This window comes from Massilia sp. LXY-5 (genome assembly GCF_059801075.1).
The window spans coordinates 1-57,671 of record NZ_JBNNEH010000002.1 but is presented as its reverse complement, the minus strand read 5'-3'; the positions used below and the strand labels follow the sequence as shown (position 1 = coordinate 57,671).

Below are 57,671 nucleotides of genomic sequence, written 5' to 3'. Positions count from 1 at the left end.
ATGCGTTCGGTCGAGACGGCGCGCACACCGGTGCCGAGCTGCAGGCCGGAAGGCAGGTTGGTTTGCTGCGAGGATTGGGCACCGGGCTGGCGCACGGTCTGGTACAGCAGGTCCTCGAACACCGCACGCGAACGCTTGAAGCCGTTGGTGCTGACGTTGGCGAGGTTGTTGGTGATGACGTCGAGGTTGGTCTGCTGCGCCTCGAGGCCGGTCTTGGCGATATACAGCGAACGAATCATGGTTTTCTCCTATTGGCGACCGAGAGCCGCCGCGTATAGGAGAATTATGCTGGAGAAACAGTTAAGTCAAAGCAAGGATCTGACTGGCTTTCGCGGCGTTATTCTCGGCGTTCTTCATCAGGCTCATTTGCGTCTCGAAGGAGCGCGCGAGACCGATCATTGACACCATGGCATCGACTGCATTCACGTTGCTGCCTTCCAGGGCGCCGCCCGCGACGCGCACGCCCGCGTCCGGCTGGGCCGGGGCGCCATCCTTCAGGCGGAACAGGCCGTCGTCGCCGCGCACCAGGTCCTTTTCAGGCGGGTTCACCAGCTTGATGCGGCCCAGGATCACCGGCGCGGCCGGACGTTCGGCATTCGACACCGTGGAAATCGTGCCGTCGCCGCCGACCGTGACCGTCACGTCCGGCGGGATCGTGATCGGACCGCCCTCGCCCGCGATGGTCTGGCCGGAGGTGGTGGTCAGCACGCCGTTCGGGCTCATCTGCAGGGCGCCGTTGCGCGTGTAGGCTTCGCTGCCGTCGGCGTTCTGCACGGCGATCCAGCCCGGGCCCTTGATGGCGACGTCGAGGTCGCGGCCCGTCACTTGCAGCGGGCCTGCGTTGAAATCGGCGCCGACGGTGTTATTGACGACGAAGGCGCGCGTCGGCAGGCCTTCGCTTTGCACCGGCACGGCGCGGAAGGTGTCGAGCTGGGCACGGAAACCTGTGGTGTTCAGGTTGGCCATGTTGTTCGAGGTCGTGGCCTGCTGCTCGAGGATGTGCTTGGCGCCGGAGGCGGCGGTGTAGATTAAGCGATCCATTGATTGTTTCCTTCGTCTCGTGTCCGGGCGATGCGTTTCGACTTGCTGCTGTATCCACGCGTGGGCTCCAGAGCCCACCCTACGGTGCACCACCGTTCGTAGCAAGTAAGGTAGGGTGGGCACTCCGTGCCCACGCGTTCACCGGTTGACGCCGGCGAACTCATTTCAACGATTAACGCATGCTCACCAGGGTCTGCAACACCGAATCCTGCGTCTTGATCGTCTGCGCATTCGCCTGGTACACGCGTTGCGCGGTGATCATGTTGACCAGTTCCGCCGTCAGGTCGACGTTCGAAGTCTCGACCGCCGACGATTGCATCACGCCGAAGCTGCCCGAATTCGGGGTGCCAATCAGCGGCGTGCCGGAATTGGCCGATTCGGCCCAGGCGTTGTTGCCGAGCGGTTCCAGGCCATTGCTGTTGGCGAAGTTCGCCAGCACGACCTGCCCCAGCGGCTTCGATTGGCCGTTACTGTACTGGCCGAGGATGATGCCCTCTTTACCGATCGAAAAGCGCTGCAGGTGGCCGGCCGTGTAGCCGTCCTGGACCAGCTTCTTGTCGCTGGTCGCGGTGCCGTATTGCGTGGTGCCGGTGAAGGCAATTTCCATCGTCTGGGTCGGCTCGGAACCGGTCGACGGGTAGATCGGCAGGTCGATGCCGAACTTGCCGCCGTTGGCCGTGGTCGCGGCGTTCAGGGCGCCGTTTTCGTCGAAGCGCAGGGTGCCGACCGGGATCGCGGGCACCTTGACCGAGGCCATGATCGCCTTGTCGACCTGGTCCGGGCTGTAGCCCGCCACTTTCGCCGCGTCGGTGCCGGCGGCCACGATCGCCGCCTGGGTGGCGGCGTCGGCGCCGGCCGTACCGGCGGCGCCCGATACCGCGGCCGATGCCGCATTGGCATAGTTGGCCAGCGCGGTCGCGATCGTCGCCGCCACCGGCGGGACGGCCTTGGTCGCCGCATCCCACGCAGCACGTGCCGCCGTGCTCGCCGCGTCGGCCTGCGATGCCTGGGCCACTTTCAGGTTGGTCACTTCGGTGCCGTCGTTGGCCGCGTACACGTCCCAGGTGCCGGAACCGTTCTTCACATAGAAGGTCGACAGCACGTGCGGGTTGCCCAGGGTGTCGTAGACGTCGACCGGCGACTGCTTGTTGTAGCTGTTCGGGTCGGTGGCGTCGAAGGGCATCACGGCTGGCGAGGCAACGCGCGAATCGAGGTTCATCTCGATCCCGACCTTGGTGGTCGAGACCGGCTTGATGTCGCTGGTGCTGATCTGCACGGGCGTTGGCGCGCCGGCCAGGATATCGCCGTTCGGACCGGTACTGTAGCCGGTCAGTTTGGCGCCTTGCGCATTCGTCATGTAGCCGTCCTTGTCGAGCGAGAACTGGCCGTTGCGGGTGTACTGCACCAGGCCGGAGGACACGGTACGGAAGAAGCCCTGGCCGTTGATGGCGACGTCGAGCGAGTTGTTCGAGGATTCGATATTGCCCTGCGTGAACTGCTGGGCGATCGTCGACACCTTGGTACCGATACCGGCCGTCACGCCGCCGGCGCCATTCAGCGAGCTGGCGTAGACGTCGGCGAATTGCGCCTGGGCGCCCTTGAAGCCGACCGTGCTGGCGTTGGCGATGTTGTTACCGATGACGTCCAGCGATTTGGCTGCGCCGTTCAAGCCGCTCAGGCCTTGTTGGAAAGACATGTGATGCTCCTAAACTCAGATTAGAGGACTTGATGGATATCGGCCAGGGTGATCGCACCCTTACTGGCGAGGTTCAGCTTGACGCCGTCCTTCGAATTCGTGCTGACGCTGGCGACCGTGTCGAGCGTCAGGGCTTTCACGTCGGTCAACGGCTGGCCGCCGCGGGTGGCGACGACGCGGAAGCTGTACTTGCCGTCGGCCAGCATGGCGGCGTCGACGCTGTCGCTGCTGCCGTCCCAGGCCAGCGGCATGGCGCCCGCCTCGGCGGCGCCGAGCTCGATCGTGGCCACGTCCTTGCCGGTGCGCGGGTCGGTGACGACCACCTGCACGTTGTCGGCGTCGGTGGCGAGGTCGACGCCGAAGACCGACTTGCCGCCGGTGAGCTTCAGGGTGTTCCCCTCGACCAGCACGCCGTGGCCGATCAGGTTGGTTGCCTGCATCGATTCGCTCGACTGGTAGCTCGACTTCAGGGTTTCCAGCGTTTCGTTGAGCTTGTTCACGCCGGTCACGGTCTGCAGCTGGGCCAGCTGGCTGGTCACCTGGGCGTTGTCGAGCGGGTTCAGCGGATCCTGGTTCTTCAGCTGCGTCACGAGCAGGGTCATGAACTTGTCGGTGTCGGCCTGGACGCTGTCGGCCGCGTCCGCCTTCTTGGCGTTCATGGTCGACATCAGGTCGGTGATCGAGGTGCTGCCGCCGGTGGCGGAATTAACGGTGGACATGGTGATTATTGACCCAGGGTGAGAGTTTTGAGCAGCATGCTCTTGGCCGCATTCATCGTTTCGACGTTGTTCTGGTAGGAACGCGAAGCCGACAGCATGTTCACCATCTCGTCCACCGGGTTCACGTTCGGCATCGAGACATAGCCCTTTTCGTCGGCCATCGGGTGCTTGGGGTCGTAGACCTGTTTCAAAGGCGACGGATCGTTCACGACTTCCTTGACCTTGACGCCGGTGCCGCCGGTGGCCATCGGCACCGCTTCGAAGACGACTTGCTTGGCGCGGTAGGCTTCGCCGGTACTCGAGGTGGCGCTGTCGACGTTGGCGAGGTTGCTGGCGACCGTGTTCAGGCGCTGGGCCTGGGCACTCATGGCCGAGCCGGAGACATTGAAAATATTGAAGAGCGACATGATTACTGCCCGTTCTGGATCGCCGCCATCAGGCCGCGGATCTGGTGGTTGATCATCGTGATGCCCGCTTCGTAGCGCAGCGCGTTGTCGGCGAACTGGTTGCGCTCGACGTCCATGTCGACCGTATTGCCGTCGACTGCCCCCTGCACCACGCCGCGGTACAAGACAGGCGTGCCGTCCGGCAGCGCTTTACCGTCGGCGGCGGGCTGGATGTGGCCTTTGTTGGTGGCGGCCAGCGGATTCGCCGCGGCCGGGTTCGCCTTGGCGAGCGCGCCCTGCATGGCGCTGGCGAAGTCGATGTCGCGCGCCTTGAAGTTCGGCGTGTCGGCATTGGCGATGTTGGACGCGATCAGTTCCTGGCGCTGGGCTCGCAGGGAGAGCGCGGTTTCGTTGAAGCGTAGGTAGTTGTCGAGTTTGCCGATCATGCCGCCTCCGGGCTGATTTCTTGTTGGGACAGCGTGAATCATACGTTTGAGCAACAAAAGCCAATCGAAGGATAAGCACCCCCAACCCCCTCCTATTCAAAGTTTCGCTGTGGCATCAGGAGGCCTAAGATGGCAGCCATCGAGAAAGGGCTGGTTCGCCATGTTCAAGAATTTCAAGCTGTTTTCACTCTTACTGCTGGCTGCGCCGCTGGCCATGGCCCAGGGCGGTGCACGCCAGGATGGCGCCGCGCTGCGCAAGCTGGCCGAAAATTTCCTGCAAACGCAAAGCGCCGGCCAGCCGGGCAAGGTGACGGTGAAAATCGGTGCGGTCGACCCGCGCCTGTCGCTGGCCGCCTGCCCTGCGCCGGAAGCATTCCAGCAGCCGGGCGCCCGGCCCTGGGGCAAGACCACGGTCGGGGTGCGCTGTACCGCCCCCGTCTGGACGATGTTCCTGCAGGCGCAGGTGAGCGTGGTCGCCGATTACGTCACCGCGGCCGTGCCGCTGGCCCAGGGCCAGGCGATCGACGCCGGCCAGCTGACGACAATGCAGGGCGATATCGCGGCCATGCCGAATGGGATCATCACGGATATGGCGCAGGCGATCGGCCGCACGCCGACGGTCTCGCTGCCGGCCGGCACGCCGCTGCGCCTGGACAGCTTGAAATCGAAACCGGTGGTGCAGCAAAACCAGGCGGTGCGCATCGTCTCGCGCGGCGAAAATTTTTCGGTTTCGGGCGAAGGCAAGGCGATCGGCAACGCCGGCGAGGGCCAGGTCGTACAGGTGCGCACCCCGCGCGGGGCGATCATCAGCGGCACGGCGCGCAATGGCGGCATCGTCGAGGTGACACTGTAAAAAAAGCGCGCGTGGCGTCGGGGGCGCCACTGCCGGGCTTGTTTTTAAAAAAACATCTTTTATTTGCGATCTGCGCTAAAGTTTGGCGGCGAACCGCCGTTACACACTGCAGATCCCGGAGTTCCTGCTCCGAACAGAGAAGGATGATGCTGTGAAAATTAACGATACCCTCAAAGGCGCCCAGAGCCAACAGCTGCCGAATACCACGGCAGCCAATGCCAGGCAGGCCGAAAAGGCCGCGGCAGCTGCTGCCCCGGCACAGACCGACAGTGTGCGTTTGTCCTCGCAGGCGCAGGCCGCCGGCGGCACCTCGAGCACGAGCCAGGTCTTCGATGCCAAGAAAGTTGAACGTATCAAACTTGCAATTGCCGATGGGCAGTTCCAAGTGAATTCCGAACGAATCGCGGACGGCTTGCTCGACACCGTGCGCGACCTGCTCCACTCACGCAACCGATAACGACCCATGACCCGTCCGCACGCCACCCTCCCCGCAGAACACGAGCGCATGACCGCGCTGGTGGAATTGATGAAGCAGGAGCAGCAGTTCCTGGTGGCGGCGGATGCGGACGGACTGGCCGGGATCACCCCACGCAAGGTGGCGCTGGTGCAGGAGCTGGCGCAATTGTCGCGCGAGCGCCATGGCGCGCTCGGCAACGCCGGCTTCCTCACCTCGGAAGCAGGCATGGAACCCTGGCTGGCCGCCCACGGCGACGAGGCCGCTCGCTCTGCCTGGACCGGGTTGCTGGCCCTCACCGCCGAGGCCAAGGAACTGAACCGCGTCAACGGCATGCTGATCAACCGCCAGATGGCGCATAACCAGACCGTGCTCAATGCGTTGCGCACCCCGACCGCGGCGCCCGAATCGACGCTGTACGGCGCCAAAGGCCAGACTTTCGGCAGCGCACCGTCGCGGCGCTTCGTGGTCGGCTAAAGTAACCCCTTCTCTCTTCGACAACGGCCGCTGATGCGGCCGTTATCGTTTCAGGGTCCAGTCGCCCAAGCCTACCTTTGCCGCAACGCAAACTCCCCCGTAGATAACAAGCGGAAAGTATTCCTGATTGTCATTACCTGACGGAGGAATCCATGCACCGCACCACCATCGCCACCCTGCTGCTCGCCAGCGCCCTGCCCGCCCACGCCGGCATCGCCATCACCATCACGCCCGAACGCGCCGCGCTCGGCAAGCGCGACGAAGTGATCGTGACAGTGACACTGACCAACACCGGCGCCGCGCCCGAGCGCATCGCCAAGGGGCGCACGCCCTTCGGCCCACCCGAGACCGCCCTGTTCGAGATCACGCGCGACGGCCAGCCGGTGCGCTATCTCGGCCGCAAAGTGAAACGCGCGCCGCCCAGGGAGGCCGACACCGTTCTGCTCGCGCCAGGCGAAAGCCGCAGCGCGCGCGTCGAATTGTCGAACGCCTACGACATGGCGGCGACCGGTTCGTACGCCGTGCGCTACCGCGGCGCGGCGGCGGCATCCGTCCTCGCATCCGGCGCCGTCACTTCGAACACGGCCGTCTTCTTCATCGAGGGCCGCCTGCCGCGCGGGACCAGCACCCCGCTGCTGGCCGAACCGGCGGGTAGCGGCTTAAGCTATGCCCACTGCTCGAACGCCCAGCAGGACACGATCGCGGGCGCCCTCGCCGCCGGCAGCGCGATGGCGGCCAACGGCCATGCCTACCTGACGGGCGGCAAGGAGCAGGCCCAGCGCTACACGAACTGGTTCGGCGCCCTCGACGCGGCGCGCCAGGCGACGGTCAGGGAGCATTTCACGGCCATCAAGGATGCATTCGAGACCAGGCCCGTGAAAGTCGATTGCGCCTGCGACGAGGATTACTTCGCCTATGTCTATCCGGCCCAGCCGTACACGATCTGGGTCTGCAATGCCTTCTGGAGCGCGCCGCTGCTGGGAACCGACTCGAAAGGCGGCACCCTGGTACACGAGATGAGCCATTTCGACGTGGTCGCCGGCACCGATGACCATGTGTATGGCCAGCAGGCGGCGGCCGAAATGGCGCGCACGGCGCCGCAACGTGCGGTCAACAATGCCGATTCCCACGAATACTTCGGCGAAAACTCACCGCCGCTGAATTAACGTTACTCGTCTATACGTGCTAGCACGCCTGATTGGAGAAATCCAGCGCAGCGTAAAGGAATTACATCATTGTGACTTTTTAGCCAAGCGACGCCACAAACCATCCGATTTGCATTGATCTCGGTTCACGAATTGATCAGTATGGGGGTGAGTTTTCGTTAGATTGAAGGTAAGTTTTTGGAGCGCCTAACAAAGTTCCCAGGGCAAGGCGCATCGTCGAAGACAGTACCTTGGTACGGCAAGACGATGCAACGCCGCCATGGGAGTTTTGTTAGGCGCTCCAGCGAAAACTTGTCAAAAGAATGGCCCACAAGGCCACGACAAACTACATACGGAGAATCACACATGAGCTGGAACAGCATCTGGAAATCGGCATTCGGTATCGCAGCACTGGGCGTCGCCGTCGGCGCGCATGCAGGGTCGAACGGTGTGAAAGTGACCGTGGCACCCGAGAAGGCCATGCACGGGGCGAGCGACAACGTCTACGTCAACGTGACCCTGACCAACACCTCGTCCACCCCGCAATACGTGCTCAAGGCGCGCACGCCCTTCGACGGACTTTCCGCCCCGCTGTTCGACATCACGCGCGACGGCGCGAAGGTTGCCTACACCGGCGCCCTGATCAAGCGCGGCAAGCCGACCCAGGCCGACTACTACCTGCTCAAACCCGGCGCCTCGCACACGGTAAAGGTCGAGCTGTCCTCGCTGTACGACATGAGCGTCAGCGGCGACTATGCGATCCGCTACCGCACCGCGTCGCCGGACCTGTTCCTGCCCGCGAATAACGGCCGCGCTGCCGCCAACGACATCGGCGAGCTGCAATCGGATGCGGCCTCCTTCTACATCGAAGGCCGCCTGCCGCGCGGTTCGAACTCCGAGATCATGCAAGCGCTCAAGCAACCCGGCGGCGGCGGCACCGTGACCCCGGCCGGCCTGAGCTACGCTTCGTGCACCGCTTCGCAGCAGACCACGATCGCCTCGGCGATCTCCGCCGCGAAAACGATGTCCGGCAGCGGCGTCACCTACATGGCGAATGCGACGATGGGCCCGCGCTACACCAAGTGGTTCGGCACCGTCACCTCGACCCGCCAGGCGACCATCAAGTCGCACTTCACGGCGATCAAGGACGCCTTCGACACCAAGTCGGTCGTCGTCGATTGCGGCTGCAACCAGAACTACTACGCCTACGTGTATCCGACCCAGCCCTACCGCATCTATGTCTGCAAGGCCTTCTGGACGGCGCCGATGACCGGTACCGACTCGAAGGGCGGCACCCTGGTGCATGAGATGAGCCACTTCAACGTCGTGGCCGGCACGGACGACCACGTCTATGGACAGAGCGGCGCCGCCAGCCTGGCGATCAGCGATCCGGACCTGGCCGTCGACAATGCCGACTCGCACGAATACTTCGGCGAGAACACCCCGGCGCTGAACTAAGAAGAAAGGATCAAAAAAATCGGGCCCGCAGGAACAATCCTGCGGTCCGATTTTTCCTATTTAAGATTCGAAATGAACGAGACCGGGCGGGCGGCAAATTCGGTCGGCTTGTCGAGTTGCCTGATGTCGCCCAGCACCGGGCCGGTGTAGCCGATGTTGTAGTTGTGCCGGCCCTTGGCGAAGGCATAGGTGTGGGTGATGTCGATCGTATTCATCAGCATCTTCCCCGGCTCCAGCGGCTGGTAGTCGGCGCCCGTGAGCGCGGCGCGCTTGACCATTTTCCCCGTGTAGGGAACCGGCCGGCCGCTGGCGTCGCGCACGTCGAAACGCGGCCCCGTCAATTCCTTCCCGGCCGCCAGTTCGCGCGGAATCCAGACCGTCTTCGTGCCCTGGTTGATGAAGGTCAGCTCGACCAGCACCTTGCCGGGCGGGGTGGCGACATCGATGCTGTGTTTTACGCTCACGGTCGGTTCTCCGGCAGCGCCCGCAAACACGGGCAGGAGGCTGGCGGCGCCCAGGGCGGCCAGCAGAATCAGTCTGCGCTGCATGGTCAGCTCCATATGGTTGTGTCATCCATTGTACGGGATACCGTAGGGTGGGCATTCATGCCCACGCGGTGATACCTGGCGGCGAGATCGTCGTGCACGATAACGGAGCCGGTACGTATCACCGCGTGGGCATAAATGCCCACCCCTACATTGAAGAGCCTGCCAGGATGGTCACCGCCACCCTTCGGTTCCTCACCCTGCCCGCTTCGTCCGTGTCCGGCGCCACGGGCTGATTGGCAGCGTGCCCGACCGCAGTCAGGCGCTCGGCCGCAACCCCACTATCGATAAACAGGCGCACCACGCTGCTTGCGCGCACGCTCGACAGTTCCCAGTTCGACGGAAACGCGGAGTTCGCAATCGGCAGCTTGTCGGTATGCCCCTCGACCTGGATCGCATGCGGATCGTTTTTCAGCAGGGAGGCCACGGTCCCCAGCGTCGCACGCGCCTCGTTGCCGAGTGCCGCCTGCCCTTCCTCGAACAGGACCTTCGCATTGATCTCGACCGTCACGCCGCGCCCGGTCTGGGTCACGCGCACCTGCCCGTTTTTTACCAGCGGCGCCAGCGAGGCGTTCAGCTCGCGCGCCAGCGTGTTCAGGCGCTCGCGTTCGCGCCGCGCCGCATCAAGCCGCTTGCGCGCGATCAGGTTGGTCAGGGGAAGCTGTTCGATGGTGGAGCCGGCCTGCGGCACTTCGGGACGGCCGCCGAAGGCATCGCCCAGCGCATCCGACAGCGCCTTGTACTTGCCGGTGTTGACCACGGAAATGGCGTACATGACGACGAAAAAGGCGAACAGCAGCGTAATGAAATCGGCGTAGGAAATCAGCCAGCGGTCGTGGCTCGCTTCGGTTTCCTCGTCGTCGTAACGCTTGCGCGCCATGTCAGCGCTTCGCCAGCAGGCTGGCCACGCGTTCCTCGACCACGCGCGTGTGGTTGCCGCTCGCCAGGTCGTGGAAGACTTCGGTCAGGATTTCGTATTGCGCGACCCGGTCCGAGACGATGGCTTTCAGTTTGTTACCGACCGGCAGGAAAAAGAGATTCGCCAGCCCGACGCCGTAGACGGTCGAGACAAAGGCGACCGCGATGCCGGAACCGAGGCGCGAGGGATCGGACAGGTTTTCCATTACGTGGATCAGGCCGAGGACGGCGCCCAGGATGCCGATCGTCGGCGCGTAGCCGGCGGCGGATTCCCAGATGCGGGCGGCCTGGCGTTCGGCGAATTCGATGGCGGTGACTTCCGTTTCCAGCAGCCCGCGGATCTTCTCGGGCGTGATACCGTCGACCACCAGGCGCAGGCCTTTCTGCACGAACAAATCCTTGGTGGCCATGTACTGCTCGAGCGAGAGCAGGCCCTCGCGGCGCACCGTATGGCTCCACAGCGCGATCTCGCGCGCGAGCGGCTGGCGCCGGCTTTTGGGCGGGAAGAAGACCCAACGCAGCATGTGCATGCCGCGGCGGAAGGCGCGCGCTTCGGATTGCAGCAGCACGGCGCCGAAGGTGCCGACCACCACGATCGCGAACGCGGCCGGCTGGATCAGGGAGGCGAAACGCCCGCCGTCGAGCGTATGCCCGATGACCAGACCGGCCAGCGCCAGCGCCAGGCCGATCAGGCTGGCGAAGTCCACAGCTTTTCCTTGAGCGAAGCGCGCAGGCGGGCGACGGCTTGCGTATGCAGTTGCGAGACGCGCGACTCGGACACGCCGAGCACGGCGCCAATTTCCTTCAGGTTCAGCTCTTCTTCGTAATACAGGCCCATCAGGATCTTCTCGCGCGGCGGCAGGCTGTCGATGGCCTCGATCACGGCCGAGCGGAAGTCGGTGTCGAGCAGGGCGCGCAGCGGATCGTCCTCGTCCACCGCATAGCGGTCGAGGAAGCTGTCGTTGCCGTCTTCATCGTGAAAATCCTCGTAGTAGACCAGCTGGTGGCCGCCGCCTTCGAACAGCATTTCCTGGTAGTCCGAGAGCGAGACGTCGAGCGATTTCGCCACTTCGGTCTCGGTCGGCGGACGGCCGAGCTTTTGCTGCAGCGAGGTCATGGCCGTCTCGACCTTCTTCATGGTCGAACGCGTGCTGCGCGGCATCCAGTCGTTGCTGCGCAATTCGTCGACCATGGCGCCGCGGATGCGCAGCACGGCATAGGTCTCGAACTGGGCGCCGTGGTTGTCTTCGTAGCGGTTGATGGCATCCAGCAGGCCCATCATGCCTGCCTGGATCAGGTCGTCCACCTCGACCGAGGGCGGCAATTTTGCCTTCATCTGGTGCGCCAGGCGCTTGACGAGCGGGGCGTGCTCGGTGAGCAAATGGTTCTTGTCCGCTTTCCCTTTGACGGTATACATGCTTGTGCTTTTTTCTTAGGAACCAAAATGCGCGCCACCGCCCTGGCGCATGCGCGGCAAGGCAAAGCGCCCTGCCAGCTCGCGGAAGGCCACCGAGGCCCCGGCCAGCGGGAAGGCATCGACCACCGAACGTCCGAGACGTGCGGCGCGGTGCAGGTATTCGTCGGCCGGCACCGAGCCCATCGAACTCAAACTTACTGCAAGGTAACGAGTTGCTGCTGCCGACATATTATCGTAAACCACTTTCGCCTCGGCCTCGCTTGCGCCGGTGACCAGGATGCCGAAGGGACGGCGACCGAATTCCTGGGCCAGGCGTTTGATCAGGCCATACGCATTCGTGATCGAGGTGGCGCTGGTCGACACCTGCACCACGATTTCGGACTCGGCCAGGCGCGGCACGGCAAAGCCGCCATCGCGGTTCAGTTCGCCATCGACGATAACGATGCCGCCCTGCTTCTTCACCAATACGTCGAACGCTTTCGCCAGGCGGCGGGCCTCGTCGCTGCCGCTTGCCGGGGTCTGGCCGTCGCGCGCCAGCAGCGCCACGTTGAAACCTTGCGAAGCGGTCTGCACCACCTGGTTCAGCGCGCATTCCTGGCGTGCCACCTGCAGCAGGCTGACGTGGCGTTCCATCTCGAGGCGGCGCGCCACGCCATACTCGCGCTGGCAGGCGTCGACGATCAGGACTTCATTGCCGGCCTGGGCCAGCGAGGCACCGAGGTTGACCAGCATCGCGCCCTTGTCGTCGCTCGGGGTCGCGGAAAGAAAGGTCACGACGCGTGGCCGGGCGCCGGCCAGCATCCGGCGCAGGCCTTCGGCCTGGTCGAAATCGAAACTAGCCAAGGCGCACCTCGCGCAGGCTCTCGTCCTGGTGCACCTTGCCGGTGTGGGCCATCATCAGCGGCAGGTCGGCATCTTCAAACTGGTTGGCCGCGTCGCGGCGGCTGCGGAAGGCGCGGTCGACCAGCATCGCGCGGTCGGCCAGGTGCAGGTCTTCCGGCACGCGCTGGCCGTTCGAGATGTAGTGCAGGTTCAATTTTTGACGGATCACGACGTCGAGCACGTTGCCGATCGAGGCGGCTTCGTCGAGCTTGGTCATGATGCAGCCGTGCAGGCCGCTGCCCTGGTAGGCGCGCACGACTTCGGCCAGGGTTTCGTTGGTCGAGGTGGCGTTCAGGCACAGCAGGCGTTTCACGTCGGCGCCGGCGCCGGTCAGCATGGCGACCTGTTCGGTGACCATCTGGTCGCGCTGCGACATGCCGATGGTATCGATCAGCACGGTGTGCTTGTTCTTGAGCTCTTTCAAGGCGATACGCAGGTCGGCTTCGTCCTTCACCGAGTGCACCATCACGCCCAGGATCTTGCCGTAGATGCGCAGCTGCTCGTGGCCGCCGATACGGTAGGCGTCGGTGGTAATCAGGGCCAGCTTTTCCGGGCCGTGGCGCATCACGCAACGCGCGGCCAGCTTGGCGGTGGTGGTGGTCTTGCCGACGCCGGTCGGGCCGACCAGGGCGAACACGCCGCCCTTGTCGAGCAGCGTGTCTTCGTCGGCCATCGTCGTCAGGTTACGGGCCAGCACGGTCTTGATCCAGCGCATCGCTTCGACCGCATCCTTATTCGCAGGCATCTTGTCGATCAGGTAGCGCGACAGCGAGGCCGAGAAGCCGGCGGCCAGCATCTCGCGCAGTACGACCGCCTTCTGCGGCTCGCGCTGCTGCGTGCCGCCCCAGGACAGTTCGGCCAGCTGCGTTTCCATCATGCCGCGCATGGCGCGCAGTTCGCTCATCATGCCGCTCATCTCCTGCGCGGCGGATTCCTTGGCCTGGGCGATCGCGGCCGACATCATCGAGGTCATGGCCGCCATGTCGAAGGCAGGCTCGGGCTGCGGGGCGCGGCGGTTGGCGTAGCTGTGTTCGGCTTTGTAGTCGGCTTCGTGGTCTTCGGAGTGCGGCGGGCGGCGGCCGGCGAAGGCGGCGGCGAATTCCGGCTCGGGCTGGGGCGCGCGGCGGCTGGCGTAGATCTGTTCCGGCGTGGCGGCGGCGGGTGCGGCGCCGCGGCGGTTGACGAAGGCAGGCGCCTCCGGCTCGAAGGCGTTCAGGTCCAGGCGCGGCTGCGGCTGGGCCATGTCGGTGCCGTGCGCCGGGGCGGCGAGCGAGGCGACATCGTCGTTGTCCAGCGCGAGGATTTCGACGACGCCGTCGACGGCACGGTTCGAGAGGATGACGGCGTCCGGTCCCAGCGCATCGCGCACCTTGCGCAAGGCTTCCCGGGATGTTGCCGCTGTAAATTTCTTCACATTCATCTTATTCTCCGCACTGCTCTATTCGATTGGTACCGGCACGCACACAGCCGGTCTATGGGATAGATTATTGACGATGCCGTGGAGCAAGCATCGGGGGAAAAGGATGGGGAAAGTGGGTTAATTCGATTTAGAGGGAGAAATTGCCGGTTTGGGCACGCGGATGCGTGCGTAAGGCGTGGGCTCGCAGAGCCCACGCGGATTCAAGGTGCGATCAGCCCGCGCCCACCAAACTGGTCACGCGAATCGTCTTGGTCTCCGGAATCTCCGAATGCGACAAGACTTTCAGCTGCGGCAGCGCGCGCCGCAGGAAACGCGACAACAGCACGCGCAGCGGACCCGGCACCAGCAGCACCGGCGTATGCCCCATCGCCTCCTGCTGCTGCGCCGCATTGTGCGCCTGCTGGGCGATGGTGTCGGCCAGGCCCGGCTCGATGCCGGTGCCGTCGCCGCCCGCGCCCAGGGCCTGCATCAGCAGGCGCTCGAGGCGGTTGTCGAGGGTCATCACCGACAGCTCGTTGGTACCAGGGAACAGCTGCTGGACGATCGCCCGTCCGAGGGCAATGCGCACCAGCGCGGTCAGGTCGCCCGGATCCTGCACGCCGGCATGCTCCGACACGGTCTCGATAATGGTACGCATGTCGCGGATGTGCACGCCTTCGATCAGCAGGTTCTGCAGCACCTTCTGCAGCGTCGCCAGCGACACCACTTTCGGCACCAGATCTTCGACCAGCTTCGGCGTTTCCTTGCCCAGGTGATCGAGCAGTGCCTGGACTTCCATGCGGCCCAGCAGTTCCGAGGCGTGCGTCGTGATCAGGTGGTTCAAATGGGTCGCCACCACGGTACCGGCGTCGACCACCGTATAGCCCAGGTTCTGCGCCTCGTCGCGCATGCTCGCATCGATCCACACCGCCGGCAGCCCGAAGGCCGGATCGGTGGTCGCCTGGCCCGGCAGCGTGCCGCTGGCCATGCCCGGGTTGATCGCCAGGAACTGGCCGTTGATCGCTTCGCCGCTGCCCACTTCCACGCCCTTCAGGGTGATGCGGTAGGCGGACGGTTTCAGTTCCAGGTTGTCGCGGATGTGCACGGGCGGGGCCAGGAAGCCGACCTCCTGGGCGAATTTCTTGCGGATGCCCTTGATACGCTTGAGCAATTCTCCGCCCTGCGTCTTGTCGACCAGCGGAATCAGGCGGTAGCCGACTTCCAGGCCGAGGGTGTCGACCGGCATGATGTCCTGCCAGGTTGCCTCTTCCGTCTCGGCCGAGGCCGCGCGTTCCGCGCTCGAAGCCGCTTCACTGGCATCGGCTTGCGCCTGGCGCTCCGGCGCCATCCGGGCACGCTTGGCCAGCAGATAGCCGCTGCCGCCGAGCACGCCGCCCAGCAGCAGGAAGACCAGGTTCGGCATGCCGGGGATCAGGCCCATGCCGGCAATGATGCCGCCGGTGATGTACAGCACTTCGGGTTTCGCGAACAGCTGGCCCATCATCTGGCCGCCGATGTCCTGCTCGTTGGCCACGCGTGAGACGACCATACCGGCCGCAATCGAGATGATGAGCGATGGAATCTGCGCCACCAGGCCGTCACCGATGGCCAGCAGCGTATAGGTCTTCGCCGCTTCGCCGGCAGCCATGTCGTGCTGCACGATACCGACGATCAGGCCGCCGATGACGTTGATCAGGGTGACCATGATGCCGGCCACGGCGTCACCCTTGACGTATTTCGAGGCACCGTCCATGGCGCCGTAGAATTCCGCTTCCTGCGCCACTTCCGAACGGCGCTTGCGCGCCTCTGGTTCGGCAATCATGCCGGCATTCAGGTCGGCGTCGATCGCCATCTGTTTGCCGGGCATCGCATCCAGGGCGAAGCGCGCGCCGACTTCGGCGATACGGCCCGCACCCTTGGTCACCACGGTGAAGTTGATGATGGTAAGAATCACGAACACGACGATACCGACCGTGTAGTTACCGCCGATCAGGAAGTGGCCGAAGGCTTCGATGACTTTACCGGCCGCCGCGCCGCCGGTGTGGCCTTCGGTCAGGACAACGCGAGTAGACGCCACATTGAGCGACAGGCGCAGCATCGTGGACACCAGCAGGATCGCCGGGAAAGCCATGAAGTCGAGCGGCTTGACCGTGTACAGCGCGGTCAGCAGCACGATGACGGACAGCGCGATATTAAAGCTGAAGAACAGGTCGAGGATGAAGGCCGGCAGCGGCAGGATCATCATCGCCAGCAGCAGGATGATCAGGATCGGCGCGGCCAGGGCATTGCCCTTGGCGCCGATCGCTCCCATCCAGGCAGGCAGTCTCAGACTATTCATTCAACAGCTCCGTTATTCAGGTTTGACTTGCGATGCAGGATTCAGCGGGTCCATCTCCGGCGGCACCGGCAATGTCGTCGGACGATCCGGGTAATGGCCGCCGACCTTGCTGTAATTGCGCAGCTGGAAGACATAGGCCAGTACTTCCGCCACCGCCGAGTACAGCTTTTCCGGGATCTCGTCGTCGATTTCCGTGTGTTTATAAAGGGCACGCGCCAGGGCCGGGGCTTCCAGCAGCGCGACCTTGTTCTCGCGCGCCAGTTCGCGGATCCTGGCCGCCACTTCGTCGGCGCCCTTGGCGACTACGCGCGGCGCGCCCGCCTGGCCGTCGCTGTATTTCAGCGCCACCGCATAGTGGGTCGGGTTGGTCACCACGACGTCAGCAGTGGGCACATTCTGCATCATGCGGTTGCGCGCCATTTGCCGCTGCATCTGGCGAATCTTCCCTTTAATCTGAGGATTGCCGTCCGATTCCTTCGATTCCTGGATCATTTCCTGGCGCGTCATCTTCAGCTTGTTGCTGTAGTGCCAAAGCTGATACGGCGCGTCGATCAGGGCGACCACGCCCAGCGAACCGACGATGAACAGAAAAGCGTGCGCGATCAGGTCGGCCACGTGCCCGGTGCCGGCGCCCAGCGGCTCGACGGCCAGGCCGAGGACGGCTTCCTTCTGGCTCATGACGACGACCCAGGCGACACTGCCGACCAGCACCGTCTTGGCAATGGCCTTCAAGAGTTCGACCAGGGAATTGGTGGAGAACATGTTGCCGAGACCACTGATCGGGTTCAGCTTCATGAAGTTCGGCATGAAAGCCTTGGCGCTGAAATTGAAGCCGCCGATCAGCAGCGGCGCGCCGACGGCGACCAGCATGATGGCAAAGGCCAGCGGCAGGCAGGCCAGCAGCACGCCGCCGATGTCGTTCGCGATGCGTTCGATCAGGACGGTCGGGTTGTAGACCTGTTCACGGGTCAGGCTCAGGCCGGATGCCAGCGTCGTCGACAGGTGGCCGGCCAGGTTGCCGCCGGTAATCCAGAGCCCGGCGCCGGCGGTCATCAGGACGGCGAAGGTCGCGAGTTCGCGCGAACGGGGAACGTCGCCCTCTTCGCGCGCCTTCTCGAGTCTTCTGGGACTTGCGTCTTCTGTCTTTTCCGCGTCGCTGTCTTCCGCCATCTTGCGCCCCCGATATTGCCGTCAAACTACTCAGGACGGAATTATCGCCGTTATTGCCCTACGGCTATAACTAGAACAGGGAGGGAAAGGGCCGCCAATTCGCCCGCCGGGAGGCGGGCCGGCGCGGGAGCTCAGTCGTACAGCTCGGCCGTGGCGAAGGGGGCGGCGTCCTGGTCCTTGGCCGACAGCACCGGGGGATTGGTCAGCGGCCAGTCGATCGCCAGTTGCGGATCGTTCCAGGCAATGCAGCGTTCGTTGCCAGGGGACCAGTAGTCGGTGGCCTTGTAGAGCAGCTCGGCGGCGTCGGACAGCACCAGGAAACCGTGGGCAAAGCCTTCCGGGATCCACATCTGGCGGCAATTCTCGGCACTCAATACTTCGCCGACCCATTGACCGAAGCCGGGCGAACCGCGGCGCAGGTCGACCGCGACATCGAACACGCTGCCGGCCACCACCCGCACCAGCTTGCCCTGAGGACGATGCAGCTGGTAGTGCAGGCCGCGCAGCACGCCGGCTCCCGACTTCGAGTGGTTGTCCTGCACGAAGGCGACGCTGCGCCCGACCGCCGCCTCGAAGCGGGCCTGGTGAAAGCTCTCGTAGAGAAAACCGCGCGCATCGCCATGCACCTGCGGCTCGAACAGCAGGACGTCGGGGATGGCGAGGGGCCTGGCGCGCATCATGGAGCGCTGGGGCGCGCGCAGGAAGCGCCGGCGGCGAGCTTGTCGACCCAGTCCTGGTGCGCGAGATACCAGGCGACGGTCCGGCGCAGGCCGCTGCCGAAATCATGGCGCGGCTCCCAGCCCAGCTCGCGCCGCAGCTTCGACGGGTCGACCGCATAGCGGCGATCGTGGCCAGGGCGATCGGCAACGAAGCGGATCTGCGCCGCATAGGCCTGGCCATCGGCACGGGGCCGCAACTCGTCGAGCAGCGCGCAGACGGCGTGCACGACCTCCAGATTCGTTTTCTCGTTCAGGCCGCCCACGTTCCAGACGCCGCCCGGGGTGCCGGCTTCGAGCACGCGCCGGATCGCCGCGCAGTGGTCGCTCACATACAGCCAGTCGCGCACCTGGCGGCCGTCGCCGTAGACCGGCAGCGGCCGGCCGGCGAGGGCCTGGTGGATCACCAGCGGAATCAGTTTTTCGGGAAACTGGAATGGGCCGTAGTTGTTCGAACAGTTGGTCGTCAGGGTCGGCAAGCCATAGGTCACGTGCCAGGCGCGTACCAGGTGGTCCGAGGCCGCCTTGGTGGCCGAATACGGGCTGTTCGGCGCGTAGGCCGTGGTTTCGGTAAACGGCGGATCGTTTTGGCCAAGCGTGCCGTAGACCTCGTCGGTCGACACGTGCAGGAAACGCCAGGCCGCCCGCTCCTCGTCCGGCAGCGCGCTCCAGTAGCCACGCGCGGCTTCGAGCAGGTTGAAGGTGGCGGCGACGTTCGTCTGCACGAAGGCGGCCGGGCCGTCGATCGAGCGGTCGACATGGCTTTCGGCGGCAAAATTGAGCACGGCGCGCACCCGGTGTTCGGCCAGCAGGCGCGTCACCAGCGCGCGGTCGCCGATGTCGCCCTGCACGAAGCGGTGGCGCGGGTCGTGTTCGAGGCCGGCCAGGTTGGCGCGGTTGCCGGCGTAGGTCAGCTTGTCGAGGTTGACCAGCGGCTCGTCGCACCCGGCGAGCCAGTCGATGACGAAGTTCGACCCGATGAACCCAGCGCCGCCGGTAACGAGGATGGTCATGCGTGAAATCGGTGAGAAGTTGCCGGCCCGGGCACGGGACGGTAGTGCATTGTAGTCGAACGACCTGCCCTGCCCTTCGCGCTCTAAGCCTGCAGGGAGGCGGTCTCCGATTCGACGTCGGACAAGTCGACACTGCGCACCGCGGGACGGGTAGCGCGGCGGCGGCGTGCGCGGGCGGCATGCGCCATGTACCAGTAGACGCCCAGGTAGAGGCCGAAGCTGGCCAGCGTACCCTGCACCAGGGCTGCCGGGTCTTGCGGGAAGGACACCGCGATCCAGGCCGGCACCGCCGCCAGGACCCAGGAGAACGGCGACACGCAGGCATTGCGTAGCGGCGCGCTGAACTTGCGGAAATAGCGGCCGGCGACGGCGATCTTGACCAGGCTGTGCAGGTGGCAGCTGTCGGGCTGGCCGGGATGGCGCCGGCACCACAGGCGGCGCACGATCGTGAAGACGGTCTCGAAGGTTGGATAGGCGCAGGCCAGCAGCGGCGCCCAGCTCGACACTTGCGGGTTGCGGTAGACCAGGGTTACCGACAGCCAGGCCAGCAGGAAGCCGAGCAGGTAGGCGCCGCCATCCCCGAGGAACAGCTTACCGTACGGGAAGTTAACGAGGAAGAAACCAACCGTCACGGCGCTGACGATGAAACAGGTACGGGCCAGTTCGGCGTCGCCGCAATCGACGGCGATCATGCCGACCGCGACCAGGCCGATCACGACCGTGCCGCTGGCCAGGCCATTGAAGCCATCGATGATGTTCACGGCATTGGCTACGCCGCCGACGGCGAAGGCGGTGAACAGGACCGACAGCGGCAGCCAGCTCAGTGCTGCGTCGAGCAGGTTGACGCCTGTGTGCGCGATGCTCACGCCGGTGAGCGCCCAGCAGGCAACGCCGCTGGCCATGGTGGCGACCAGGCGCGCCCCGATCGAGACGCGGCGCGTCAGGTCTTCCGCGATGCCGAACAGGAAGGCAGGCGCCGCCGCGCACAGCAGGGGCGCAAGCAGGGCCTGCTGTGCGTCGGACGCGACCACGCAGGCAAAGATCAACCCCAGCATGATCGCCAGGCCGCCGATCCGGGGCGTGGGCACGCTATGGAATTTCTGGACTCCGCGCGTGGCGTCGAGCGTGAACCTGCCGTGCCAGCGCGTCGTCGCGACCAGCAGCAGGGAACACACCAGCGAGACCGCCAGGCCGAGTTCAAAAGCGATGATGTTAGTTTCTGTCAGATCCATAAATGGGGTTTCATTAGCCGCCGAATTCTAACGCATTTCTCTGAAGAAAGCAGCAAGGGCTCGGCAATCGTGTGTAAACCGCCGGTTTCCATGTTTTTAGCATGGAGCTTACGTAAGTCGCTGATTTTGTGTGGCGTTTTTGCGCTTCTTTATGAGAATTGAGGAATGACAATAATTAAAAAGGGGGGTTTTCATAATATTTCCCGACACTTTGTTACAAGTTCTGACGTATTTATGCCACGTTGCAGCAGGTGTTATTTACATCCCGTTACACCTTTTATTCGGAGCTGGAATGCGCTTCTTTCCGTACGTTCAATATCGTTGCTTGATATTACTTATCCTGGTATTCGACGCCTGCCCGGTGCAGGCCCAGGCCATTACCAAAGACGATCTTTCTGCCGCCCGCTACGCCTTCGAATTGCGCATTGCACAAACGGCCGCCGACGCCGCCCTTGCGCAGCGTGAAGCCGAGACGCGCGAGGCCGAGCACGCCGCCCTGCTGGCCCGGCTGCCGCCAGGCAGCAGTCGTCCGCTTGAAGGCAGGCTCGACACCCGTGGATTCGGCGCCGCCGGCCTGGTGCGCGCCTTCGACCTGGCGCGGGGACTCGCAGTCGAGGTCTGCGCGGCCCTGCCGCAGGAGACGCGCACGGTCGTCCACGATCCGGCCACCAGCGCCGGCGTCACTGCCGCCCGCGGCGTCAACGATGCGCTCCTGCGCCTGGCCGACGAGCTGGCGCGCCGCAACAAGGAGATGCAGCTGTATATCGACGCCCATACGCCGCCCGGCGCCCTGGGCGGCACGCTGGCAGTCGCGCTGACGGTCGTTCCGGCCGTGTTGCGCGCCGCTGCCGATACCGGCGCCCTGTTCAAGACCGATGTCACCGCCTCCGGCCTGGCCTATGGCGAGGGTGGGCGCGCGCTCTTTGTCAGCGCCCTGGCCGAGGCCTGCCCGCAACGGATCGCCGGCCTCGGCGGCGGCTACCTGGGCGAGCTCGATGCAGTGCAGCATGAGCGGCTGCTCGGCAAGCTGCGCGCGCTCGCAAGCCATCGCGCCGATTATGCGAACCGGATCGCCAGCTTGCAAAAACTGGCCGATGGGGCCAAAGGCGAAGAGAAGCGCGATTTATCGGGCGTGGCCACCGCGGCCGCTGCCGTGTTGAAAGCGGTCGACGCTTTTATCGAATCGCTGTGCGCCGGAGAAACCGGGGAAAAGAGCCCGCTGTTCAATGCCGCCCGTTACCTCGGCTATGCCCAGCGCACCGAAGGCGCGCCGGTGCTCGACTTCGATTTGCGGCTGGAGGGAATGAGTATCGTGAAGGACAATCTGTTCACCGGACAGAAACTACGGCTATCGGCGATCGGGCTGCTCTGGTATCGGGTGCATGCGGCCGACGGCAGTTTGCTCTTCGCGCGCACAGTGCGAAAAATGGCCGCCCCGGTGGAGGTGGATTTAAGGGGAGAAATGGTGAATGGAGCGTTTTGGGGCGGGAAGTGAGGCAGGTGGAATGCGCGCGGCGTAAGGCGTGGAGTGGGGATTCCACGCGTACAGACTCACCGGGTCGAATAATCCGGAAACATCACGCCTTAACGAGCTTCTGCTCGATCGCCCCGAACACCGACTTCCCCTTCTCTTCGAGTATCTCGATCCGCACCGTATCCCCGAAGCGCATGAAGGGCGTACTCGCCGCCCCATCCGCAATCGTCTCCACGCTGCGCGCCTGCGCGATGCACGAATACCCCGGTGCCACCGCACCACGCCCGCTGCGTTCCTTGTTCGACACCGGCCCCGCGCCGACGATGCTGCCGGCGCGCAGGCGGCGCGTCTTGCACAGGTGGGCAATGAGTTGCGGGAAATTGAAGGCCATGTCGGCCCCGGCATCCGGCTGGCCGACCAGGTTGCCGTTCAGGCTGGAACGCAAACGCAGGTGCAGCTTGCCGCCGCGCCAGGCGTCGCCGAGTTCATCGGGCGTGACCGCCACCGGCGAAAAACCGGTGGCCGGCTTCGACTGCAGCGGGCCGCCGCCCTTGCCGAGTTCGTCGCCCATCAAGTTGCGCAACGAAACATCGTTGGCGAGCATCAGCAGGCGGATGCGTCCATGCGCCTCGTCGGGCGTGGCAGCGGCGGGCACGTCGTCGACGATCGCGGCCAGGCCCGCCCCGAAATCGATGCCCCACTCTTCGAAAGCCAGCACGATGTCGTCGCAGGGGCCGAGCAGGTCCCCGCTTGCCCCCTGCGCCATCAAGGGCTCGTCCAGCAGCCAGGCCGGCGCTTCGACGCCGCGGGCACGGTAGTCCAGCTCGAGATGGTGGGGCCAGGCGGCGCCGACCGCCCAGCCGCAGGCGCGCGGCAGCGGCGCCATGCAGGCTGAAGGGTCGAACTCGAAGGCGCGCCGCGCCTGTCCTGCGTTCAGCTGGAGGTACAAGGCGTCGAGCTGGGGGGAGATAAACGCCCAGTCGTCGAGTGCGGCCTGCATCGTCGGGGCGATGGCGTCGGCCATGTGCGCGGTTTTGAGGTCGCGCGCGACGACGGCCAGTTGACCGTCGCGGCTGCCATCCTTGATCGTTGCAAGTTTCATTGACGCTCAATCACGAATAAAAGCGCCATTCTAGTGCGATCAGAACAGCCCGAGCACCCCGATGCCGACCGAGCGCTGGAAATAGTTGTAGTCGATCAGGCTCTGGCCATAGCCGGCAAAGGCCTGGGCATAGCCCTTCAGGTTGCCGGACAGCGGGAAGGCCCAGCCTGCCTGCACGGCGCCGCGGCTGGTGTGGAAGTTGTAGCGCAGCGTGGACGAATAGATGCTGCCGTCGCGGCGGTAGGCCAGCGCCAGGTCGCCGCGGCCCATGTAGTCGACGATGTCCGGATTGTCGTCGTCGTCCTCGCTCAGGCGCTTCCAGACGCGGGCGGTGGCCGAGAAGCCCTCCTTCTCGACGCCGAGCTGGGCGTACAGCCGGTTCCAGCTGCGCGAGAGCGTGCCCGACTGGCCGTTCGACTGGTGGTTCAGGCCCAGGCCGGCATGGGTCAGCTTGAGGCCACCCAGGTCGACATTCAGCGGCGCGATCGCCATCAATTCCGGCTGGTAATTGGTCTCGCGGAAGGGACTGGAAGCCTTGCTGTTGGCCGCCTGCCAGAAGCTGTTCTGGGTATAGCCGAACCAGAGGTCGACCGGCTTGCCGAAGGCCCCTTCCAGCATCTTCATCTTGAAGCTGAGCTGGTAGGCGAGCTCGCTTTTGGAGAGTTTGGTGTTGCCGTCGGTCAGGTCGCGGTACGGCAGGTAGGGCGCCTCGTTCGGACGCCAGGTGCGCGTCGCGATCAGGTAACTGGGATGGTGGGGGCGGAACTTGAACACGCCGCGCTGGTAGGGTTGGTCCAGCTCCCAGTGGTCGAGCTGGCTGAATCTGGCGCTGCTTTCGGCCGAGGGCTGCGCGGTCACGACTGCGACGGTGGCCGTGGCAGCGGGCGCGCCGTCGGCCGGGTTGACGACGACGGCCGCTTCGGTACGCGGCGCCGGGGTCGCGGCCAGTTTGTCGAAACAGGCCAGTCGCGCGACGTTGTCGCCGATGTTGGCGCAGTCGGACAGCAGTTTGGGCGACTCCTGGGCAAAGGCGCCGGCGGCGTACAGCAAGGGGATGGAAAGCAGGAGGGGGCGATAGGAATACGGCATCTTGAGCGGGAATCGGTTGCGAAAATACGTCGTTATGTCCGACTGCATTTGCACGCCGACCACGAGTCAATACGCATTTTGCAACAAACCACGTTTTCCAGTCGCACGGATGCATCCGTTGTGCATACGCCGTAGCGCGTGGAGCCGGGACTCCACGCGTTCGAACCCCTGGACAGCCTGCTGCGCTAGCCTTGCGCGGGCGCCAGCAAATCGAGCTGGGCCTGCTCGAGGAAACACCACTCCCCCTCTTTCAAGCCCAGCGATTCCAGGGTCAATCCGCCAATCGCCGACCGATGCAGCGCATTGCAATGATTACCGGCAGCCGCCAGCATGCGCTTGACCTGGTGGTACTTGCCCTGCTCCAGCACGATTTCAATGCCGTTCTCTCCGCGCTGGACGCAGGACACGGCGCGCAGCGGCGCCGGTTCGTCGTGCAACTGTACGCCGGCCAGCAATTGCTCAACCAGTTCCGGCGTCACCGGCTCGGCGGTGGTCGCCTGGTAGACCTTCGGCACGTGGCGTTTCGGCGAAGACTGGGCGTGGATGAAAGGGCCGTCGTCGGACATCAGCAGCAGGCCGGTCGTGTCGTGGTCGAGGCGGCCGACCGGCTGCACGTCGCGCCAGGCGAACTGTTCCGGCAACAGGGTCAGCACACCCGGGTGGTGGCTGGGTTTGCGCGAACACTCGAAATTGGCCGGCTTGTACAGGGCGACATACACGTGCTCGCGGTATGTCCACTCGTCGTCGAACACGGTCAACACCAGGCCGTCGGTGTCCACCGTCAATTTGTAGTTGTCAACGATCTCGCCGTTCACGGCAACGTCGCCTTCTTCGATCAGGGCGCGGCAATACTTGCGGGTGCCGAAGCCCTGCGATTGCAGGATACGGTCCAGGGATAATTTACTCATGGGCGAGACTTTAACAGATGGGGCGCGCCTTTCACAGGCGCTACAGGCGGCCAGGGCAGAGCGTTCTGTTGCCGCGAAGATCGAAATTATGCATCGTTTGCGCTAGATCAATCCTATCGGCATATCCATTGATAGACTTCAACTCCATTAGGAATCGACCTACAGCGCCTCCGGAATTGATGAGGAATCGCTAGGACTAATTACCGAATCACTCAACAAAAAAGAGGACAACATGCCAGCAGTGAAAACTACGCCACACGATGGCGCCCAGCCGACCGTCGCTCCGTCGTCGATCAAGGCCGCGCGTCTCTCGCTGGCGCGCTCACAGTGCGCCCAGTTTCCCACCCGCCTGGCGCTGGCGCGCTGGACGGGCGGCGGCAATATTCCGCACCTGCACGGACATGCCCACCTGCCGCTACGCGCGGCCTGGTTTGCGCGCGCGCAGCGCGACTTCCAGGCCTGGCTCGAGAACGGCGGTTTCGTGCAGCATGAAGAGACCGACGGCACGGCTTGATGAGTCGTAGGGTGGGCGGCTCTACCCATAAGCAGGCAATTGCGACGCGCTGACGCCGCCCACGCGTTCAACGCACAGGCGCATGGCGCGATGCTTGTTGAACGCGTGGGCAGCATCACGGCAGCCTTGGTGCACATTTTTTGGACCCAGCCGCCCACCTTGCGTCCCCAAAATGAAAACGACGGCTTGCGCCGTCGTTTTCGCTCCCGGGAAGGGCTGTTACAGTGAGGAATTGAATTCTCTCGAAACCGCACGCATGCGGGTGGTAGCGTCACCAGATTTTAACGATTGCGAACAGGTTGGCACGTGTTGTTAATCGCCCCTCCTGGAAAGAACTACAAGCTTCACTATAGAACACTTTACGGAACATTCAAGGACATATTGCAGGAGATCAGTTAAGTTCAATTAAGCTTCGGGAGGGTCACGCGCGACATCGCCTTCATTGCGCCCGCGCCTACCGATGCGCCGAACTTCTTCAATACCCGCTCCGGCAAGCCTTCATGCGCCGTGTAGTCGACGATGTCTTCCGCCTTGACGATGTCGCGCGCCACCGTGTCGACCGTGCCGAAGCCGTCGGCCAGGCCCATCTCGACGGCCTTGGCGCCGGTCCAGTACAGGCCCGAGAACATTTCCGGGGTTTCCTTCAGGCGCGTGCCGCGGCCGGTACGCACCACCGTGATGAATTGCTGGTGGATTTCGTTGAGCATTTCCTGGGCGTGGGCGCGGTGTTTTTCCGACTGCGGGCTGAACGGATCCAGGAAACCCTTGTTCGTTCCTGCGGTCAACAAGCGCCGCTCGACGCCCAGTTTTTCCATGGTGCCGGTAAAGCCAAAGCTGTCCATCAGCACGCCGACCGACCCGACGATGCTGGCTTTATTGACATAGATGCGGTCGGCCGCGGCGGCGATGTAATAGCCGCCCGAGGCGCAGATCTCGTCGACCACGACATATAAAGGCTTGTCCGGATAGCCGCGCTTGAGGCGCCGGATTTCGTCGACGATGATGCCTGCCTGCACCGGGCTGCCGCCGGGGCTGTCGATGCGCAGCACGACGGCCGCCGAGCCGGCGTCGGCGAAGGCCTTGTTCAGCGAAGGAATGACATTGTCGGCCGCGCCGCTGCCTTCTGCTTCGATCTCGCCGTTAATTTCAATCAAAGCGGTGTGACGGCCGAGGTTTTCGTCATCGCCGCCGAAGGAGAGGCCGAGATAGGTCCACAGCCCGACCACCACCGCAGCAAGAAAGGCCAGCCGGAAGAAAATGCTCCAGCGCCGCGCCGCGCGCCGCTCCTTGATGGTGGCAAACACGAGTTTTTCGAGCGTCTCGCGCTCCCAATTGCCGGCCGTCGGGTTGGCGACAAACCGGCCTTCGCCGTCGTCCTTGATGTGCTCGCTCATTACGGTTTCTCTGGCCCCCGTGAATTAAAAATCATGTCGATGAAGTATTTGTCGGAATGCCAACCCGCTCGTCCGGCTGCCAGTAGACCTTGCCGCCGTCCTCGCGCACGGCAATCGGGCGCAGCCTGCCGCCGCGGCAGGGCCCGCCCGCGCAAACGCCGGTTTCCGGCCGGTAAACGGCGCCATGGGTTGCGCACATCAGGAATTCGCCGCTCGACTCGAAGAACTGGCCTTGCACCCAGTCCAGTTCCATCGGTACATGGGCGCAGCGGTTCAGGTAGGCATAGGGCTTGCCGTGGAAGCGCACCACGAAACCGACGGCCGCCTCGCCGAACACGGTGACCGGGAAGCGTATGCCCTCCCCGCCGTCGACCAGCGCGCTCGAGTCGCAGATCAGTACTTCCGCAGCCGATGTCATGCGTACTCGGCCAGCCAGGCGTGCAGCTCGACGGCGGTCTTGGCCGAATACAGCGGACGGCAGGCCTGCAGCTGGTCGACCGGGTGCGCGCCATACTCGACGGCAATCGCAGCCGCACCGGCATTCTTCGCCATCAGGAGGTCGTGCGTGGTGTCGCCGATCATCACGGTGCGGCGCATGTCCTGGCCCAGTTCGCGCGTCAGTTCCTGCAGCATGGCCGGATGCGGCTTGGAAAAGGTTTCGTCGGCGCAGCGCGTGGCATCGAACAGCGACAGCAGTCCGCAGGAATTGAGCGCCCGGTTCAGCCCGACGCGGCTCTTGCCCGTGGCCACCGCGAGGAAGTAGCCTTGCTGCGAAAGTTCGCTCAACATTTCGCGAACGCCCTTGAACAGCACCAGTTCGTGGTCTTTCGTCAGGAAGTGGTAGCGGTAACGCTCGACCATGCGCGGATACATGGCGGGCGCCATGTCGGGCACTGCGGCCTGCATCGCTTCCGGCAGGGCAAGGCCGATGACGTGGGCGGCGGCCTCGTCGCTCGGCACCGGCAGGCCGACGTCGCGGGCGGCCGCCTGGATGCACCTGACGATGGCGACCGTGCTGTCCATCAGCGTGCCGTCCCAGTCGAAGACGATCAGATCAAATTGCTTTCTTGGCATGTCTCCCGGCTCGCGCCGGCTCCTTGGTATGCGAACGGAGTCCTTCCGTCCATGGGCGATGGGCACCGGTCTTGTGAACCGGTTCCCGGCGCCATCAATTCATTGCTTGCCCTAAGCTTAACAAGAAACGGTCGCACTCCGCTGGCAAGGGTGCCTGCAGCGTCATCGGCTTGCCCGTTTCCGGGTGGGTAAACGTGATTTTATAGGCGTGCAGGAACATGCGCCGCAGGGCGCCGCGGCTTGCATCGGCTTTTTGCAACTGCTTGTTCAGGGCGAAATCGCCGTATTTCTCGTCACCGAGAATCGGAAATCCGGAAGATGCCAGGTGCACGCGAATCTGGTGGGTGCGTCCAGTTTTCAGTTCCGCTTCCAGCAATGCAAAATTCTGCCATTTCCGCAGCAAATTGAAAATCGTGTGTGATTCCATGCCGCCCGCCTGCACGACGACCCGGCGCTCGCCATCGGGCGTCGAGAATTTATGCAGCGGCAGTTTGACGTGCTGGCGCTTGTTGGTCCAGTCGCCGGCCACGGCGGCCAGGTACCGTTTATCGGTGTGGCCGTCGCGCATTTGCTCGTGCAGATTGGTCAGCGCCGAACGCTTTTTCGCCAGCAACAGCAGCCCCGAGGTTTCGCGGTCGAGGCGGTGCACCAGTTCCAGGAACTTGGCGTCCGGACGCGCCGCGCGCAATTGTTCGATGACGCCATACGAGACACCCGAGCCGCCGTGCACGGCCACGCCGGCGGGCTTGTCGATCACCAGCAGGTGGCTGTCTTCGTGGACGATCCTGAATTCGGCGCCGGGGACGGGCGCCGTATGCGTTTTTTCGGCGATGCGGATCGGCGGAATGCGCACCAGGTCGCCTGCTTCCAGACGGTAGAGCTGGTCGATGCGGCCCTTGTTGACGCGCACTTCCCCGGAGCGCAGGATGCGGTAAATGTGGCTTTTCGGAACGCCCTTGCAGACGCGCAGCAGGAAATTATCGATGCGCTGTCCGGCTTCTTCTTCGGTGATCGTGACGAAACTTGCTGCTAACGCCTGTGATGAAGGGGGAACAACATCATTTTGCATCTTCATGTGGACTGTCTTCCCAGAAATTCTCTCTAAGTCCTTCATTTTGAATATATAATCGACAGGCGGCGGTGAAACCTCTGCAGGTGTAAGAATTAAAACGATATTTTACACAGGGGCGCGCTCCATCGGCCCCGCAGGCATGCAAATTCGATGGAAAAAACGTGTACGCACATTCCTGCGCAGTTCAAGGTTGCACCGCAGTTGTAATCGGATCGCGCGCAGGAGTGCCGGATTGGATTGTTTGGAACTGTAAGGATAAGTACCGGAAAGCTCCCGATTGGAAGCTCGCCGGTTGATGGTGTCGATAACGCTTGTCGTTTCGCCCGACCGTTGCAGGCCTCATCCCCAAGGCGCGAGCGTCAAGGCTGATCCAATCGCCTGCCGTCGCACACTTGGTATGTTCGCTGTAAACGGTCTGGCTGGTTTTGCGCGCATTGCCTCCACCCTGTCGTACCGCTCGCCAATGAGCGGTCCGGGTACGGCGTGCCCTCGGCATGACGATCGACTCCATGCGCCCTGTTGCGGCAGCGGGCTTTTTGCCCGCCCTGCCGCACGTCCGGGCATACCCCCCCCTCCAGCTCTCCCCTCCCGCGTATGTCCCTGTAGTGTCGCCGCCCTGGCAAGGCGGCTTTGGAACGGCCCCTGGGTCGCGGAGTAAAAAATGAAACGTATGTTGTTTAACGCTACGCAGCAAGAAGAATTGCGCGTAGCGATCGTCGACGGTCAAAAACTCATTGACATCGATATCGAAACGGCCGGACGCGAACAGCGCAAGTCGAATATCTACAAGGGTGTCATCACCCGCATCGAACCCTCCCTCGAAGCTTGCTTCGTCAGCTACGGCGAAGACCGCCACGGCTTCCTCCCCTTCAAAGAAGTTGCCCGCTCCTATTTCCGTGATGGCGTCGACGTGCGCAATGCGTCGATCAAGGAAGCCCTGCGCGAAGGCCAGGAAATCATGGTGCAGGTCGAGAAGGAAGAACGCGGCAACAAGGGCGCTGCCCTGACCTCGTTCATCTCGCTGGCCGGCCGTTACCTGGTCCTGATGCCGAACAACCCGCGCGGCGGCGGCGTGTCGCGCCGTGTCGAAGGCGAAGAGCGCCAGGAACTGCGCGAGACGATGGACAAGCTGGACCTGCCGCAAGGCATGTCGGTCATTGCCCGCACCGCCGGCATCGGCCGCAATGTCGAAGAACTGCAGTGGGACCTGAATTACCTGATGCAACTCTGGCGCGCGATCGAAGGCGCCGGCAAGTCGGCGTCGGGCGCCTTCCTGATCTATCAGGAATCGTCGCTCGTGATCCGCGCGATCCGCGATTATTTCCAGCCTGACATCGGCGAAGTCCTGATCGATACCGATGAGATCTACGAACAGGCCCAGCAGTTCATGAGCCACGTGATGCCCGACATGGCGCATCGCGTCAAGCGCTACAGCGACGATGTGCCGCTGTTCTCGCGTTTCCAGATCGAACACCAGATCGAAACCGCCTACGCGCGCACCGTGCCGCTGCCATCGGGCGGCGCGATCGTCATCGACCACACCGAAGCCCTGGTCTCCATCGACGTCAACTCGGCGCGCGCCACGCGCGGCTCGGACATCGAGACCACCGCTTTCAACACCAACTGCGAAGCGGCCGACGAAGTGGCGCGCCAGCTGCGCCTGCGCGACCTGGGCGGCCTGATCGTCATCGACTTCATCGACATGGAAGTCGCCAAGAACCAGCGCGAAGTCGAAACCCGCCTGAAGGACGCCCTGCACCACGACCGTGCACGCGTGCAAATGGGCAAAATTTCGCGCTTCGGCTTGATGGAGCTTTCGCGCCAGCGCCTGCGTCCGTCGCTGTCCGAAGGTTCGCACGTGACCTGCCCGCGCTGCTCGGGCACCGGCCATATCCGCGACACCGAATCCTCGGCCCTGCAAGTCCTGCGCATCATCCAGGAAGAGGCGATGAAGGAAAACTCGGCCACGATCCACGTGCAGGTGCCGGTCGACGTCGCCGCGTTCCTGTTAAATGAAAAACGTGGCGAAGTCCTGAAGATCGAGAACCGCCACCGCATCACCGTGATCCTGGTGCCAAATAAACACCTGGATACCCCGCACTACAAGCTCGAGCGCATCAAGCACGACGACCCGCGCCTGGAAGAAGCCGCCGCCAGCTACACGCTGGCCGAGACGGCCGAAACCGACATGGCCTACAGCAAGCGCCAGAAGGAAGAAGCCAAGCCGCGCCAGGAAGCCGTCGTCAAGACCATCACCCCGGCCCAGCCGGCGCCGGTGGTCGACCGCAGCGAAGCGGCGAAACCGGTCAAGCCGGTGGAAGTGCCGGTTGCCCCGGCGCCGGTCGTTCCGGCCCCGGTCGGCTTCTTCGGCAAGCTCAAGAGCTTCTTCTTCGGCGCACCGGAACCGGTTGCCGCGCCAGTCGCGGCCGAGCCGGTCAAGCCGGCCGCCCCGGCGCCAGCCGAACGCGGCGAGCGCAATGGCCGTGGCCCGCGTGCCCGGAATGGACGAAACGAGGGCCGCAACGAGGGCCGCAACGGCAAGTCCGAGCGCAGCCGTGAAGAGAAAGACACGAGCGCGAAGGCCGGCGTCGACGAGACCGCCAAGGCAGGCGAGCTGGAAGCGAAGCCGGCCCGTCCACCGCGTCCGCCACGTGAGCCGCGCGCTCCGCGTGAAGCACGCGAAGGCGCTGAAACCGCAGCGGCACCGCGCGCAGAACGTGCAGAACGTGGTGAGCGCCCGGAACGCGCACCGCGCCAGCCGCGCGAACGCGCAGAACGTCAGCAGCCGGTCGAAGCCAAGCTGGAAGAACTGAACGTGACGGCCGCAATGAGCGCCATCCCGACCCCTGAATCGGAACTGTCGACCACGACGCCGCACGGCGACCAGCTCGAGCACGCCGTCAAGGCCGTGACCGCGGCCGGTCCGAACGAAGAACTCGACACCGAAGGCGGCGACGAGCCGCGCCGCCGCCGCCGCCGTGGTGGCCGCAACCGTAACCGCCGCGACCGCGACGGCAGCGAGATCGAGGGCAGCGAGGGCGAACAGGAAGGCACGCCGGCATTCATGCCGGTCGCCGACGAGGAAGCCGCCAAGGTTGCCGCCGCCGAGAAGACCGGCCGTGGCCGTGGCCGCGGTCGCGCCGAAGCCAAGCAGGCCCCATGGCCGTTCCCGACCGCCGCTTCGGTCGCCGCGGCGCAAGCCAAGGCTGCGGCCAAGGCTGCCCCTGCTCCCGCCGCCAAGCCGGCGCCGACTTTCGGCGTGCCGGAAGCGACGAGCCAGACCTGGTACTTCCCGACCGCGGCCTCGATCGCCGCGGCCCAGCCGAAGCCGGCTGCCAAGCCTGTGGCCGAGCCTGTGCAGGCAGCTGCGGCCCCTGTCGCAGAAGCACCTGCGGCGGAAGCACCTGTCGCTGCGGCGCCGGTTGCTCCAGCGCCAGCGCCGGTTGCCGCGGCTCCGGTTGCCGAAGCACCCGCTGCGGCTCCAGTTGCGCCGGCTCCGGTCGCTGCAGCTCCGGCCCCGGCTCCGCAAGTGGCCCCTGCGCCAGTGGCAGCGGCCGACCTGAGCGAAGTACTCGGCGCCGCCGGCCTGACCCTGGCCGCGACCGATCCGGAAAAGCTGCGCGCAGCCCAGGAAGCGGCCGCCCAGGCAGCCGCCCCGGTGCGCGTCGGCCGTGCCCGCAAGCCGGCACCGAAGCTCGCCGACGAGCCGCTGATCCAGGTCGACACGCGCCAGTAATCCGGCCGCGTCGCTGAACGAAAAGGGAAGCCGCGTGCTTCCCTTTTTTTATGTCGGACCACCGAGACCATGACCGATCACCCCGTACCCGCCCCCGTCAGCCTGCGCGTCGCCTTTCTCTACTGGCTCAAGCTCGGCTTCATCAGCTTCGGCGGCCCGGCCGGCCAGATCGCGCTGATGCACAGCGAGCTGGTCGAGCGCCGGCGCTGGATTTCCGAAGGCCGCTTCCTGCATGCGCTGAACTACTGCATGCTGCTGCCCGGTCCCGAGGCGACGCAACTGGCCGTCTACATCGGCTGGCTGCTGCACCGCACGCGCGGCGGGATCATCGCCGGCGTCCTGTTCGTCCTGCCCTCGCTGCTGATCCTGATCGGCCTGTCCTGGATCTACCTCGCCTGGGGCCATTTGACCGTGGTGGCCGGGATCATGAACGGCATCAAGCCGGCGGTCGTCGCGATCGTGCTGGCCGCCGCCTGGCGCATCGGCAGCCGCACGCTGCGCAACGGCATCCTGATCGCGATTGCCTGCGCCGCCTTCGTCGCGATTGCCTTGCTGGCGCTCCCCTTCCCGCTGATCGTGCTGGCGGCGGCGCTGGCCGGCATGCTGGGAGCGCGTTTGCGACCCCAGGCTTTCCAGCCGGTCGGCGGGCATGGCGGCGCGCACGCGCAGCCTGAAACGCAGCGGCCGCGCGCGCTCATCGACGACGATACGCCGACGCCGGAACACGCGCGCTTCTCGCGCCGCCGGCTGGCGGCCGTGCTCATTGTCGGCGTCGGCCTGATGCTCCTTGTCTGGCTGCTGCTCGCCGGCTGGGGCGGCAGCGGTGGCAAAGGCGGCGGCACGCTGGCGCAGATGGGCTGGTTCTTCAGCAAGGCCGCCCTGCTCACCTTCGGCGGCGCCTATGCCGTGCTGCCCTATGTCGTGCAGGGCGCGGTCGAGCAGTACGGCTGGCTGAGCGCGCCGCAGATGATCGACGGCCTGGCGCTGGGAGAGACGACGCCGGGTCCCTTGATCATGATCGTCGCCTTCGTCGGTTTCGTCGGCGGCTGGACCCATGCGGTGTTCGGGCCGGCCGCGCCCTGGCTGGGCGGCGTCGCCGGCGCCACGGTGGCCACGCTGTTCACCTTCATTCCCTCCTTCGTCTTCATCCTGGCCGGCGGCCCGCTGGTCGAGTCCACGCGCGGCAACCTGCGCCTGACGGCGCCCCTGACCGCCATCTCGGCGGCAGTGGTCGGGGTGATCGCCAGCCTGGCGCTCTACTTCGGGCGCGAGGTCTTCTTCGCCGGCGGGTCGGTCCAGCCGCAGGCGATCGTGCTCGGCCTGCTGGCCGCGGTCGCCCTGCTGCGCTACAAGGTCGGGACGATCACCCTGATCGCCGCCTGTGCGGCGGCTGGCCTCGTGCTATCGTATTGGCATGTCTGAAAAAATCATCATGCTGCACGACCTGCGCGCGCCTGCCCTGGCCGTCCCGGCAGTACCCGCGGCGCCCAGCGGCCTCCTGACCGATGCCTTGTCGCGTCCCCTGCACGACCTGCGCATCTCCGTCACCGACCGCTGCAATTTCCGCTGCGTTTACTGCATGCCGAAGGAAGTGTTCGGCAAGGATTATCCCTACCTGCCGCACGGCGACCTGCTCAGCTTCGAGGAAATCACACGCGTGGCGAGCCTGTTCTTCGCCCATGGCGTCGAGAAGATCCGCCTGACCGGCGGCGAGCCGCTGCTGCGCAAGAACCTGGAACACCTGGTGGCGATGCTGCGCGCCCTGCCGACGCCGTCGGGCCGCCCGCTCGACCTGACCCTCACCACCAACGGCTCGCTGCTGGCCCGCAAAGCGCGGGCGCTGAAGGATGCGGGCCTGGACCGCGTCACCGTCTCGCTCGACGCGCTGGACGATGCCGTCTTCAAGCGCATGAACGACGTCGATTTCGCCGTGGCCGACGTACTGGCCGGGATCGACGCGGCGCACGCCGTCGGGCTCGGCCCGGTAAAGGTCAACATGGTCGTCAAGCGCGGCACCAACGACGACCAGATCGTGCCGATGGCGCGCCATTTCAAAGGCTCGCCGACGATCCTGCGCTTCATCGAATACATGGACGTGGGCGCCTCGAACGGCTGGAACATGGATGAAGTCGTGCCGTCCGGCGAAGTGGTCAGCCGCATCGGGGCCGAGCTGCCCCTGGCGCCGGTTGCCGCCAATTACACGGGCGAGACGGCCGCGCGCTGGCGCTATCTCGACGGCGGCGGCGAGGTCGGCGTCATCTCCAGCGTCACCGGCGCCTTCTGCAAGGATTGCAGCCGCATGCGCCTCTCCACCGAGGGCAAGCTGTACACGTGTTTGTTCGCCACCCGCGGGCACGACCTGCGCGCCCTGCTGCGCGCCGGCCACGACGACCTCGCCCTCAGCGGTGCGATTGCCCAGCTGTGGCAGGGCCGCACGGACCGCTATTCGGAAACGCGCACGGCGGAGACAAGCGGTATCGAGCGCGGCGCACGCAAAGTCGAAATGTCGTATATCGGTGGGTAAACAAGCGGTGGGTAAACAAGCGGTGGATAAACAAGCGGCAGTTCAATACATGACACAACAAGCATCGATCAGCGGGTTGATCCTCGCAGGCGGACGTGGCACGCGCATGGGCCAGGTCGACAAGGGCCTGCAGCCGTTTCGCGGCAAGACCATGGCGGCGCACGTGCTCGAGCGGCTCGCGCCGCAAGTTGCACAGGTCGCGATCAACGCCAACCAGAACCAGGACACCTATGCGGCGCTCGGCGTGCCGGTGTGGCCGGACGACCTGCCCGGCTTCATGGGGCCGCTGGCCGGCATGGAAACCGGCATGCGGCGCTGCGCAACGGAGTATCTCCTCACCGCGCCCTGCGATTCACCCTTCCTGCCGCCGGATCTCGCCGAGCGGCTGCTGACGGCACTGCGCGAGCAGGATGCGGACCTGGCCTTTGCCATGACGCAGGAGGCGGGGCAAAGGCCGCAGCCGCATCCGGTGTTCTGCCTGGTGAAGGCGTCCCTGCTGCCGGTCCTGTCGGCCTATCTGGCCGAGGGCGGCCGCCGCATGGACGGCTGGTACACCGATTTGAAGGCGGTCGAGGTGCTGTTCGAGGACGCGGACGCCTTCCGCAACATCAACACGCTCGAGGAGCTGCACAGCCTCGATACGGTCCGGGCGCCGCGCCTGGCGGACGTGACGAGCTGCCTCTCGGCGTACGATCCGGACGCGCTGCCGGTCAAGGATGCGCAGCGCATCATCCGCGAGTTCGTGCAGCCCGTGCAGGCCGTCGAGCAGGTGGCGCTGCGCGCCGCCCTGGGCCGCGTGCTGGCGCGCGACATCGTCTCGCCGATCGACGTGCCGGCGCACGACAACTCGGCCATGGATGGCTATGCCTTGCGTGGCGCGGACTTGCCGGCAGACGGGAAAGTACGCCTGGCGGTGGTCGGCACCGTCTACGCGGGCAAACCGGGAACGCGCGTGCCGGGCCCCGGCGAATGCGTGCGCATCATGACGGGCGGCGTCATGCCCGAGGGCTGCGACAGCGTAATCCCGCAGGAATTCGTGGCGGAAGAAGGCGAAGGGTCGATCGTCATCGCGGCCGGGGTAGTAAAGGCCGGCGACAACCGCCGCTTCGCCGGCGAAGATCTAAAGGCCGGCAGCGCCGCGCTCAAGGCCGGCAAGGTGATCCGCCCGGCCGACCTGGGCCTGGTCGCCTCGCTCGGCATCGCCGAAGTACCGGTGCGGCGCCGCCTGCGCGTGGCCTTCTTCTCGACCGGCGACGAACTGCGCTCGATCGGGCAACAGCTCGACGAAGGCAGCGTCTACGACAGTAACCGCTACACGATCTACGGCATGCTGCAGCGCCTGGGCTGCGACATCATCGACATGGGCATCGTGCGCGACGACCCGGCCGCGCTCGAGGAAGCCCTGCGCAGCGCCTGCGAGAATGCCGACGCCATCATCACCTCGGGCGGCGTGTCGGTGGGCGCGGCCGACTACACGAAACAGATCATGGCGCGCCTGGGCGACGTCACCTTCTGGAAGATCGGCATGCGTCCGGGCCGCCCGCTCGCCTTCGGCCGCATCGCCTCGAACGGGCACAGCGCCTTCCTGTTCGGGCTGCCGGGCAATCCGGTGGCGGTGATGGTCTCGTTCTACTTCTTCGCCCGCGAGGCCCTGCTGCGCATGATGGGCGCCGACGCGCCGCTGCCGCTGCTGCGCGCGCGCTCGGTGGGGGCGATCCGCAAGAAGCCCGGCCGCACGGAATATCAGCGAGGGGTCCTGACGCATGGGGAGGACGGCATGGCCCAGGTAAGGATTACCGGTTCGCAGGGCTCGGGCATTCTGCGCTCGATGTCGGAGGCGAATTGCATGGTGGTGCTGCATGATGGGCAAGGCAATGTGGCGGCCGGCGACATGGTCGACGTCCTGATGTTCGAGGGACTCGTGTAGGGTGGGCGGGTCTCCCGCCCATTCTCCGCTTGACCTACATCACCGCACGGCACGCGCGAATCGTGCGCGCACTGGCGCTCATTTACGATCGCGCGATGTCCCGATATCGCCGCGCCCTTACCGGCTCCACTTTCTTTTTCACGCTGGTCGCGTACCGGCGCCGCCCCATTCTGTGCGACGACGTGATCCTGCGCGCATTACGGGGCGCCATCCTCGCGGTGCGTTCACGTCGTCCGTTCACGATTGACGCCTGGGTGCAACTTCCCGATCATCTGCACTGCATCTGGACGCTGCCGCAAGACGACACCAATTTCTCCCGACGCTGGTCAGAGATCAAACATCACGTTTCGTACGCTTGTCACGGCATGTACGACGGGCCGGCATTATCGCAACGGATGAAGCGCAGCCGCCTCGCAACGATCTGGCAGCCGCGCTTTTGGGAGCACCGGATTCGAGACGAACGGGATCTCAGCCAGCATGTCGATTACATCCACATCAATCCAGTTCGGCACGGCCACGCGCAGCATGCGTCGTTATGGCCGTATTCGAGTTTTGCACGATATGTGCGTAACGGGATTTATCCCGCGGATTGGTGTGGGCCGGTTGATGAAACGGGATTATGTTGGGAGTGATTACGACAAAAACGCCGCGCGGCCAATCACGCGGGGGGTGAACGCGTGGGCGGGAGACCCGCCCACCCTACGGGCGGCGCAAATGAACCGGTAAGTTCAGCAACGCGTCGGCGCCACCGTCATTCCTCGCGCTCGGCTTCGGGGCCCAGCATCAGTTGCGCGGCCTCGCTCGGCAAGGCCTCCACGGATTTGAGCTTCCTGGCCATCTGTCGGCTGCGCACTTCCGCATTTTCGATATTCTTGGCCGCCTTCTCCAGCGTCAGCTTGGTCGCCGCCAGCACGTCGCCGAACTTGCCGAACTCGGTCTTCACCGCGCCCAGCACCTGCCACACTTCGGACGAGCGTTTTTCCAGCGCCAGCGTGCGGAAGCCCATCTGCAGGCTGTTGAGCAGGGCCGACAGGGTCGACGGGCCGGCGATCGTCACGCGCAGCGTGCGCTGCAGGTCGTCGGCCAGGCCGGGACGGCGCATGACCTCGGCATACAGGCCTTCCGTCGGCAGGAACAGGATCGCAAAATCGGTCGTCTGCGGCGGGCAGACATATTTTTCGCAAATCGTCTTCGCCTCGTTGCGCACCGCGCGTTCGAGCTCGCCGCCGTACTTCGCGACACCCTCGGCGTCGGCGCGGTCCTGGGCTTCGACCAGGCGCTCGTACTGCTCTTTCGGGAACTTGGCGTCGATCGGCAGCCATAGCGGCGCGCCGCCGTCGACCACGCCCGGCAGCTTGATCGCGAATTCGACCCGTGCATTGGTACCGGCTACAGTCTCGACGTTCTTCGCGTACTGGTCGACCGTCAGCACCTGCTCGAGCAGCATCTCGAGCTGCACTTCGCCCCAGGTGCCGCGCGTCTTCACGTTGGTCAGCACGCGCTTCAAGTCGCCCACGCCGATCGCCAGCTGCTGCATCTCGCCCAGGCCCTGGTGCACCTTTTCGAGCCGCTCCGACACCTGGCGGAAGGATTCGGTCAATCTCGTTTCCAGCGTCGTGTGCAGCTTTTCGTCGACCGTCTGGCGCATCTCCTCCAGCCGCTTGGCGTTATCGACCTGCAGGTCGCGGATCTTGTGTTCCAGCGTGGCGCGCACTTCGAGCATGCGCTGGGCGTTCGATTCGGTGAGGTTGCTCAGCGTCTGCTGAAGGGTGTCGGCAAAGCGCTTGAGCGAGCGGGCCTGCTCTTCGCGTCCGCCGGCGGCGTGCAGCTGCATCTGCTGGCGCATGCTGTCGAGTTGCTGGGCGCCGGCTGCCTGGTGCTGGGCCATGTGGCCGGCCAGTTCCTGGCGCGTGGCCTGGGCGCTGTGCTGGAGTTCCTGGCGCAGTTCGCGCTCGAGGCGTTCGAAGGCCAGGGCGCTGCCGTCGCTGCGTCCGCGCAGGAGCAGCAGCACCTGCAAGGCGATCACTGCAAGCACGCCGGCCGCAAGCAAGGCAAATTCGAATGTGGACATCAGTCGGCCTTGTTGCGCATCCAGTCGGCGGTCTGGTAGAAGGACTGCATCAGGCGCATGCGCAAGTCTTCCTCGATGCCGATGTCTTCCATCGCCCAGGCCATGGCGCGCAGCCACTGGTCGCGCTCGCTGGTGCCGATCCCGAACGGCAGGTGCCGGGCGCGCAGGCGCGGATGGCCGTGGCGCTCGACGAAGAGGTCCGGGCCGCCCATCCAGCCGGACAGGAACATGAAGAGTTTTTCGCGCGAACTGTCGTTCGGCTTGGGGTGCAGGGCGTGGATGCCGGCAAATTCCGGCTCCAGCTCCATCAGGTCGTAGAAGCGGTCGACCAGTTCACGCAGGCGGGTTTCGCCGCCGATGATTTCGTACAGGGTTTGGTTCTCGGACATACCATCATGATAGCCTGACGCCCAGTCGGCGACTAGTAGGGTGGGCACTTGTGCCCACGCGGGAACGCAGAATAGTGTTAGCCGGCTTCACGCAGCGTCTGCAAGGGCGGCTGGCGCAGCACGCTGCGCAGGCCGAGCCAGCCGCCCACGAGTGCGCACACGATCCCGGCCACGAGCCCGGCCAGCCACACGCCCGGCTCGAAGCTCCACGGGAACTTGAACTGGTAATTGGCCAGCGCCCAGCCCAGCAGCGCAGCACCGGATGCGGCCAGCAGGCCGGCCAGGCCGCCGACCAGCACGAACTCGATGCGCTGCGCCTGCGCCAGCTGCTTGCGCGTCGCGCCCAGCGCCCGCAGCAGGCCCGCTTCGCGCGTGCGCTCGGACGTCGATCCCATCAGCGCCGCATACAGCACCAGCACGCCCGATGCCAGCGTGAACAGGAACAGGAACTCGACGGCGACCACCACCTGGTCGACCACTTCCTGCACCTGGCGGATGATGCCGCTGACGTCGATCACGGTGAGATTCGGATAGGCGCGCGCCAGCGTGTTGGCCAGCCCCGCGCCCTGCTGCGGCAGGTGGAAGGCCGTCATGTAGGTTGCAGGCGCATTCGCCATCGCCTGCGGATTGATGATGACGAAGAAGTTGGCGCGCATCGAGCCCCATTCCAGCTTGCGCAGGCTGGTCACTTTCGCATCGACCACGATACCGGCCATGTCGAAGCGCATGACGTCGCCCAGTTTCAGGCCCAGGGTCTTGGCGATGCCCTGCTCGACCGAGGCTTCCGCTACGCCCGGCGCATCCGCATACCACTTGCCGGCGACGATGTCGTTGCCTTCCGGGGCCTGCGCCATGGTGGAGAGGTTGAATTCGCGGTTGGCCAGGCGGCGCGCATCCTCGGTCGTGTAAGTCGCCGCGGTGATGGCCTTGCCGTTCACTGCCGTCAGGCGGCCGCGGATCATCGGGTACAGCACCGGCTTGTCGACCCCGGCACCCGCGATGCGGCGCGCGACATCCTCCTTCTGCTCGGGCAGCACGTTGATGATGAAGCGGTTCGGGGCGTTCTCCGGCGTGGCGCGCTGCCAGGCCGCGACCAGGTCGCCGCGCACCACGGTCAAGAGCAGCAGCGCCATCAGGCCCAGCGCCAGCGACACCACCTGCACGATGGTCGCGCCGGGGCGGCGCTGCAGCGAGGTGACGGCGAAGCGCCAGCCCTGGTGGCCCGAGACGTTGCGCACCCGGCGCAGCAGTTTCAGGGCCAGCCAGGCGACCAGCGCGAAGACCGCGAAGCCGCCGAGGAAGCCGCCCGCCGTCAGCAGCGCCAGCTTCGGCTCGCCCGCCTGCCACAGCAGCAGCGCGACGAACACGCCGATGCCGAGGCCATAGGTGGCGAGCGCCATCGGCTGCGGCGCGGCCTGCTCGCGCCGGATCACGCGGTTGTGCGGCACGTTGCGCAGTTGAAGGACGGGCGGCAGCGCGAAGCCGACGAGTAGCAGCATGCCGGTGGCGATGCCCTGCAGGGCTGGCAGCATGGACACCGGCGGCAGGTCGGCCGGCAGCAAGTTGCCGATCAATTGCAGCAGGATGAAATGGGCGCCGAAGCCGACCAGCACGCCGATGACGCTGCCCGCCAGGCCGACGATGGCGAATTCGATCAGGTACATCATGCCGACGCCGTTCTGGGTCATGCCGAGGCAGCGCAGCATGGCGCAGGCGTCCAGGTGGCGCTGCATGAAACGGCGCGCCGCCATCGCCACGGCCACCGCTGCCAGCATCGCCGACAGCAGGCCGACCAGCGACAGGAAGCGGTCGGCCCGCTCCAGCGTCGCCTGCATTTCGGGGCGGCCGTTTTCGATCGACTCGATGCGCACGCCCTTCACGTTATCAAGCTCGATGCGCGCGCGCAGCCAGGTTTCGAATTCGCGTACCCGGGCCAGGTCGTTGTTCGAGGGCGCCGCCACCAGCAGCTTGTAGGTCACGCGCGCAAAATCGTCGACCAGGCCGGTCGATTTCAGATCGCTTAATGACAGCATCACGCGCGGCGCGAAATTGGCGAAGGAGGCGCCGCGGTCCGGCTCGGCCGCGACCAGTTGGGCAATCGTGAACCTGCGTTCGCCCACCTGCAGCGCGTCGCCGACTTTCACGTTCAGCGCCGGCAGCAAATTCGCGTCGACCCAGACGGTGCCGGGAGCCGGAATCGCCCGCGCGGGAACGCCGCGCGCGGCGCTGGCTTCATCGGGACTGGTCGTGACGCGCAGTACCCCGCGCAGCGGATAGCCGTTCGACACGGCCTTGATCGAGGCCAGCTGGGCCTGGGAAGCCTCGCCCTCCCCGCCCTGGGCCATGCTGGGAAAGGTGACGGTGTCGGCCAGCAGCAGGCCGCGCCGCTGCGCTTCCTGGCGCCAGGCGGGCAGGATCGGATTGTCGGCGTTGACCAGCAGGTCGGCGCCGAGCAGCTGATTCGCATCGCGCGCCAGTCCCGCGCGCATGCGGTCGATGAAGAAGCCGCTTGATGACAGGGCCGAGACGGCGACGATCAGCGCCACCAATAGAAAGCGCAATTCGCCCGCGCGCCAGTCGCGCGCGGTCATGCGGAGGGACTGGATCAGCACGGGCAGCTTCCTTTAGCGGGCGCCGAAAAAGTCGTCGACTTCCGCCAGGAAGGCACGCTTCTGCTCGGGATCGAGGAAGGCGGCACTGAAGGAGTTGCGGGCGAGCTGGCGCGCATGCGAGGCGTCGAGCGGCAGGGCCTCGAAGGCGGCGATGAAATTGTCGTTCATGTAGCCGCCAAAATAGGCAGGGTCGTCCGAGTTGACGGTGGCGACCAGGCCCTTGTCGAGCAGGGTGCGCAGGTTGTGCGAACCCATCACGTCGAACACGCGCAGCTTGATGTTCGACAGCGGGCAGACGGTCAACGCCATCTGTTCGCGCACCAGGCGCTCGACCAGCTCCGGGCTTTCCAGGCAGCGCACGCCGTGGTCGATGCGTTCGACATTGAGCACGTCGAGCGCGCTTTCGATATAGCTTGGCGGGCCCTCCTCGCCCGCATGCGCCACCAGGCGCAGGCCGAGCTGGCGCGCACGCTCGAAGACACGCGCGAATTTTTCCGGCGGATGGCCTACTTCAGAGGAGTCGAGGCCGACGCCGATGAATTTGTCGCGGTGCGGCAGTGCTTCGTCGAGCGTGGCCAGCGCTTCTTCCTCGGACAGGTGGCGCAGGAAGCACATGATCAGGGTGGCGCTGATCGGCGCGTCCTGGCAGGCGCGCCAGATGCCGTTGATGACGGTCTCGAAAGGCACGCCGCGCACGGTATGCGTCTGCGGATCGAAGAAGATCTCGGCATGGCGCACGTTGTCGGCGGCGGCGCGCGCCAGGTAGGCGGCCGTCATGTCGTAGAAATCCTGTTCATGCAGCAGCACGCTGGCGCCGGCGTAATAGATATCGAGGAAGGACTGCAAATCCGAGAAAGCGTAGGCCTGGCGCAACGCTTCGACCGATGGATAGGGTAGCGATACGCCATTTCTTTGCGCCAACGCAAAGATCAGTTCCGGCTCGAGCGAGCCCTCGATATGGATGTGCAATTCAGCCTTCGGCATCTGTTCAATGGTCTGGCGCAGCTGCTCGTTCAGCATGGGATGTTCTCCGTCAAAGGCGGTTTTTCGGGGCAGGATCGACAAGTGTACCGCATGCCGATGGTGCCCTGTTTTCATTGGACGAGAGAGCGAAAAATCACGCCTTTCGCGTGCGCCACCGGCCCGCCGGATCGTGCACTATCGGACCAGAACTTTCGTCACCCCAGCAGTAAGGACTGCTGGAAATAGCCATACAGAATGCATAAAAGTTTGGCCGCCAGCGGCTGCTTAGACGTTTTCCGCATAAGCATAAAATCTATCGTTTTCCGTGAATAATCAAACGCTTACAGGTGTTACAACTACGGAATCGAGAGTGCTTTGACTTCGGGTACTAATAGGCACATAATAAATTTCAGAAACATAAAAAGACCCTTTCATCCACGGGACATCCGGCCACAAGCCGGCTCAAAAAAGAACAATCCGCCTGAGCCGCCGCGCACGCCGCGCGGCGCTACCAGGACGACCCGCCTAACGGGTGGGAAGCTCGGGAAACCATCGCGAGCGAAGGAGTGTTGACCGTGCAGCACACGCCAGCAATCCGACGTCTAATGGTTCATCGCGCTCCCGTATCTACGCCAAGAAAATCGGGGCTTTGGTGGCCGGCTGCAGGCCGTCCATCGTGACAGTGATCGTTGTTAGCAAACTAAAGGACATGCACATGACCATTTTTGACAACTACGCAGCCCGTTACGAGCGTACCCGTGAAGAAGAATATTCCCTGTCCGAATATCTTGCTCTCTGTAAGAAAGACCCGCTGACCTATGCCAGCGCGCCGGAGCGCATGCTCGCTGCGATCGGTGAGCCGCAGCTCGTCGATACCCGGCTCGATCCGCGCATGTCGCGCATCTTTGCCAACAAGGTCATCAAGGTCTATCCCGCCTTCCGCGAGTTCTACGGCATGGAGGAAGTGATCGAACAGGTCGTCTCCTACTTCCGCCACGCCGCGCAGGGGCTGGAAGAACGCAAGCAGATCCTGTATCTGCTGGGCCCGGTCGGCGGCGGCAAGTCGTCGATCGCGGAAAAGCTGAAACACTTGATGGAGCAAGTGCCCTTTTACGCGATCAAGGGTTCGCCCGTGAACGAATCGCCGCTCGGCCTCTTCAACGAGGACGAGGACGGCGTCATCCTGGAAGAAGACTACGGCATCCCGCGCCGCTACCTGCGCTCGATCCCGAGCCCGTGGGCGGTCAAACGCCTGCACGAGTTCGGCGGCGACATCAACAAGTTCCGCGTCGTCAAGCGCTACCCTTCGATCCTGAAACAAGTCGCCATCTCGAAGACCGAGCCGGGCGACGAGAACAACCAGGACATCTCCTCGCTGGTCGGCAAGGTCGACATCCGCAAGCTCGAGGATTATTCGCAGGACGATCCGGACGCCTACAGCTATTCCGGCGGCCTGTGCCTGGCGAACCAGGGCCTGATGGAATTCGTCGAGATGTTCAAGGCCCCGATCAAAGTGCTGCACCCCTTGCTGACGGCCACCCAGGAAGGCAATTACAAGGGCACCGAGGGCTTCGGCGCGATTCCTTTCGAGGGCATCATCCTGGCGCACTCGAACGAGTCGGAGTGGAAGACCTTCCGCAACAACCGCAACAACGAGGCATTCCTCGACCGGATCTATATCGTGAAGGTGCCGTACTGCCTGCGCATTTCCGACGAGATCAAGATTTACGATAAGTTGGTGCGCAACTCCTCGCTCGAGAAGGCGCCCTGCGCGCCGGGCACGCTGCGCATGATGGCGCAGTTCGCGATCCTGTCGCGCCTGAAGGATCCGGAAAATTCGAGCATCTATTCGAAGATGCTGGTCTACGACGGCGAGAACCTGAAGGACACCGATCCGAAAGCCAAGTCGCTGCACGAATATGTCGACTATGCCGGCGTGGACGAAGGCATGAACGGCTTGTCGACGCGCTTTGCCTTCAAGATCCTGTCGAAAGTCTTCAACTTCGACAATACCGAAGTGGCGGCCAATCCGGTGCACCTGCTGTATGTACTGGAGCAGCAGATCGAGCGCGAGCAGTTCCCGCCCGAACTCGAACAGCGCTACCACTCGTATATCAAGGAACACCTGGCGCAGCGCTATGTCGACTTCATCGGCAAGGAAATCCAGACCGCCTATCTGGAAAGCTATTCGGAATACGGCCAGAACATTTTCGACCGTTATGTGACCTTTGCCGACTTCTGGATCCAGGACCAGGAATTCCGCGATCCGGACACCGGCGAGAGTTTCGATCGCGAATCGCTCAACGCCGAGCTGGAAAAGATCGAGAAGCCGGCAGGCATCTCGAATCCGAAGGATTTCCGCAACGAGATCGTCAACTTCGGCTTGCGGGCCCGGGCGACCAACGGCGGCAAGAATCCGGCCTGGACCAGCTACGAAAAGTTCCGCACCGTGATCGAGAAGAAAATGTTCTCGAATACGGAGGAACTGCTGCCGGTGATTTCGTTCAACGCCAAGGCAAGTGCCGAGGACGCGACGAAGCATGCCGACTTCGTCAACCGCATGGTCGAGAAAGGCTATACGGCCAAGCAGGTGCGGCTGCTGTGCGAATGGTATCTGCGTGTGAGGAAGTCGTCGTAACAGGCGGCACCGGCGGCGCGTCCGGATGGGTAGGCCGGCCGCCGCCCCGACTGCCGGCATCGGCCGTCCGCAAAACGGTACGTTGCGTGCCCTCCGGCGCAATTTCGACTACCCTGCCAGACGTGCGCACCCCGCTTATGCACGCTGCGTATTAAGATAGGGGGACCGCGGCAGATTGCGGTCCGCCGCGGTTTTAACAGGAGGCATGTTTTGACTTACCTCATCGACCGACGCTTGCAGGGCAAGAACAAGTCCGCGGTGAACCGTGAACGCTTCCTGCGCCGCTACAAGGCGCAAATCAAGGATGCGGTCGGCCGCGCGATCAAGGGCCGCTCGATCACCGACATCGAGAACGGCGAAAAAGTCTCGATCCCCGTCAAGGACGTCAACGAACCGCATTTCGGCCACGCCCATGGCGGCGTGTGGGAAACCATTAACCCTGGCAATACCGAATACCAGAAAGGCGACCAGTTCAACCGTCCGCGCAGCGGCGGCGGCGGTTCCGGCCGCGGCCGCGCCGGCAACAGCGAACAGACCAGCGAGGACGATTTCATCTTCGAGCTCTCGCGCGAAGAATTCATGAATTACTTCTTCGAAGACCTCGAGCTGCCGAACATGGTCAAGACCCAGCTCACGCAGACGATCGATTTCAAAACCCAGCGCGCCGGCTACAACGTGTCGGGCACGCCGTCCAACATCCACGTGCTGCGTTCGCTGCGCGGCGCGCTCGGGCGGCGCATCGCGGTGGGCGGTCCCAGCCGCCGGGCAGCGAGCGAGCTGCAGCAGGAGCTTGAAGCGCTGTTCGACGCCGAGGTGCCCGAGGACGACCCGCGCGTCGTCGAGATCAGGAAAAAAATCCACCACCTGCATACGCGCATCAATGCGATTCCCTTCATCGATCCGTTCGACCTGCGCTACAGCAACCGCATCAAGGTGCCGAAACCCAGCACCCAGGCCGTGATGTTCTGCGTCATGGACGTCTCCGGCTCGATGGACGAAACGCGCAAGGACACCGCCAAGCGTTTCTTCATCCTGCTGTATCTTTTCCTCAAACGCGTCTACGAGCGCATCGACGTCGTCTTCATCCGCCACCACACGGCCGCGGCCGAAGTCGACGAGGACGAATTCTTCCACTCGCGCGAGTCCGGCGGCACCGTCGTGTCCTCGGCCCTGCACCTGCTGCAGAAGGTGATCGCAGAGCGCTACTCGAGTTCCGACTGGAACGCCTACGTCGCCCAGGCCTCGGACGGCGACAACTGGGACAACGACTCGGTACTGTGCAAGCAGCTACTGAACAACGGCATCATGCCGAAGGTGCAGTACTACACCTATGTCGAAATCACCGACGGGCCGCCGCAGAACCTGTGGGAGCAATACACCGAGGTCGCCGCGCACCACGCCAACTTCGCCATGCAGAAGATCGTGACGCCGGCCGACATCTACCCGGTCTTCCGCGAGCTGTTCAAAAAGCAGCCCAAGTAACCCGATAGGCACGCATATGCCAGACGACCGCACCAATCCGCGCGCCCTGCCCGAACAGTCGGAGTGGACCTTCGACCTGATCGAGCAGGCGCACGAGGAAATTCGCCGCGTGGCCAAAAAATTCGGCCTCGACACCTACCCCAACCAGCTCGAGATCATTACCGCCGAGCAGATGATGGATGCCTACACCTCGGTCGGCATGCCGGTGTCCTATAACCACTGGTCCTTCGGCAAACACTTCCTGTCGACCGAAAAGAGCTACAAGCGCGGCCAGATGGGCCTGGCCTACGAGATCGTCATCAATTCCGATCCCTGCATCGCCTACCTGATGGAGGAAAACAGCCTGACGATGCAGGCGCTGGTCATCGCCCACGCCGCCTACGGCCACAATTCCTTCTTTAAGGGCAATTACCTGTTCCGCACCTGGACCGACGCCGAGGCGATCGTCGATTACATGGTGTTTGCCAAGAATTACATCGCCGAGTGCGAGCAGCGCTACGGCATCGATGCGGTGGAGGACCTGCTCGACTCCTGCCATGCGATCCAGAACTACGGGGTCGACCGTTATAAACGTCCCGCCAAACTCTCGGTGGCGCAGGAAGCGGCGCGCCAGAAGGAACGCGAAGAGTATGCCCAGTCGCAGGTGAACGCCCTGTGGCGTACCGTCCCGCGGCGCGAGGAAGAAGAACGCAACGCCCCGCCGCCGCGCTTCCCGCCCGAGCCCGAGGAAAACCTGCTGTACTTCATCGAGAAGTACGCACCGCTGCTCGAACCCTGGCAGCGCGAACTGGTGCGCATCACGCGCAAGATCTCGCAGTATTTTTATCCGCAGCGCCAGACCCAGGTCATGAACGAGGGCTGGGCGACCTTCTGGCATTACACGATTCTGCAGGAACTATATAAAGAGGGCATCGTCGGCGACGGGTTCATGCTCGAGTTCCTGCAAAGCCATACCAACGTCGTCTACCAGCCGGCAGCGACCAGCCCCTATTACAGCGGCATCAATCCCTACGCGCTCGGCTTCGCGATGATGAGCGACATCCGGCGCATCTGCGAGAACCCGACCGAGGAAGACCGGGCCTGGTTCCCGGACATGGCCGGCAGCGACTGGATCAAGACGCTCGATTTTGCGATGCGCAACTTCAAGGACGAGAGCTTCATCGCCCAGTACCTGTCGCCCAAGCTGATCCGCGACTTCCACTTCTTCGCCGTGCTCGACGATGACCGCAGCGACAAGCTGACCATCTCCGCCATCCACGACGAAGCCGGCTACCGCTACGTTCGCCAGCAGCTGGCCGAGCAGTACAACATCGGCAACCGCGAGCCGAACATCCAGGTCTGGCAAGTCAATACGCGCGACGACCGCGCCCTGACCCTGCGCCATACCCAGTTCCAGCGCCGTCCACTCAACGGCCAGGCCCAGGAAGTGCTCAAGCACGTAGCGCGGCTGTGGGGCTTCGACGTCCGGCTCGAAACGGTCGATTCCACCGGCCACGTCGTCAGTTTCCTCGACTGCCGGCGCGAGAAGCGCCACCGCTGATCGCACCCCGGCGCACTCGCCGAGTGCGTCACTGCTCCTCCAGGCAGCATCCATCCCCGGATCTTGCCTGGAGGCACCCTCCCCCGCTGATGCAGGTCAAGATATAGCGACTCAGCGGCATGCCATCACTTCCAGTCATACTCCCAGCCCCGTTGTCATTACAGTTCTGTTAGCTGGCGAACGCTCGCGTTTGCCAAAACTGGCTATAGTTTGCAAAAAGCTGAGCATTGCACTATATGATATTTGCCATTCGGCAAAATCGGCATGCAATATTTGGCAAAAGGCTAGTTCTTTCAAGATCTTCCACAGTGCGAGCATAGCAAGCTGTAAAGTTGTAATTTTATATAGAATTTTCCTGCGCATTTTTGCACAGCGGCGGTGCGTCCGGATGAGCAGTATTGCCTGTTTTTACAGGGGTTTAGGCCCATTTTCCGGGCTCAAAAATACCTGTGCAAAAAAGAATTCGTAGGTATAATTCGCCGATGTCCCGGATGCGGCCTTGTTTTTTCGTCGTGTTTTGAGGGTTTAGTAGCAACAAAAAGAGTTGGTATTGGAGAAAGCAGGCATGAATTTTTCACATGAGAAGGAACCGGGGAAGAATCTCACTGGTATCACCATTGTGGTCCTGTTGCACGTCCTGGTCGCCTGGGGGATCATCAATGGTCTCGGTACGAAGGTGATTTCGAAGGTGCAGGAAGCAGTGGAAACGAAGTTGATCGAAGAGGTGAAGCCACCGCCGCCACCGGAGACTCCTCCACCGCCGCCACCGCCGGAAATGAAGGCCCCACCGCCTCCATTCATTCCGCCGGTCGAGGTGCAGGTGCAGCAGCCGCCGCCGCCGCAGAACACGATTTCTGCCGCGACGAACACGCCGCCTCCGACCACCAGCCTGGCTCCACCGGCGCCCCCGGCGCCACCGGCTCCGGCCGCAGCACCAGCCGGTCCTAGCCGTACCGCTGCAGTCGCGGACTTCAGCACCTGCGCCAAGCCGGAATACCCGAAAGCTTCGGCACGTAACGAAGAAGAAGGCAAGTCGGTAATTCAGTTCCTGATCGGCGTCGACGGCCGGATGGTTGAGTCCAAGATCGCGAAATCGAGTGGCTCGCGTGACCTGGACCGTGCAGCGCAGGCTGCGATTGGCAAGTGCCGCTTCAAACCGGCAATGGTCAACGGTCAGCCTGAACAGGCATGGACCTCAGTCGAGTACGTCTGGTCGCTGGACCAATAACCGAGACAGAAGATCGTCTCACAACAGTGATTTTCGTTGTCTTTAGATCAGCGAACTGTCTATTTTTATATTTCTGGAGGAAGCATGTTTAAGAATACCCGTTTGTCCGCTGTCCTGGCGGCTGTCCTGTTCTCGGTTACGGCGGCATCGGCCCTGGTCTCGGCACCAGCCTTCGCTGACGCACCGAAGGAGGCAGCTCCGGCCGCCGCCGCACCGGCAGACGCAGCAGCCGCTCCGGCCGCTGACGCAGCAGCCGCTGCACCTGCAGCCGAAGGCGCAGCCGCTCCGGCCGCCGCCGGTGCAAAAGAAGAAGTCAAGAACCCGTACGGCTTCTCGGCCATGTGGGCAGAAGGCGACTTCGTCAACAAGGGCACCATCATCATCCTGTCGCTGATGTCGATGGGCTCGTGGTACATCATCATCACCAAGCTGATCGACCAGTCGAAGATCATGCGCCAGTCGAAAGAAGTGTCGCAGAAGTTCTGGAAAGCCAACTCGATCGCTGCCGGTTCGGCTGCGCTGAAAGAAGGTTCGCCATTCCGCTTCATCGCTGAAACCGGCACCAAGGCAACCCAGCACCACGATGGCGCCCTGCTCGAGCAGATCGACCTGTCGACCTGGGTGACGATGCAAGTTCAGCGCGCCGTGGACCGCGTCCAGTCGCGCCTGCAGGATGGCCTGTCGTTCCTGGCAACCGTCGGTTCGACCTCGCCGTTCATCGGTCTGTTCGGTACCGTCTGGGGCATCTACAACGCACTGACCAACATCGGTATGTCGGGTAACGCATCGATCGACAAGGTCGCAGGTCCAGTCGGTGAAGCGCTGATCATGACCGCCTTCGGTCTGTTCGTCGCCGTTCCTGCCGTTCTGGGTTACAACTGGCTGGTCCGCCGCAACAAGTCGGCAATGGAAGATGTCCGTTCGTTCAGCGCCGACGTGCACTCGGTCCTGGTTTCGGGCGCCATGTCGACCTCGGAAGCTGCCCGTGCTGCTACCGGCGCTAAAAAGATTGGATAAATCATGGCAATGAGTGTCGGCTCCGATAGCGGAGATGATGATGCCGTGATGTCAGAGATCAACACGACGCCGCTCGTCGACATCATGTTGGTTCTCCTGATCATCTTCCTGATCACCAGCCCGGTCGTGCTGAAGCTGCAGACGGTTAATCTGCCGGCGGAAACGAACCAGGTTGCCAAGACCGCGCCGGAAGACATCAACATCACCGTCAACAAAGACGGCGAGATGTACTGGAACCAGCGCCGCATCCAGAACACGGACGAATTGTTCAAGTTCTTTGCGGAGCAGTCGGTCAAACTGCCACAGCCTGCAGTCAAGGTGCGTGGCGACCAGGCGACCCGTTACGAGGCAATCGGTCGGGTGATCTACACGGCACAACGTGCTGGTGTGCAAAAGGTCGGGTTCGTGATCGAACCACCTGACAAGAACTAATGTCAGTCGCGGTGCCGGATTCAACCCCGGCACCGCACCTTGCACCAGTCATTAAAAAAGGAAACACCATGGGTATGAACGTAGGTTCAGGCTCCGCCAAAGGAGCCGATCCGGAACCGATGATGGAAATGAACATGACGCCCTTGATCGACGTTCTGTTGGTCTTGATCATCATGTTGATTATCACGATTCCGAAGCAAAACCACGCGGTCAATCTGAACATGCCGGTGGGTACCCCACCGCCAAAGACTGAAGAGCCGCGCGTCGTCACGATCGACGTCGACTTCGATGGCACCATCCTCTGGGACGGCCAGGCAATCCCTGATCGCCCGACGCTGGAAGCGAAGATGAATGAAGTGGCTTCGCAGCCAGACCAGCCGGAAGTGCACCTGCGTCCGAACAAGCTGGTCGAGTACAAGGTGGTTGCCGGTGTGATGGCAACGGCCCAACGTCTCGGCGTCACGAAGATCGGCATGGTCGGTAACGAGCAGTTCCAGTAACCGCACCAGACTTGACCAACACGGCAGGGTTTCCCTGCCGTGTCCATTTTCAAAGAAGGATTTCCATAGAATGAGCAAATTCCGACTCGCACACCTCGGCCTCGCACTGGCCGCCCTTGGTTTTACCGCTGCAACGCCCATCGTCGGCCTGGCCCCTGCCCATGCGGCGGAAGCGATGCGCCCTGAAATCGGCAAGCGACTGCAGGAAGCCCAGGCACTGATGAAACAGGGCAAGCACAAGGACGCCCTGGCAAAACTGCGCGAAGCGGACAAGGTCCCCGGCAAGACGCCAAACGAAAGCTACCTGATCGACCGCGTGCGCGCTGCCGCCGCTTCCTCGGCCGGCGACTACGGTACCGCCGCCGACGCTTTCGAGGCCCTGATCGCTTCGGGCAAGCTGTCCGCAGCCGAACGCAGCCAGTTCTCGGAAGGCCTGATCGGCATCTACATGCGCGGTGGCGAACTGAACAAGGCGAACGAAGCCATCCAGCGCCAGCTCAAGAATGGCGACGATCCGAAACTGCGCGCCTACCTGCTGCAGAACTATTACAAGCAGGGCAATATCGCTGCCCTGGAAACCGAGCTGCACAAGGCCGAGCAGTCCGGCCGCATGAGCGAAGACATGCTCGGCATGCTCGCCAACATCCAGCTCAAGAAGAACGACAAGGCCGGCTACGTCAACACCATCGAAAAGCTGGCGGCGAACTACCCGAAAGCCCAGTACTGGAATGACCTGCTGAACCGCGTGCAAGGCAAGCCTGGCTTCTCGAGCCGCCTGTCGGTCGACCTCTACCGCCTGAAGCTGGCCAACGGCCTGCTGAAGAAGCCGAGCGAGTTCATGGAGATGTCGCAGCTCGTGCTGCAGGCAAAGGCCCCGGCTGAAGCCCTGAAGATCATCGACAAGGGCTACAAGGCTGGCGCCCTGGGCACCGGTCCCGACGCTGCCCGTCACCAGCGCCTGAAGGACCTGGCCGAGAAAAACCTGGCTGACCAGAACAAAAATGCCGCTGCCACGGAAGCCGAATACACGGCTGCCAAGGACAACGACGGCCTGGTCGCCCTCGGTTACGGCCTGGTGCAGGCAGGCCAGGCGGACAAGGGCCTGAAGATGATGGAAACCGCCATCAAGGCCGGCGGCCTGCGCTACCCGGACGAAGCCAAGCTGCGCCTGGGCGAAGCCTATGCGGCAGCGGGCAAGAAACAGCAGGCAATCACCGCCCTGAAGGGCGTCAGCGGCAAGGAAGGTACGGCCGAGCTGGCTCGCTACTGGATCATGGCGATCAACAAGCCACTGGCCTGATAGCCGCCTCGCGATCGATTTCCGATTCGCAAAAACGCCGCCTGTTCGCAGGCGGCGTTTTTTTTGCCGCCGCCGATGCGAATCGCGTCAACACCAGGCAACCATTACGCGTGGGCATGCCCACCCTACGCAGGCAACGCTATACCGTATAATCAAGGTTTTCGCCCCGCGGCAGCGTTGACCACGACTTGCGTGGCAGGCTTGCCGGGCATTCTGGAACCACCAATGAAGGTATTTCGCGGACTTCCCAACGACGCGGCGCGCGCACCGTGCGCCCTCACCATCGGCAATTTCGATGGTGTCCATCGTGGCCACCAGGCCCTGCTGGCGCGCGTCCGGGCAGCCAGCCAGGCGCTGGGACTGGAAGCGGCAGTGATGACCTTCGAGCCCCACCCGCGCGAATACTTCGCCCGCCGCAGCGGCGACCTGAGCCGCGCTCCGGCGCGCATCGCCAACCTGCGCGACAAGCTCGAAGACTTGTCCAAGGCCGGCATCGACCGCGTCATCGTCGAGCACTTCAACGAACAATTCGCCTCGATTTCGCCCGAGGATTTCACCCAGCGCGTGCTGGTCGACGGCCTGCACGTCAAATGGTTGATGGTGGGCGACGACTTCTGCTACGGCGCCAAGCGCGCCGGCAACGTCGAGATGCTCAAGGAAGCCGGCCGCCGCCATGGCTTCCAGGTCGAGACCCTGCCCACCGTGCGCGAAGGCGACCAGCGCATCTCGTCCTCCGCCGTGCGCGCCGCGCTGGCAGCGGGCGATTTGCAGGCCACCGGCGCCCTGCTCGGCCACCCGTATGCGATGTCGGGCCACGTGATCCATGGCGCCAAGCTCGGCCGCACCCTCGGCTTCCCAACCCTGAACCTGCGGGTCGCACACCGCCCTGCCGTACAAGGCATCTTCGTGGTGCAAGTCCACGGCCTGGCCGACCAGCCCCTGCCGGCGGTGGCCAGCCTGGGCGTGCGTCCCACGGTCGAGGACGCCGGCCGCATGCTGCTGGAAGTGCACATCTTCGACTATGACCGCCCCTGCTACGGCAAGCTGGTGCGCGTCGAATTCCTGCAAAAACTGCGCGACGAGGAAAAGTACGTCGACCTCGACACCCTCACCGCCGCGATCCACCGCGACGCCGAACAGGCACGCGCCTGGTTCGCCGGCAACCGGCTGCAGCACGATCCCCGCAGTGCCAATAGCAGCACGGCCCGCGCCGGCGCCCTGACCGCCACCGACCGAATTTGACGCGCGACGGCATCGTTCCCGCGCGGCCAGCGCCCTACCCCGGCGCAGCCACATCCGCATTCCCTTACCGAAGAAATTTATGTCCGAAAACAGCAAACCCGTCCAGAACGCGCCTGCCCAAAAAGCTGCCAAAAAGCCTGAAAGCAAGCCAACGAGCAAATACCCGGTCAACATGACCGACACCCCGTTCCCGATGCGCGGCGACCTCGCCAAGCGCGAACCGGGCTGGGTCAAGCAATGGCAGGACAAGCAGATCTACCACCGCATCCGCAAGGCGGCCAAGGGCCGTCCGACCTTCGTGCTGCACGACGGTCCACCGTATGCGAACGGCGACATCCACCTCGGCCACGCGGTCAACAAGATCCTGAAGGACATGGTCGTCAAATCGCGCACCATGGCCGGCTTCGACGCGCCCTATGTGCCGGGCTGGGACTGCCACGGCATGCCGATCGAGATCCAGATCGAAAAACTGTACGGCAAGAATTTGCCAACCGCCGAGGTACTGCAGAAGGCGCGTGCCTATGCGCTCGAGCAGATCGACCGCCAGCGCGCCGGTTTCATCCGCCTGGGTGTGCTCGGCGAATGGGAAAACCCGTACATGACCATGGCCTACGGTAACGAGGCCGACGAGTTGCGCGCGCTGGGCAAGCTGCTCGATAAAGGTTATGTGTATCGCGGCCTGAAGCCCGTGAACTGGTGCTTCGACTGCGGCTCGGCCCTAGCTGAAGCGGAAGTCGAATACCAGGACAAGCGCGACCCGGCGATCGACGTCGGTTTTAAATTCGCCGAAGAAGAGAAGATCGCCGCCGCCTTCGGCCTGCCGTCGCTGCCGACCATGAACGGTTTCATCGTGATCTGGACCACGACCCCGTGGACCATCCCGTCGAACCAGGCGCTGAACGTCAACGCCGAAGTGACCTACGCCCTCGTCCAAAGCGAGCGCAACGGCGAGCCGCTGCTGCTGATCCTGGCCCAGGACCTGGTCGAGTCCTGCCTCCAGCGTTATAAACTCGAAGGCAAGGTCATCGCCACCACGCTTGGCGCCCAGCTCGAAGGCCTGCGCTTCAAGCATCCGCTGCACGCCGCCGATCCGTTCTATGACCGCCTGTCGCCGATGTACCTGGCCGACTACGTCACCACCGAGAGCGGCACCGGCGTGGTCCACTCGGCGCCGGCCTATGGCCTGGAAGACTTTATCTCGTGCAAGGCGCACGGCATGAAGGACGACGAGATTTTGAAGCCTGTCATGGGCGACGGCCGCTTTGCGAGCTCGCTGCCGCTGTTCGGCGGCCTGACGATCTGGGAAGCCAGCAAGCCGATCTGCGCCGCGCTGACCGAAGCGGGCGCCCTGTTCGAACTGAAAATGTTCGACCACAGCTACATGCACTGCTGGCGCCACAAGACCCCGATCGTCTACCGCGCGACCAGCCAGTGGTTCGCCGGCATGGACCTCACGCCGAAGGACGGTGGCCCGACCCTGCGCGAAACGGCGCTGGCCGGCATCGACAAGACCCAGTTCTTCCCGGACTGGGGCCAGGCGCGCCTGCACGGCATGATCGAGAACCGTCCGGACTGGACCCTGTCGCGCCAGCGCCAGTGGGGCGTGCCGATGGCCTTCTTCATCCACAAGGAAACCGGAGAATTGCATCCGCGTACCCCAGAGCTGCTGGAGCAGGTGGCCAAGCTGATCGAACAGAACGGCATCGACGCCTGGCAGGCACTCGACCCGCGCACGCTGCTGGGCGACGACGCCGACGTGTATGAGAAGAACAAGGACACGCTCGACGTCTGGTTCGACTCGGGCGCGACGCACCAGACCGTGCTGCGCGGCTCGCACGCGCAACAGTCGACCTTCCCGGCCGACCTGTACCTGGAAGGCTCGGACCAGCACCGCGGCTGGTTCCACTCGTCGCTGCTGACCTCTTCGATGCTGAACGGTACGCCGCCGTACAAGGCGCTGCTGACCCACGGCTTCACGGTGGACGAAAACGGCAAGAAGATGTCCAAATCGCTTGGCAACACGATGGCGCCGCAGAAGATCTCGGACACCCTGGGCGCGGACATCCTGCGCCTGTGGGTGGCCTCGACCGACTACACGGGCGAACTGTCGATCGGCGAAGAGATCCTGAAACGCGTCACCGAATCGTATCGGCGCATCCGGAACACGCTGCGCTTCCTGCTGGCGAATACGTCCGACTTCGACCCGGCGAAGCACGCCGTGCCGGTGGCGGAGATGGTGGAGATCGACCGCTACGCGATCGCCTCGATGGCGCAGCTGCAGAAGGACGTGGCCGCGCACTTCGACCGCTACGAATTCCACCCGGTCGTCTCGCGCCTGCAGAATTACTGCTCGGAAGACCTGGGCGGCTTCTACCTCGACATCCTCAAGGACCGCCTGTACACGACCGGCGTCGACTCGCAAGCGCGCCGCTCGGCCCAGACCGCGCTCTGGCACATCGCGCACGCCCTGCTGCGCGTGATGGCGCCGGTGCTGTCCTTCACGGCCGAGGAAGCCTGGGCCGTGTTCGCGGGCCAGCAAGCCTATGCGGATTCGGACGAAACCATCTTCACGCAGACCCTGTGGACCTTCCCGGAACTGCCGGATGCGGAAGCGCTGCTGGCCAAGTACGCCGCCCTGCGTGAAGTGCGTGCCGACGTCACCAAGCAGCTGGAAGAAGTGCGTGCCTCGGGTGCGATCGGTTCGTCGCTGCAGGCCGAGCTGACGATCAAGGCGGCGGGCGCCAGGCACGCGCTGCTGGCGAGCCTGGACGACGATTTGAAATTCGTCTTCATCACCTCGCAGGCGACGGTCGAACAGGCCGCGAACGAGGCCGAGGAAGCGGTACAGGTGACGCCATCGGAAGCGCCGAAGTGCGAGCGCTGCTGGCACTACCGCCGCGACGTCGGCCACGACCACGCGCACGCGGGCCTGTGCGGCCGCTGCGTGAGCAACCTGTTCGGCACCGGCGAAGCACGCCGCTTCGCGTAAGCTTCACCTGCCGACCGCCATGCCGCCCGTGCGCGGCATGGCGGTTTTCCTTATCCGACCTCGACTCCCATGGCAACCAAGACAAAACCACGCATCTCGACCGTCCATAAACCAGGCAGCGGGGGCGGGGGGGGGGGGGGGGGGGGGGG

50 protein-coding genes (1 of these 50 running past the window's edge) are annotated in these 57,671 nt (G+C 64.0%); 22 read left to right on the top strand and 28 right to left on the bottom strand.

The window, feature by feature from the left end:
• The 6 genes from flgG to flgB all read right to left on the bottom strand — a co-directional run.
• Window positions 1-239: the 5' end (the start) of a flagellar basal-body rod protein FlgG gene (gene flgG / locus ACI48I_RS03720; RefSeq protein WP_193688697.1), read on the bottom strand. 544 nt of this gene lie to the left of the window's left edge; only the first 239 of its 783 coding nucleotides appear in the window; the start codon lies at window positions 237-239; its stop codon lies beyond the left edge, outside the window.
• Window positions 240-300: 61 nt separating this feature from the next.
• Window positions 301-1,041, bottom strand: a complete 741-nt coding sequence (flgF, locus tag ACI48I_RS03715) for a flagellar basal-body rod protein FlgF (protein ID WP_193688696.1) — start codon at window positions 1,039-1,041, stop codon at window positions 301-303.
• Between the two features lie 172 nt (window positions 1,042-1,213).
• Window positions 1,214-2,737 (bottom strand): flagellar hook protein FlgE, encoded by a 1,524-nt coding sequence (locus tag ACI48I_RS03710; RefSeq protein ID WP_193688695.1) that lies wholly within the window; start codon window positions 2,735-2,737, stop codon window positions 1,214-1,216.
• A 20-nt stretch (window positions 2,738-2,757) separates the two neighbouring features.
• On the bottom strand, window positions 2,758-3,456 hold the full coding sequence (locus ACI48I_RS03705; RefSeq protein ID WP_193688694.1) for a flagellar hook assembly protein FlgD: 699 nt from the start codon (window positions 3,454-3,456) through the stop codon (window positions 2,758-2,760).
• A 5-nt stretch (window positions 3,457-3,461) separates the two neighbouring features.
• Window positions 3,462-3,863: a flagellar basal body rod protein FlgC gene (gene flgC / locus ACI48I_RS03700; RefSeq protein WP_498573367.1), complete on the bottom strand. Its 402-nt coding sequence runs from the start codon at window positions 3,861-3,863 to the stop codon at window positions 3,462-3,464.
• 2 nt (window positions 3,864-3,865) lie between these two features.
• The gene (gene flgB / locus ACI48I_RS03695; RefSeq protein WP_193688692.1) at window positions 3,866-4,288 is read right to left on the bottom strand and encodes a flagellar basal body rod protein FlgB; all 423 of its coding nucleotides are present in this window, start codon (window positions 4,286-4,288) and stop codon (window positions 3,866-3,868) included.
• A 160-nt stretch (window positions 4,289-4,448) separates the two neighbouring features.
• Between flgB and flgA the strand changes: the two genes are divergently transcribed.
• The 5 genes from flgA (at window position 4,449) to ACI48I_RS03670 (ending at window position 8,675) form a co-directional block, all read left to right on the top strand.
• Window positions 4,449-5,141, top strand: coding sequence for a flagellar basal body P-ring formation chaperone FlgA (gene flgA, locus ACI48I_RS03690; protein ID WP_498573366.1), 693 nt, complete (start codon window positions 4,449-4,451; stop codon window positions 5,139-5,141).
• 151 nt (window positions 5,142-5,292) lie between these two features.
• On the top strand, window positions 5,293-5,598 hold the full coding sequence (gene flgM, locus ACI48I_RS03685) for a flagellar biosynthesis anti-sigma factor FlgM (RefSeq protein WP_193688690.1): 306 nt from the start codon (window positions 5,293-5,295) through the stop codon (window positions 5,596-5,598).
• A gap of 6 nt (window positions 5,599-5,604) precedes the next feature.
• On the top strand, window positions 5,605-6,072 hold the full coding sequence (locus ACI48I_RS03680) for a flagella synthesis protein FlgN (protein WP_193688689.1): 468 nt from the start codon (window positions 5,605-5,607) through the stop codon (window positions 6,070-6,072).
• Between the two features lie 152 nt (window positions 6,073-6,224).
• A complete protein-coding gene (locus tag ACI48I_RS03675) occupies window positions 6,225-7,238 on the top strand; it encodes a M35 family metallo-endopeptidase (RefSeq protein WP_193688688.1) in 1,014 nt (337 codons plus the stop codon).
• Window positions 7,239-7,583: 345 nt separating this feature from the next.
• The gene (locus tag ACI48I_RS03670) at window positions 7,584-8,675 is read left to right on the top strand and encodes a M35 family metalloendopeptidase (RefSeq protein WP_498573365.1); all 1,092 of its coding nucleotides are present in this window, start codon (window positions 7,584-7,586) and stop codon (window positions 8,673-8,675) included.
• 56 nt (window positions 8,676-8,731) lie between these two features.
• Here the strand turns inward: ACI48I_RS03670 and ACI48I_RS03665 are convergent, their stop codons facing one another.
• The 11 genes from ACI48I_RS03665 to ACI48I_RS03615 form a co-directional block, all read right to left on the bottom strand.
• Window positions 8,732-9,223 (bottom strand): hypothetical protein, encoded by a 492-nt coding sequence (locus ACI48I_RS03665; protein ID WP_498573364.1) that lies wholly within the window; start codon window positions 9,221-9,223, stop codon window positions 8,732-8,734.
• 145 nt (window positions 9,224-9,368) lie between these two features.
• A complete protein-coding gene (gene motD / locus ACI48I_RS03660; protein ID WP_498573363.1) occupies window positions 9,369-10,100 on the bottom strand; it encodes a flagellar motor protein MotD in 732 nt (243 codons plus the stop codon).
• 1 nt (window position 10,101) lies between these two features.
• Window positions 10,102-10,845, bottom strand: a complete 744-nt coding sequence (locus ACI48I_RS03655) for a flagellar motor protein (RefSeq protein ID WP_193688684.1) — start codon at window positions 10,843-10,845, stop codon at window positions 10,102-10,104.
• Window positions 10,827-11,555, bottom strand: a complete 729-nt coding sequence (locus ACI48I_RS03650; protein ID WP_193688683.1) for an RNA polymerase sigma factor FliA — start codon at window positions 11,553-11,555, stop codon at window positions 10,827-10,829. The genes ACI48I_RS03655 and ACI48I_RS03650 overlap by 19 nt, the downstream gene beginning before the upstream one ends.
• A 15-nt stretch (window positions 11,556-11,570) precedes the next feature.
• Window positions 11,571-12,398 carry a MinD/ParA family ATP-binding protein gene (locus ACI48I_RS03645; RefSeq protein ID WP_193688682.1) on the bottom strand — a complete coding sequence of 276 codons (828 nt, stop codon included), beginning with the start codon at window positions 12,396-12,398 and terminating at the stop codon, window positions 11,571-11,573.
• Entirely contained in the window at window positions 12,391-13,857 is a 1,467-nt protein-coding gene (gene flhF, locus ACI48I_RS03640) for a flagellar biosynthesis GTPase FlhF (RefSeq protein WP_498573362.1), read from the bottom strand. Before flhF ends, ACI48I_RS03645 begins: the two co-directional genes overlap by 8 nt.
• A 211-nt stretch (window positions 13,858-14,068) precedes the next feature.
• Window positions 14,069-16,174, bottom strand: a complete 2,106-nt coding sequence (gene flhA, locus ACI48I_RS03635) for a flagellar biosynthesis protein FlhA (RefSeq protein WP_498573361.1) — start codon at window positions 16,172-16,174, stop codon at window positions 14,069-14,071.
• 12 nt (window positions 16,175-16,186) lie between these two features.
• Window positions 16,187-17,344 (bottom strand): flagellar biosynthesis protein FlhB, encoded by a 1,158-nt coding sequence (gene flhB / locus ACI48I_RS03630; protein ID WP_498573360.1) that lies wholly within the window; start codon window positions 17,342-17,344, stop codon window positions 16,187-16,189.
• A gap of 131 nt (window positions 17,345-17,475) precedes the next feature.
• Complete coding sequence (gene rfbC, locus ACI48I_RS03625) at window positions 17,476-18,021, bottom strand: dTDP-4-dehydrorhamnose 3,5-epimerase (RefSeq protein ID WP_498573961.1); 546 nt, start codon at window positions 18,019-18,021, stop codon at window positions 17,476-17,478.
• Window positions 18,021-19,073 carry a dTDP-glucose 4,6-dehydratase gene (rfbB, locus tag ACI48I_RS03620; protein WP_498573359.1) on the bottom strand — a complete coding sequence of 351 codons (1,053 nt, stop codon included), beginning with the start codon at window positions 19,071-19,073 and terminating at the stop codon, window positions 18,021-18,023. Before rfbB ends, rfbC begins: the two co-directional genes overlap by 1 nt.
• A gap of 83 nt (window positions 19,074-19,156) precedes the next feature.
• Window positions 19,157-20,305 (bottom strand): MraY family glycosyltransferase, encoded by a 1,149-nt coding sequence (locus ACI48I_RS03615; protein ID WP_498573358.1) that lies wholly within the window; start codon window positions 20,303-20,305, stop codon window positions 19,157-19,159.
• A 325-nt stretch (window positions 20,306-20,630) separates the two neighbouring features.
• On the opposite strand from ACI48I_RS03615, the gene ACI48I_RS03610 reads away from it, so the two are divergent.
• A complete protein-coding gene (locus tag ACI48I_RS03610; RefSeq protein WP_498573357.1) occupies window positions 20,631-21,800 on the top strand; it encodes a hypothetical protein in 1,170 nt (389 codons plus the stop codon).
• Window positions 21,801-21,882: 82 nt separating this feature from the next.
• Here ACI48I_RS03610 and ACI48I_RS03605 read toward each other — a convergent pair whose 3' ends face one another.
• The 3 genes from ACI48I_RS03605 to ACI48I_RS03595 form a co-directional block, all read right to left on the bottom strand.
• Complete coding sequence (locus ACI48I_RS03605; RefSeq protein ID WP_498573356.1) at window positions 21,883-22,881, bottom strand: fumarylacetoacetate hydrolase family protein; 999 nt, start codon at window positions 22,879-22,881, stop codon at window positions 21,883-21,885.
• A gap of 39 nt (window positions 22,882-22,920) precedes the next feature.
• Window positions 22,921-24,018, bottom strand: coding sequence for a phospholipase A (locus tag ACI48I_RS03600; protein WP_227496705.1), 1,098 nt, complete (start codon window positions 24,016-24,018; stop codon window positions 22,921-22,923).
• A gap of 137 nt (window positions 24,019-24,155) precedes the next feature.
• The gene (locus tag ACI48I_RS03595; protein WP_498573355.1) at window positions 24,156-24,878 is read right to left on the bottom strand and encodes a pseudouridine synthase; all 723 of its coding nucleotides are present in this window, start codon (window positions 24,876-24,878) and stop codon (window positions 24,156-24,158) included.
• 232 nt (window positions 24,879-25,110) lie between these two features.
• Here ACI48I_RS03595 and ACI48I_RS03590 point away from each other — a divergent pair, with 232 nt between their 5' ends.
• Window positions 25,111-25,392 carry a hypothetical protein gene (locus ACI48I_RS03590; RefSeq protein ID WP_498573354.1) on the top strand — a complete coding sequence of 94 codons (282 nt, stop codon included), beginning with the start codon at window positions 25,111-25,113 and terminating at the stop codon, window positions 25,390-25,392.
• 401 nt (window positions 25,393-25,793) lie between these two features.
• On the opposite strand, the gene ACI48I_RS03585 is transcribed toward ACI48I_RS03590, so the two are convergent.
• The 4 genes from ACI48I_RS03585 to ACI48I_RS03570 form a co-directional block, all read right to left on the bottom strand.
• The gene (locus ACI48I_RS03585) at window positions 25,794-26,786 is read right to left on the bottom strand and encodes a S49 family peptidase (protein WP_193688673.1); all 993 of its coding nucleotides are present in this window, start codon (window positions 26,784-26,786) and stop codon (window positions 25,794-25,796) included.
• Window positions 26,787-26,817: 31 nt separating this feature from the next.
• The gene (locus ACI48I_RS03580) at window positions 26,818-27,204 is read right to left on the bottom strand and encodes a Rieske (2Fe-2S) protein (RefSeq protein ID WP_498573353.1); all 387 of its coding nucleotides are present in this window, start codon (window positions 27,202-27,204) and stop codon (window positions 26,818-26,820) included.
• Window positions 27,201-27,860, bottom strand: coding sequence for an HAD-IIIA family hydrolase (locus tag ACI48I_RS03575; RefSeq protein ID WP_193688671.1), 660 nt, complete (start codon window positions 27,858-27,860; stop codon window positions 27,201-27,203). The genes ACI48I_RS03580 and ACI48I_RS03575 overlap by 4 nt, the downstream gene beginning before the upstream one ends.
• Window positions 27,861-27,954: 94 nt before the next feature.
• On the bottom strand, window positions 27,955-28,935 hold the full coding sequence (locus ACI48I_RS03570) for an RluA family pseudouridine synthase (RefSeq protein ID WP_498573352.1): 981 nt from the start codon (window positions 28,933-28,935) through the stop codon (window positions 27,955-27,957).
• Window positions 28,936-29,593: 658 nt separating this feature from the next.
• On the opposite strand from ACI48I_RS03570, the gene ACI48I_RS03565 reads away from it, so the two are divergent.
• The 5 genes from ACI48I_RS03565 (at window position 29,594) to ACI48I_RS03545 (ending at window position 37,751) form a co-directional block, all read left to right on the top strand.
• On the top strand, window positions 29,594-32,668 hold the full coding sequence (locus tag ACI48I_RS03565) for an Rne/Rng family ribonuclease (protein WP_498573351.1): 3,075 nt from the start codon (window positions 29,594-29,596) through the stop codon (window positions 32,666-32,668).
• A gap of 69 nt (window positions 32,669-32,737) precedes the next feature.
• Window positions 32,738-34,090 (top strand): chromate efflux transporter, encoded by a 1,353-nt coding sequence (gene chrA, locus ACI48I_RS03560; protein ID WP_498573350.1) that lies wholly within the window; start codon window positions 32,738-32,740, stop codon window positions 34,088-34,090.
• The gene (gene moaA, locus ACI48I_RS03555; RefSeq protein ID WP_498573349.1) at window positions 34,083-35,192 is read left to right on the top strand and encodes a GTP 3',8-cyclase MoaA; all 1,110 of its coding nucleotides are present in this window, start codon (window positions 34,083-34,085) and stop codon (window positions 35,190-35,192) included. The genes chrA and moaA overlap by 8 nt, the downstream gene beginning before the upstream one ends.
• 49 nt (window positions 35,193-35,241) lie before the next feature.
• Window positions 35,242-37,119 carry a molybdopterin molybdotransferase MoeA gene (moeA, locus tag ACI48I_RS03550; RefSeq protein WP_498573348.1) on the top strand — a complete coding sequence of 626 codons (1,878 nt, stop codon included), beginning with the start codon at window positions 35,242-35,244 and terminating at the stop codon, window positions 37,117-37,119.
• 29 nt (window positions 37,120-37,148) lie between these two features.
• The gene (locus ACI48I_RS03545) at window positions 37,149-37,751 is read left to right on the top strand and encodes an REP-associated tyrosine transposase (protein WP_227496704.1); all 603 of its coding nucleotides are present in this window, start codon (window positions 37,149-37,151) and stop codon (window positions 37,749-37,751) included.
• 119 nt (window positions 37,752-37,870) lie between these two features.
• On the opposite strand, the gene ACI48I_RS03540 is transcribed toward ACI48I_RS03545, so the two are convergent.
• From ACI48I_RS03540 to ACI48I_RS03525, 4 genes are all read right to left on the bottom strand, one after another.
• The gene (locus ACI48I_RS03540; protein WP_193688665.1) at window positions 37,871-39,190 is read right to left on the bottom strand and encodes a DNA recombination protein RmuC; all 1,320 of its coding nucleotides are present in this window, start codon (window positions 39,188-39,190) and stop codon (window positions 37,871-37,873) included.
• A complete protein-coding gene (locus ACI48I_RS03535) occupies window positions 39,190-39,579 on the bottom strand; it encodes a group II truncated hemoglobin (RefSeq protein ID WP_193688664.1) in 390 nt (129 codons plus the stop codon). Before ACI48I_RS03535 ends, ACI48I_RS03540 begins: the two co-directional genes overlap by 1 nt.
• A 77-nt stretch (window positions 39,580-39,656) precedes the next feature.
• The gene (locus ACI48I_RS03530) at window positions 39,657-42,191 is read right to left on the bottom strand and encodes an ABC transporter permease (RefSeq protein ID WP_498573347.1); all 2,535 of its coding nucleotides are present in this window, start codon (window positions 42,189-42,191) and stop codon (window positions 39,657-39,659) included.
• Window positions 42,192-42,203: 12 nt separating this feature from the next.
• Window positions 42,204-43,211, bottom strand: a complete 1,008-nt coding sequence (locus ACI48I_RS03525) for an adenosine deaminase (RefSeq protein ID WP_193688663.1) — start codon at window positions 43,209-43,211, stop codon at window positions 42,204-42,206.
• A gap of 658 nt (window positions 43,212-43,869) precedes the next feature.
• Between ACI48I_RS03525 and ACI48I_RS03520 the strand changes: the two genes are divergently transcribed.
• The 10 genes from ACI48I_RS03520 (at window position 43,870) to ileS (ending at window position 57,522) form a co-directional block, all read left to right on the top strand.
• On the top strand, window positions 43,870-45,792 hold the full coding sequence (locus tag ACI48I_RS03520; protein WP_193688662.1) for a PrkA family serine protein kinase: 1,923 nt from the start codon (window positions 43,870-43,872) through the stop codon (window positions 45,790-45,792).
• 210 nt (window positions 45,793-46,002) lie between these two features.
• A complete protein-coding gene (locus ACI48I_RS03515; protein ID WP_193688661.1) occupies window positions 46,003-47,274 on the top strand; it encodes a YeaH/YhbH family protein in 1,272 nt (423 codons plus the stop codon).
• 16 nt (window positions 47,275-47,290) lie between these two features.
• The gene (locus ACI48I_RS03510; RefSeq protein ID WP_193688660.1) at window positions 47,291-48,814 is read left to right on the top strand and encodes a SpoVR family protein; all 1,524 of its coding nucleotides are present in this window, start codon (window positions 47,291-47,293) and stop codon (window positions 48,812-48,814) included.
• A gap of 550 nt (window positions 48,815-49,364) precedes the next feature.
• Window positions 49,365-50,042, top strand: coding sequence for an energy transducer TonB (locus tag ACI48I_RS03505; RefSeq protein WP_498573346.1), 678 nt, complete (start codon window positions 49,365-49,367; stop codon window positions 50,040-50,042).
• Between the two features lie 84 nt (window positions 50,043-50,126).
• Window positions 50,127-51,059, top strand: a complete 933-nt coding sequence (locus tag ACI48I_RS03500) for a MotA/TolQ/ExbB proton channel family protein (RefSeq protein ID WP_227496702.1) — start codon at window positions 50,127-50,129, stop codon at window positions 51,057-51,059.
• Window positions 51,060-51,062: 3 nt separating this feature from the next.
• Complete coding sequence (locus ACI48I_RS03495) at window positions 51,063-51,491, top strand: ExbD/TolR family protein (protein ID WP_193688658.1); 429 nt, start codon at window positions 51,063-51,065, stop codon at window positions 51,489-51,491.
• A gap of 68 nt (window positions 51,492-51,559) precedes the next feature.
• A complete protein-coding gene (locus tag ACI48I_RS03490; protein ID WP_193688657.1) occupies window positions 51,560-51,991 on the top strand; it encodes an ExbD/TolR family protein in 432 nt (143 codons plus the stop codon).
• A gap of 70 nt (window positions 51,992-52,061) precedes the next feature.
• Window positions 52,062-53,291, top strand: coding sequence for a tetratricopeptide repeat protein (locus tag ACI48I_RS03485; protein ID WP_193688656.1), 1,230 nt, complete (start codon window positions 52,062-52,064; stop codon window positions 53,289-53,291).
• Between the two features lie 225 nt (window positions 53,292-53,516).
• Window positions 53,517-54,533 (top strand): bifunctional riboflavin kinase/FAD synthetase, encoded by a 1,017-nt coding sequence (locus tag ACI48I_RS03480; protein ID WP_193688655.1) that lies wholly within the window; start codon window positions 53,517-53,519, stop codon window positions 54,531-54,533.
• Between the two features lie 79 nt (window positions 54,534-54,612).
• Window positions 54,613-57,522, top strand: coding sequence for an isoleucine--tRNA ligase (gene ileS / locus ACI48I_RS03475; RefSeq protein WP_498573345.1), 2,910 nt, complete (start codon window positions 54,613-54,615; stop codon window positions 57,520-57,522).
• Window positions 57,523-57,671 lie beyond the last annotated feature (149 nt).

Coding starts and splice junctions, on each gene's coding strand:
- flgC (WP_498573367.1), bottom strand. CDS start 3,863: ATGTCGCTCTTCAATATTTTCAATGTCTCCGGCTCGGCCATGAGTGCC.
- ACI48I_RS03485 (WP_193688656.1), top strand. CDS start 52,062: ATGAGCAAATTCCGACTCGCACACCTCGGCCTCGCACTGGCCGCCCTT.
- ACI48I_RS03525 (WP_193688663.1), bottom strand. CDS start 43,211: ATGCTGAACGAGCAGCTGCGCCAGACCATTGAACAGATGCCGAAGGCT.
- ACI48I_RS03520 (WP_193688662.1), top strand. CDS start 43,870: ATGACCATTTTTGACAACTACGCAGCCCGTTACGAGCGTACCCGTGAA.
- flhB (WP_498573360.1), bottom strand. CDS start 17,344: ATGGCGGAAGACAGCGACGCGGAAAAGACAGAAGACGCAAGTCCCAGA.
- ACI48I_RS03510 (WP_193688660.1), top strand. CDS start 47,291: ATGCCAGACGACCGCACCAATCCGCGCGCCCTGCCCGAACAGTCGGAG.
- rfbB (WP_498573359.1), bottom strand. CDS start 19,073: ATGACCATCCTCGTTACCGGCGGCGCTGGGTTCATCGGGTCGAACTTC.
- flgA (WP_498573366.1), top strand. CDS start 4,449: ATGTTCAAGAATTTCAAGCTGTTTTCACTCTTACTGCTGGCTGCGCCG.
- ACI48I_RS03570 (WP_498573352.1), bottom strand. CDS start 28,935: ATGAAGATGCAAAATGATGTTGTTCCCCCTTCATCACAGGCGTTAGCA.
- chrA (WP_498573350.1), top strand. CDS start 32,738: ATGACCGATCACCCCGTACCCGCCCCCGTCAGCCTGCGCGTCGCCTTT.
- ACI48I_RS03675 (WP_193688688.1), top strand. CDS start 6,225: ATGCACCGCACCACCATCGCCACCCTGCTGCTCGCCAGCGCCCTGCCC.
- ACI48I_RS03565 (WP_498573351.1), top strand. CDS start 29,594: ATGAAACGTATGTTGTTTAACGCTACGCAGCAAGAAGAATTGCGCGTA.
- ACI48I_RS03585 (WP_193688673.1), bottom strand. CDS start 26,786: ATGAGCGAGCACATCAAGGACGACGGCGAAGGCCGGTTTGTCGCCAAC.
- rfbC (WP_498573961.1), bottom strand. CDS start 18,021: ATGCGCGCCAGGCCCCTCGCCATCCCCGACGTCCTGCTGTTCGAGCCG.
- ACI48I_RS03490 (WP_193688657.1), top strand. CDS start 51,560: ATGGGTATGAACGTAGGTTCAGGCTCCGCCAAAGGAGCCGATCCGGAA.
- ACI48I_RS03495 (WP_193688658.1), top strand. CDS start 51,063: ATGGCAATGAGTGTCGGCTCCGATAGCGGAGATGATGATGCCGTGATG.
- flhF (WP_498573362.1), bottom strand. CDS start 13,857: ATGAATGTGAAGAAATTTACAGCGGCAACATCCCGGGAAGCCTTGCGC.
- ACI48I_RS03600 (WP_227496705.1), bottom strand. CDS start 24,018: ATGCAGTCGGACATAACGACGTATTTTCGCAACCGATTCCCGCTCAAG.
- ACI48I_RS03595 (WP_498573355.1), bottom strand. CDS start 24,878: ATGAGTAAATTATCCCTGGACCGTATCCTGCAATCGCAGGGCTTCGGC.
- moaA (WP_498573349.1), top strand. CDS start 34,083: ATGTCTGAAAAAATCATCATGCTGCACGACCTGCGCGCGCCTGCCCTG.
- ACI48I_RS03680 (WP_193688689.1), top strand. CDS start 5,605: ATGACCCGTCCGCACGCCACCCTCCCCGCAGAACACGAGCGCATGACC.
- ACI48I_RS03665 (WP_498573364.1), bottom strand. CDS start 9,223: ATGCAGCGCAGACTGATTCTGCTGGCCGCCCTGGGCGCCGCCAGCCTC.
- flhA (WP_498573361.1), bottom strand. CDS start 16,174: ATGAATAGTCTGAGACTGCCTGCCTGGATGGGAGCGATCGGCGCCAAG.
- ACI48I_RS03480 (WP_193688655.1), top strand. CDS start 53,517: ATGAAGGTATTTCGCGGACTTCCCAACGACGCGGCGCGCGCACCGTGC.
- ACI48I_RS03575 (WP_193688671.1), bottom strand. CDS start 27,860: ATGCCAAGAAAGCAATTTGATCTGATCGTCTTCGACTGGGACGGCACG.
- ACI48I_RS03590 (WP_498573354.1), top strand. CDS start 25,111: ATGCCAGCAGTGAAAACTACGCCACACGATGGCGCCCAGCCGACCGTC.
- flgB (WP_193688692.1), bottom strand. CDS start 4,288: ATGATCGGCAAACTCGACAACTACCTACGCTTCAACGAAACCGCGCTC.
- ACI48I_RS03710 (WP_193688695.1), bottom strand. CDS start 2,737: ATGTCTTTCCAACAAGGCCTGAGCGGCTTGAACGGCGCAGCCAAATCG.
- ACI48I_RS03650 (WP_193688683.1), bottom strand. CDS start 11,555: ATGTATACCGTCAAAGGGAAAGCGGACAAGAACCATTTGCTCACCGAG.
- moeA (WP_498573348.1), top strand. CDS start 35,242: ATGACACAACAAGCATCGATCAGCGGGTTGATCCTCGCAGGCGGACGT.
- flgF (WP_193688696.1), bottom strand. CDS start 1,041: ATGGATCGCTTAATCTACACCGCCGCCTCCGGCGCCAAGCACATCCTC.
- ACI48I_RS03615 (WP_498573358.1), bottom strand. CDS start 20,305: ATGGATCTGACAGAAACTAACATCATCGCTTTTGAACTCGGCCTGGCG.
- motD (WP_498573363.1), bottom strand. CDS start 10,100: ATGGCGCGCAAGCGTTACGACGACGAGGAAACCGAAGCGAGCCACGAC.
- ACI48I_RS03705 (WP_193688694.1), bottom strand. CDS start 3,456: ATGTCCACCGTTAATTCCGCCACCGGCGGCAGCACCTCGATCACCGAC.
- ileS (WP_498573345.1), top strand. CDS start 54,613: ATGTCCGAAAACAGCAAACCCGTCCAGAACGCGCCTGCCCAAAAAGCT.
- ACI48I_RS03500 (WP_227496702.1), top strand. CDS start 50,127: ATGTTTAAGAATACCCGTTTGTCCGCTGTCCTGGCGGCTGTCCTGTTC.
- ACI48I_RS03670 (WP_498573365.1), top strand. CDS start 7,584: ATGAGCTGGAACAGCATCTGGAAATCGGCATTCGGTATCGCAGCACTG.
- ACI48I_RS03540 (WP_193688665.1), bottom strand. CDS start 39,190: ATGTCCACATTCGAATTTGCCTTGCTTGCGGCCGGCGTGCTTGCAGTG.
- ACI48I_RS03535 (WP_193688664.1), bottom strand. CDS start 39,579: ATGTCCGAGAACCAAACCCTGTACGAAATCATCGGCGGCGAAACCCGC.
- ACI48I_RS03580 (WP_498573353.1), bottom strand. CDS start 27,204: ATGACATCGGCTGCGGAAGTACTGATCTGCGACTCGAGCGCGCTGGTC.
- ACI48I_RS03605 (WP_498573356.1), bottom strand. CDS start 22,881: ATGAAACTTGCAACGATCAAGGATGGCAGCCGCGACGGTCAACTGGCC.